General features: G+C 64.1%; 48 protein-coding genes (1 of these 48 only partly in view). 28 read left to right on the top strand and 20 right to left on the bottom strand.

Going from position 1 to position 57671, the window contains the following annotated elements:
- The 4 genes from tgt to secF form a co-directional block, all read left to right on the top strand.
- A protein-coding gene (tgt, locus tag IZU87_RS06670; RefSeq protein ID WP_054556871.1) for a tRNA guanosine(34) transglycosylase Tgt crosses the window boundary here: on the top strand, positions 1–27 show its 3' portion. The gene continues 1092 nt to the left of window position 1, outside the view; 27 of the gene's 1119 nt are visible here — the last part of the coding sequence; the start codon falls outside the window, past its left edge; the stop codon is at positions 25–27.
- Between the two features lie 130 nt (positions 28–157).
- Positions 158–493 (top strand): preprotein translocase subunit YajC, encoded by a 336-nt coding sequence (gene yajC, locus IZU87_RS06665; RefSeq protein WP_043333819.1) that lies wholly within the window; start codon positions 158–160, stop codon positions 491–493.
- Positions 494–563: 70 nt separating this feature from the next.
- Positions 564–2414: a protein translocase subunit SecD gene (gene secD / locus IZU87_RS06660; RefSeq protein WP_054556870.1), complete on the top strand. Its 1851-nt coding sequence runs from the start codon at positions 564–566 to the stop codon at positions 2412–2414.
- A gap of 12 nt (positions 2415–2426) precedes the next feature.
- Positions 2427–3332, top strand: a complete 906-nt coding sequence (secF, locus tag IZU87_RS06655) for a protein translocase subunit SecF (protein ID WP_213114054.1) — start codon at positions 2427–2429, stop codon at positions 3330–3332.
- 139 nt (positions 3333–3471) lie between these two features.
- Here secF and IZU87_RS06650 read toward each other — a convergent pair whose 3' ends face one another.
- Entirely contained in the window at positions 3472–4266 is a 795-nt protein-coding gene (locus tag IZU87_RS06650; RefSeq protein WP_043333816.1) for an inositol monophosphatase family protein, read from the bottom strand.
- Between the two features lie 505 nt (positions 4267–4771).
- On the opposite strand from IZU87_RS06650, the gene IZU87_RS06645 reads away from it, so the two are divergent.
- The 14 genes from IZU87_RS06645 (at position 4772) to der (ending at position 19629) form a co-directional block, all read left to right on the top strand.
- Positions 4772–5569: an RNA methyltransferase gene (locus IZU87_RS06645; RefSeq protein ID WP_054556868.1), complete on the top strand. Its 798-nt coding sequence runs from the start codon at positions 4772–4774 to the stop codon at positions 5567–5569.
- A gap of 9 nt (positions 5570–5578) precedes the next feature.
- Positions 5579–6538, top strand: a complete 960-nt coding sequence (gene cysE, locus IZU87_RS06640; RefSeq protein ID WP_213114053.1) for a serine O-acetyltransferase — start codon at positions 5579–5581, stop codon at positions 6536–6538.
- Between the two features lie 142 nt (positions 6539–6680).
- Positions 6681–7154: a Fe-S cluster assembly transcription factor gene (locus tag IZU87_RS06635; RefSeq protein WP_043333815.1), complete on the top strand. Its 474-nt coding sequence runs from the start codon at positions 6681–6683 to the stop codon at positions 7152–7154.
- A gap of 125 nt (positions 7155–7279) precedes the next feature.
- Entirely contained in the window at positions 7280–8428 is a 1149-nt protein-coding gene (locus tag IZU87_RS06630) for an aminotransferase class V-fold PLP-dependent enzyme (protein ID WP_213114052.1), read from the top strand.
- A 15-nt stretch (positions 8429–8443) separates the two neighbouring features.
- Positions 8444–8770 (top strand): HesB/IscA family protein, encoded by a 327-nt coding sequence (locus IZU87_RS06625; RefSeq protein ID WP_043333813.1) that lies wholly within the window; start codon positions 8444–8446, stop codon positions 8768–8770.
- Positions 8771–9028: 258 nt separating this feature from the next.
- Entirely contained in the window at positions 9029–9454 is a 426-nt protein-coding gene (gene ndk / locus IZU87_RS06620; RefSeq protein ID WP_043333812.1) for a nucleoside-diphosphate kinase, read from the top strand.
- Positions 9455–9808: 354 nt separating this feature from the next.
- Complete coding sequence (rlmN, locus tag IZU87_RS06615) at positions 9809–10966, top strand: dual-specificity RNA methyltransferase RlmN (RefSeq protein ID WP_043333811.1); 1158 nt, start codon at positions 9809–9811, stop codon at positions 10964–10966.
- Between the two features lie 132 nt (positions 10967–11098).
- Positions 11099–12007: a type IV pilus biogenesis/stability protein PilW gene (gene pilW, locus IZU87_RS06610; RefSeq protein ID WP_213114051.1), complete on the top strand. Its 909-nt coding sequence runs from the start codon at positions 11099–11101 to the stop codon at positions 12005–12007.
- Between the two features lie 337 nt (positions 12008–12344).
- Positions 12345–13388, top strand: coding sequence for a RodZ domain-containing protein (locus IZU87_RS06605; protein ID WP_213114050.1), 1044 nt, complete (start codon positions 12345–12347; stop codon positions 13386–13388).
- Between the two features lie 11 nt (positions 13389–13399).
- Positions 13400–14515, top strand: a complete 1116-nt coding sequence (gene ispG / locus IZU87_RS06600) for a flavodoxin-dependent (E)-4-hydroxy-3-methylbut-2-enyl-diphosphate synthase (protein WP_043333809.1) — start codon at positions 13400–13402, stop codon at positions 14513–14515.
- A gap of 112 nt (positions 14516–14627) precedes the next feature.
- Positions 14628–15911, top strand: a complete 1284-nt coding sequence (hisS, locus tag IZU87_RS06595; RefSeq protein WP_084589419.1) for a histidine--tRNA ligase — start codon at positions 14628–14630, stop codon at positions 15909–15911.
- A gap of 87 nt (positions 15912–15998) precedes the next feature.
- Positions 15999–16655: a YfgM family protein gene (locus tag IZU87_RS06590; RefSeq protein ID WP_043333808.1), complete on the top strand. Its 657-nt coding sequence runs from the start codon at positions 15999–16001 to the stop codon at positions 16653–16655.
- The gene (bamB, locus tag IZU87_RS06585; protein ID WP_043333807.1) at positions 16652–17812 is read left to right on the top strand and encodes an outer membrane protein assembly factor BamB; all 1161 of its coding nucleotides are present in this window, start codon (positions 16652–16654) and stop codon (positions 17810–17812) included. The genes IZU87_RS06590 and bamB overlap by 4 nt, the downstream gene beginning before the upstream one ends.
- A 392-nt stretch (positions 17813–18204) precedes the next feature.
- Entirely contained in the window at positions 18205–19629 is a 1425-nt protein-coding gene (gene der / locus IZU87_RS06580) for a ribosome biogenesis GTPase Der (protein WP_213114049.1), read from the top strand.
- A 174-nt stretch (positions 19630–19803) separates the two neighbouring features.
- On the opposite strand, the gene IZU87_RS06575 is transcribed toward der, so the two are convergent.
- Positions 19804–20667, bottom strand: coding sequence for an ATP-binding protein (locus tag IZU87_RS06575; RefSeq protein WP_213114048.1), 864 nt, complete (start codon positions 20665–20667; stop codon positions 19804–19806).
- 237 nt (positions 20668–20904) lie between these two features.
- On the opposite strand from IZU87_RS06575, the gene IZU87_RS06570 reads away from it, so the two are divergent.
- Together IZU87_RS06570 and IZU87_RS06565 are read left to right on the top strand one after the other, a co-directional pair.
- Positions 20905–21744: a M48 family metallopeptidase gene (locus IZU87_RS06570; RefSeq protein WP_213114047.1), complete on the top strand. Its 840-nt coding sequence runs from the start codon at positions 20905–20907 to the stop codon at positions 21742–21744.
- Positions 21745–22119: 375 nt separating this feature from the next.
- Positions 22120–23307, top strand: coding sequence for an EAL domain-containing response regulator (locus tag IZU87_RS06565; protein WP_213114046.1), 1188 nt, complete (start codon positions 22120–22122; stop codon positions 23305–23307).
- A gap of 225 nt (positions 23308–23532) precedes the next feature.
- On the opposite strand, the gene IZU87_RS06560 is transcribed toward IZU87_RS06565, so the two are convergent.
- Both IZU87_RS06560 and IZU87_RS06555 read right to left on the bottom strand, forming a co-directional pair.
- Entirely contained in the window at positions 23533–25944 is a 2412-nt protein-coding gene (locus IZU87_RS06560; protein WP_213114045.1) for an ATP-binding protein, read from the bottom strand.
- A gap of 48 nt (positions 25945–25992) precedes the next feature.
- Complete coding sequence (locus IZU87_RS06555; protein ID WP_213114044.1) at positions 25993–26484, bottom strand: putative pterin-binding protein; 492 nt, start codon at positions 26482–26484, stop codon at positions 25993–25995.
- A gap of 276 nt (positions 26485–26760) precedes the next feature.
- Between IZU87_RS06555 and IZU87_RS06550 the strand changes: the two genes are divergently transcribed.
- On the top strand, positions 26761–27477 hold the full coding sequence (locus IZU87_RS06550) for a response regulator transcription factor (RefSeq protein ID WP_043333802.1): 717 nt from the start codon (positions 26761–26763) through the stop codon (positions 27475–27477).
- A 181-nt stretch (positions 27478–27658) separates the two neighbouring features.
- On the opposite strand, the gene aroE is transcribed toward IZU87_RS06550, so the two are convergent.
- The 3 genes from aroE to tsaC all read right to left on the bottom strand — a co-directional run bounded on the left by aroE (position 27659) and on the right by tsaC (position 30217).
- Positions 27659–28492, bottom strand: coding sequence for a shikimate dehydrogenase (gene aroE / locus IZU87_RS06545; RefSeq protein ID WP_213114067.1), 834 nt, complete (start codon positions 28490–28492; stop codon positions 27659–27661).
- A gap of 43 nt (positions 28493–28535) precedes the next feature.
- On the bottom strand, positions 28536–29456 hold the full coding sequence (gene hemF, locus IZU87_RS06540; RefSeq protein ID WP_213114043.1) for an oxygen-dependent coproporphyrinogen oxidase: 921 nt from the start codon (positions 29454–29456) through the stop codon (positions 28536–28538).
- 179 nt (positions 29457–29635) lie between these two features.
- Positions 29636–30217, bottom strand: a complete 582-nt coding sequence (gene tsaC, locus IZU87_RS06535; protein WP_153636528.1) for an L-threonylcarbamoyladenylate synthase type 1 TsaC — start codon at positions 30215–30217, stop codon at positions 29636–29638.
- Positions 30218–30523: 306 nt separating this feature from the next.
- Here tsaC and IZU87_RS06530 point away from each other — a divergent pair, with 306 nt between their 5' ends.
- Entirely contained in the window at positions 30524–31408 is an 885-nt protein-coding gene (locus tag IZU87_RS06530) for a 5'-nucleotidase, lipoprotein e(P4) family (protein ID WP_213114042.1), read from the top strand.
- 59 nt (positions 31409–31467) lie between these two features.
- Here IZU87_RS06530 and dprA read toward each other — a convergent pair whose 3' ends face one another.
- Complete coding sequence (gene dprA, locus IZU87_RS06525) at positions 31468–32757, bottom strand: DNA-processing protein DprA (RefSeq protein WP_349305165.1); 1290 nt, start codon at positions 32755–32757, stop codon at positions 31468–31470.
- Positions 32758–32858: 101 nt separating this feature from the next.
- Positions 32859–33911, bottom strand: coding sequence for a LysM peptidoglycan-binding domain-containing protein (locus IZU87_RS06520; RefSeq protein WP_213114041.1), 1053 nt, complete (start codon positions 33909–33911; stop codon positions 32859–32861).
- Between the two features lie 255 nt (positions 33912–34166).
- Here IZU87_RS06520 and def point away from each other — a divergent pair, with 255 nt between their 5' ends.
- The 5 genes from def to IZU87_RS06495 all read left to right on the top strand — a co-directional run bounded on the left by def (position 34167) and on the right by IZU87_RS06495 (position 40385).
- Positions 34167–34676: a peptide deformylase gene (gene def / locus IZU87_RS06515; RefSeq protein ID WP_043333797.1), complete on the top strand. Its 510-nt coding sequence runs from the start codon at positions 34167–34169 to the stop codon at positions 34674–34676.
- A 185-nt stretch (positions 34677–34861) separates the two neighbouring features.
- The gene (gene fmt / locus IZU87_RS06510; protein ID WP_153636530.1) at positions 34862–35866 is read left to right on the top strand and encodes a methionyl-tRNA formyltransferase; all 1005 of its coding nucleotides are present in this window, start codon (positions 34862–34864) and stop codon (positions 35864–35866) included.
- Positions 35863–37314 (top strand): 16S rRNA (cytosine(967)-C(5))-methyltransferase RsmB, encoded by a 1452-nt coding sequence (rsmB, locus tag IZU87_RS06505; protein WP_213114040.1) that lies wholly within the window; start codon positions 35863–35865, stop codon positions 37312–37314. Before fmt ends, rsmB begins: the two co-directional genes overlap by 4 nt.
- Positions 37315–37474: 160 nt before the next feature.
- Positions 37475–38848 carry a Trk system potassium transporter TrkA gene (gene trkA / locus IZU87_RS06500; RefSeq protein WP_043333795.1) on the top strand — a complete coding sequence of 458 codons (1374 nt, stop codon included), beginning with the start codon at positions 37475–37477 and terminating at the stop codon, positions 38846–38848.
- 88 nt (positions 38849–38936) lie between these two features.
- Positions 38937–40385 carry a TrkH family potassium uptake protein gene (locus IZU87_RS06495; RefSeq protein ID WP_213114039.1) on the top strand — a complete coding sequence of 483 codons (1449 nt, stop codon included), beginning with the start codon at positions 38937–38939 and terminating at the stop codon, positions 40383–40385.
- 89 nt (positions 40386–40474) lie between these two features.
- Here the strand turns inward: IZU87_RS06495 and IZU87_RS06490 are convergent, their stop codons facing one another.
- From IZU87_RS06490 to IZU87_RS06445, 10 genes are all read right to left on the bottom strand, one after another.
- Positions 40475–41386, bottom strand: a complete 912-nt coding sequence (locus tag IZU87_RS06490) for a tRNA-uridine aminocarboxypropyltransferase (protein ID WP_153636532.1) — start codon at positions 41384–41386, stop codon at positions 40475–40477.
- A gap of 99 nt (positions 41387–41485) precedes the next feature.
- Positions 41486–42430 carry a bile acid:sodium symporter family protein gene (locus IZU87_RS06485; RefSeq protein WP_043333793.1) on the bottom strand — a complete coding sequence of 315 codons (945 nt, stop codon included), beginning with the start codon at positions 42428–42430 and terminating at the stop codon, positions 41486–41488.
- An 82-nt stretch (positions 42431–42512) separates the two neighbouring features.
- Positions 42513–43262, bottom strand: a complete 750-nt coding sequence (locus IZU87_RS06480; protein ID WP_052384572.1) for an SIR2 family NAD-dependent protein deacylase — start codon at positions 43260–43262, stop codon at positions 42513–42515.
- A 54-nt stretch (positions 43263–43316) separates the two neighbouring features.
- Positions 43317–45095 carry a bifunctional isocitrate dehydrogenase kinase/phosphatase gene (gene aceK, locus IZU87_RS06475; RefSeq protein ID WP_213114038.1) on the bottom strand — a complete coding sequence of 593 codons (1779 nt, stop codon included), beginning with the start codon at positions 45093–45095 and terminating at the stop codon, positions 43317–43319.
- Positions 45096–45313: 218 nt separating this feature from the next.
- The gene (gene ttcA / locus IZU87_RS06470) at positions 45314–46279 is read right to left on the bottom strand and encodes a tRNA 2-thiocytidine(32) synthetase TtcA (RefSeq protein WP_082388814.1); all 966 of its coding nucleotides are present in this window, start codon (positions 46277–46279) and stop codon (positions 45314–45316) included.
- 228 nt (positions 46280–46507) lie between these two features.
- The gene (locus IZU87_RS06465; protein WP_043333792.1) at positions 46508–46729 is read right to left on the bottom strand and encodes a hypothetical protein; all 222 of its coding nucleotides are present in this window, start codon (positions 46727–46729) and stop codon (positions 46508–46510) included.
- A gap of 545 nt (positions 46730–47274) precedes the next feature.
- On the bottom strand, positions 47275–47919 hold the full coding sequence (locus IZU87_RS06460; RefSeq protein WP_131432712.1) for a 3'-5' exonuclease: 645 nt from the start codon (positions 47917–47919) through the stop codon (positions 47275–47277).
- Positions 47920–47947: 28 nt separating this feature from the next.
- Positions 47948–49918, bottom strand: coding sequence for a DUF294 nucleotidyltransferase-like domain-containing protein (locus tag IZU87_RS06455; RefSeq protein WP_249330469.1), 1971 nt, complete (start codon positions 49916–49918; stop codon positions 47948–47950).
- Between the two features lie 152 nt (positions 49919–50070).
- Positions 50071–51873, bottom strand: coding sequence for a sodium:solute symporter family protein (locus IZU87_RS06450; protein WP_054556853.1), 1803 nt, complete (start codon positions 51871–51873; stop codon positions 50071–50073).
- 90 nt (positions 51874–51963) lie between these two features.
- Positions 51964–52221, bottom strand: coding sequence for a DUF4212 domain-containing protein (locus IZU87_RS06445; RefSeq protein WP_043333789.1), 258 nt, complete (start codon positions 52219–52221; stop codon positions 51964–51966).
- Between the two features lie 553 nt (positions 52222–52774).
- Between IZU87_RS06445 and IZU87_RS06440 the strand changes: the two genes are divergently transcribed.
- Positions 52775–56773 (top strand): hybrid sensor histidine kinase/response regulator, encoded by a 3999-nt coding sequence (locus tag IZU87_RS06440; protein ID WP_153636534.1) that lies wholly within the window; start codon positions 52775–52777, stop codon positions 56771–56773.
- Between the two features lie 162 nt (positions 56774–56935).
- On the opposite strand, the gene IZU87_RS06435 is transcribed toward IZU87_RS06440, so the two are convergent.
- Entirely contained in the window at positions 56936–57598 is a 663-nt protein-coding gene (locus IZU87_RS06435) for a response regulator (RefSeq protein ID WP_043333788.1), read from the bottom strand.
- Positions 57599–57671 lie beyond the last annotated feature (73 nt).

The raw sequence follows: 57671 nt of genomic DNA, 5'->3' as shown, positions 1-57671 counted from the left end.
CTGCCGGTGCCGCCGCTGGCCGACTGATCGAGGCGAATGACGACCGGGGGCCAAATCCTCCGGTCGTCTTGATATTCGACTCGAGCCAGACGTGAAGAAGAGCCTGAATCACGCTCATTGCATAACAACAGTTCACTCGTAACCTCTGGAGATACACATGCTGGAATTCCTGATTCCTGCCGCACACGCGGAAGCCGAAGCGGCTGTCGCCGGCGGCGGCGCCATCGGCCAGATCGTCATGCTGGTCGGCTTCGTGGTCATTTTCTACTTCCTGCTCTGGCGTCCGCAGTCCAAGCGCGCCAAGGAACACAAGAACCTGATCGGCAACCTGGCCAAGGGTGACGAAGTCGTCATCGGTGGTGGCCTGGTTGGCCGCATCACCAAGGTCAGCGAGCAGTTCATCACCATGGAGCTGAACGAAGGCAACGAAGTCAACGTGCAGAAGTCTGCCGTGGCTGCAGTCCTGCCGAAGGGCACCATCAAGTCCATCTGATCCCTCCTGCTGCCGGCCCCTGTGCCGGCAGCATGCTTTTCTCTCCCGCTCCACCAAGGACAGGGCTGCCATGCTCAACCGCTATCCGCTTTGGAAGTACCTGGTGATCTGCCTGGTACTTGCCGTCGGCGTGATCTACGCATTGCCGAATCTCTACCCCGAAGACCCGGCTGTGCAGATCAGTGCCGCCAGCGGCGCCGAGGCCATCGACCAGCAAGACCTCGATCGCGCCACCAGTGCCCTCGAAAACGCCGGCATCACGCCCAAATCCGGGGAACTCAACGGTTCCACCGGCCTGATTCGCCTTACCAGCAACGACCAGCAGCTGCGCGCCAAGGAACTGATCAGCGAGACGCTCGGCGATGACGCCATCGTCGCGCTGAACCTGGCCGACGCCACGCCGTCGTGGCTGGCCAGCCTCGGTGCCTCACCGATGAAGCTGGGCCTTGACCTGCGCGGCGGTGTCCACTTCCAGCTGGAAGTCGACATGGACGCCGCGGTCAAGCAGCGCCTGGAAGTCAACGCCAGCGCCATCAAGGAAACCCTGCGCGAGGAGCGTATCCGCTACCGCGGCAGCGAAGTCGACGACGGCACCCTGAGCCTGACGTTCTCCGATGAGGAGGACCGTTCGAAGGCGCGCTCACTGATCTCGCGCGACTTCCAGAACTTCGAATACGACGAGCGCGATGTCGAGCGTGGGGCCGTACTGGACCTCACCCTGACCGCCGCCGCCGTCAAGGAGATTCAGGATTACGCGGTCAATCAGAACCTGACCACGATCCGCAATCGCGTCAACGAGCTGGGCGTGTCCGAGCCGCTGGTTCAGCGCCAGGGCCCGAACCGCATCGTGGTCGAGCTGCCGGGCGTGCAGGACACGGCCGCCGCCAAGCGCGTGCTGGGTGCCACCGCCAACCTCGAATTCCGTCTGGAAGCGGCCAGCGACACGCCGGCCAGCGAGATGGAGAGCTTCGCGTTCCGCAACCAGCCGAGCCGCACCGCCAACATCATGAAGGACGTGATCATCAGCGGTGACAGCGTCTCCAGCGCCAGCACCAGCTTCGATGAAAGCGGCCGTCCGCAGGTCAACATCAACCTGGACGGAACCGGTGGCTCGATCATGAACCGCGTCACGCGTGCCGCGATCGGCCGCAACATGGCGGTGCTGTTCATCGAGCACAAGACCCGCACGCGCACCGTGATGGAAGACGGCGAGAAGGTCGAGAAGCGCATCCCGTACACCGAGAAGGGGCTGATCAGTCTGGCGACGATCCAGAGTGCACTGGGCAACAGCTTCCGCATCACCGGCCTCGACTCGCCGACGGAAGCCAAGGAGCTGTCGCTGCTGCTGCGTTCCGGCTCACTGGCCGCGCCGATCTACTTCGTGCAGGAACGCACCATCGGCCCGAGCCTCGGTGCCGAGAACATCTCGCGCGGCATCCTGTCCGTCGAGCTGGGCCTGCTGCTGGTCGTGCTGTTCATGCTGGCACGCTACAAGGCCTTCGGTGTCGTAGCCAACGTGGCCCTGACCGCCAACCTGGCGATCCTGATTGCCGCGATGTCGATGCTGGGCGCCACCCTGACCCTGCCGGGTATCGCCGGTATCGTGCTGACACTGGGCATGGCAGTGGATGCCAACGTGCTGATCTTCGAGCGTATCCGCGAGGAAATGCGCTCCAAGATGCCGCTGCATCAGGCCGTGCACACCGGCTTCGAGCGCGCCTTCACCTCCATCGTCGATGCCAACATCACCACCCTGCTGGTCGCGGTGATCCTGTTCTCCATCGGCAGTGGCCCGGTCAAGGGCTTCGCGGTGACGCTGTCCATCGGCATCCTGACGTCGATGTTCACGGCGATCATGGTCTCGCGCGGCATCATCAATCTTGCCATTGGCGGCAAGACACTCAAGAAACTCTGGATCTGAGGGGCCATCGTGATGCGACAGTTTGACTTCATGAGCAAGCGGCGCGCGGCCTTCATCGTCTCCATCGTGCTGACGATCGTGGCCATTGGCGCCCTTGTGATTCATGGCCTGAACCTGGGCCTCGACTTTACCGGCGGCACCCTGGTGGAAGTGAAATACCAGGCGGCACCGGCACTGGACAGCGTGCGCCAGACACTGGAAGCCGCCGGCTACAAGGATGTCTCGGTCCAGACCTTCGGTGCCAGCAACGAGATTCTGGTGCGTCTGCAGCAGAACTTCGAAGCCGGCATCGGCAATGACATCGTGGCGCATCTGCAGGCTACCGGTGACAGCGTCAACCTGATCCGCGCCGAGTTCGTCGGCGCCCAGGTCGGCGATCAGCTGCGTGACCAGTCCGGTCTCGGCATGCTGCTCGCCCTGGCCGTGGTGATGGTCTACGTGGCCTTCCGCTTCCAGTACAAGTTCGCCCTCGGCGCACTCATCTCGCTGGGTCACGACGTCATCATCCTGCTGGGCATCTTCGCCCTGTTCGGACTCGACTTCGACCTGACGGTACTGGCCGCGGTGCTGGCCGTGATCGGCTACTCATTGAACGACACCATCATCGTCTACGACCGCATTCGCGAGAACATCCGCAAATCGCGTACCGATGACATGCCGTCGATCTTCAATGACGCCATCAACGCGACGCTGTCACGCACGCTGTCCACCTCCGGCACCACCTTGCTGGTGTTGCTGGCGCTGTTCTTCCTCGGCGGTGACATGATCCACAACTTCGCCATCGCACTGATCATCGGTGTGGTCGCGGGGACCTTCTCGTCCATCTACGTGGCAGCGGCGCTGCTGCTGGTGGTCGGCCTGAAGCGTGTGGATCTGATCCCCCCGCCCAAGGAGCAGTTCGAGGACGGCGCGCCGTAAGCGCTGTACTCGTCAGCTAGGCACGGATCGCCCGGTACAGATCGCCAGGCACAAAAAAACCCCACCTCATGCGAGGTGGGGTTTTTTTCGTTCTCCAGACGGCCCCGAGGGCTGTCAGGTCACGTCATCCTGCAGGGTCTTACAGGTGCGGCTGCATGGTCTGCGCCAGCGCCTTGTACAGACGCGCGCCAGCGGCCATCAGGGTGCCTTCGGCAACCACGACCGGCGTGCCGTCGGCACTGCCTGCCAGCGCGCCACATTCCTTCAGGAACAGGCTGACGATCTCGCTGTCACCGGCATCCAGACCCAGCACATAGACGGCATCGACGCGACCGGAGGCCAGCTCGAGCACGTCCAGCAGCGCACAGCCGCTGGTGCGCAGCATCTCGACCTGCGGGCCGACCTGCTGAACGATGGAGAGGTAGGTCGGCAGGTGACGCGGACGCTGCCAGCTTTCCGGCAGACCCATCGCCAGACGCGCTCCTTCAATGGAGGTGGCGTTGGTCACGCGGATACGGTGACCGGAGTGCTGGGCGCCACGACCGCGGCTGACGATGTACTCTTCGTCAGTGAACGGCGCGATGACCACGGCGTGCTCGGCACGGCCCTTGAACAGGCAGACCACGGACAGCGCGAAGCCGGAGGCCGCGGATGCCAGGTTGGAGTAACCGTGCACCGGCTCGATGCGCCAGTGGTAGTCAGAGCCCTGACCTTCACCATCGCGATGGTCGGTATAACGGCCGGAGAGACCGTGTTGCGGATAACCGCGCTCCAGCTGACGCACGATGTGCGCTTCGGCGCGACGTGCAGTGTCTGCAATGAAGGTGTCGAGATCGTTGTCGCCACGGGCGACTTCGATACGTTCACGAGCACGGACGAACTGCTCTGCGGCACCGCGTGCAGCACGCAGCGCAAATTGGACCATCGGATGCATGATCAAGGCCTTGACGAGTCGGGAGCTGTTAAAGAACGGGTGCCACGGCGCGTGAGACATCAACGCGGCGCAACACGGATCGAGCGAAACTGGGTGCAATCAGATCAGGCGGTCATGTAGCCCGTACAGGAATCCTGATACGGCGCGGGGCGCGCTGCATAGTGCAATGTATGCAGGCTGCCAGCCGCCACAGCACGCGGCGCCAGCGAGGGCGAACACATGTTGCGACATGACGGGACGGCGTAGTCTATCAGAGCTCGGCTCGAGCTGCCATTGCCTGCGGCCACCCTCTGCCTGCGCGTCGCCTCCCTGCGCCCTGCCCACGTGCGCCTCCCTCGCGCCGCTCTTGGCCTCAACACCGGCGGGAAACTGCTCCCTGACGCGGCTTCATGCTAGGATATCGGGTCCTGACGCGCGATTTATCGCTGAGTCTGCGTATGCGGATCACGCACTGCGCCAGCCGCGTCGGCCGACCCGCCCTTCAATTGCTATCCTGGAAGTCCTCATGCTTGAACGTCTGCGCATTGTCCTGATTGGCACCAGCCATCCCGGCAACATTGGTGGTGCAGCCCGCGCCATGCTCAATATGGGCCTGGCCGATCTCGCACTGGTCGCGCCGCGATGTCAGGTGCAATGCCAGGAATCCGCCTCACGCGCCTCGGGTGCCGATGCACTCGTCGCCAGCGCCTCGGTGCACGAGACGCTGGAAGAGGCCGTGGCGGATTGCAGCCTGGTGGTCGGCTGCAGCGCACGTTCGCGCAACCTGCCGTGGCCGATGATCACGCCGCGCGCCTTCGGTGCCACCCTGGCCGATGAAGCCCGCCTGCCGGATGCCCGCGTGGCCATCGTCTTCGGCCGCGAGGATTCCGGGCTCTCCAATGAAGAGCTGCAGCGCTGCCACCGCCACGTGCACATCCCGACCAATCCGGATTTCAGCTCGCTGAATCTGGCCGCGGCGGTGCAGGTGCTGGCCTATGAGTGCCGCCAGGCGTGGCTGGCCGACCAGGAAGCCGCCGGCGAGACGCCGCGTGCCGAGGATGACCAGCCGTTCGGTATCGACTGGGACAGCCCGCTGGCCAGCCATGCCGACCTCGAGCGCCTGTTCGAGCATCTCGAGAAGACATTGATCAGCGTCGACTTCCTCGATCCGGAACAGCCGCGCCAGCTGATGGCACGCCTGCGTCGCCTCTATCTGCGCGCGCGTCCGGACAGCATGGAAATCAACATTCTGCGCGGCATTCTTTCCGCGGTGGACAAGCAGGTTCGCCTGGCACAAGCCGACACGGCCAACCGCACTTCCTGAGGACACGCCATGTTCACTCGACTGCGTGAAGACATCGATAGCGTGTTTGCCCGTGACCCGGCGGCACGCAACTTCTTTGAAGTCCTGACCAACTATCCGGGCCTGCATGCGCTGGTGGCCCATCGCATCAATCACTGGCTATGGCGCCACAACGCCAAATGGCTGGCGCGCACCGGCTCGACCCTGATGCGCTGGCTGACCGGCATCGAGATCCACCCGGGTGCCACCATCGGTCGCCGCTTCTTCATCGACCACGGCATGGGCGTCGTCATCGGCGAGACCGCCCTGATCGGTGATGACGTGACCCTCTATCACGGCGTCACCCTCGGCGGCACCACCTGGAACGCCGGCAAGCGCCACCCGACCCTCGGCGATGGTGTCATCGTCGGTGCCGGCGCCAAGATTCTCGGCCCGTTCACCGTCGGTGCCGGCGCCAAGGTCGGCTCCAATGCCGTGGTCACACGTGAAGTGCCTGCCGGCGCCACCGTCGTCGGCATTCCCGGCAAGATCGTCAAGCGCGCCGAGCCGGATGTGGCGGAGGAGCCGTCAGTCGACCCGGAAAGCCGCGAGGCCATGAAGGAGAAGTTCGGCTTCGATGCCTACGGCATGGGCCAGGACATGCCCGATCCGGTCGCGCGCTCCATGCACGCGATGCTCGATCACATGCATGCCGTGGATAAGCGCATCGAACAGATGTGCGGCACGCTGCGCAAGCTGGATGCCAGCTATCGCGCCGGGCGCCTGCCGGAGCTCGATGACGCCGACTTCGCCCAGCTGATCGATGAACTGGGGCCCTGCGGTGGCGAGACCACCGTCGCTGACGTTGCCGCGGCCCAGGGCAGCACCTCGCCCAAGGGTCGGGCAGCCTCCAGTTCCGAGCAGACATCTCCCCAGCAAGCCCCGACTGAGCAGCCGCCGACCGAGCAGGCAAGCGATACGCAGGAGCCCGCCGAACGTCAGCATGGCTAAAGTTGACCAATTCAGTCGGGATTGACCCCGCCAGACCACCCCACCATAATGGGGCGCATTGATACGCCGTCTCGCCAGAGGCGGCGACTACGCCCGGCCTCGTCCTCAACGTCGCAGGCTCCATCTGCTCACGGACTCTGTCATGCGCCTGACCACCAAGGGACGCTACGCCGTCACCGCGATGCTCGATCTGGCCCTGCATGCCAGTTGCGGCCCGACCTGTCTGGCCGATATTTCCGTACGCCAGGGCATCTCGCTGTCGTATCTGGAGCAACTGTTTGCGCGTCTGCGGCGTGCAGGTCTGGTCAAGAGCGTGCGTGGTCCCGGTGGCGGTTATCTGCTGGATACCGAACTCGAGACCACCTCGGTGGCGTGCATCATCGACGCCGTCAACGAGTCAGTCGATGCCACACGCTGTCAGGGAATGTCGGACTGTCAGGCCGGTGACACCTGCCTGACGCACCATCTGTGGTGTGATCTGTCCGACGAGATCCACGGCTTTCTCGACGGCATCAGCCTGGCCGACCTGGTCGCGCGCGAAGAGATTCGCCAGATCGCCAGTCGTCAGCGCAAGGCGTGCGAGCCGACACCGATCACCGTCATGCAAGGCAGCTGAGCGGCGTTTGCCAGCCAGGCTGAGCACGGCCAGCCGAGGCGATGCTCGCCGCGCCCCGTCACCCTCGAGTTCGCCTTCATCACGTTCACCGTCATCACTGTCTGTCGTGTCTTCAGGAAGTCACCATGTCCCAGCCGATCTACCTTGACTATGCCGCCACCACGCCCGTCGACCCACGCGTCGCCGAGCTGATGATGCGTCACCTGACGCAGGACGGTACCTTCGCCAACCCGGCCTCGCGCAGTCACATGCCGGGCTGGCTGGCCGAGCAGGCCGTCGAGGGCGCACGTCGTCAGGTCGCCGAGCTGATCGGTGCCGACCCGCGTGAGATCGTCTGGACCAGCGGTGCCACCGAAGCCGACAACCTGGCGCTGACCGGCTACATGCGTGCCAATGCCGCGCGTGGTCGCCATCTGATCACCTCGACCATCGAGCACAAGGCGATTCTGGATACCGCCAGTGCACTGGAAGCGGAAGGCTTCGAGATCACGCGCATCGCGCCGCAGCCTGACGGCCGCATCAGCCCGGACAGCCTGCGCGACGCCCTGCGCAGCGACACCATCCTGGTATCGCTGATGGCGGTGAACAACGAGCTGGGCAGCCTGAATGACCTGGATGCGCTGGGTGACATCGCCCACTCGCATGGCGCGGCCTTCCATGTCGATGCCGCCCAGGCGCCCGGCAAGGTGCAGATCGATGTCAGCCGTCAGCCCATCGACATGCTGTCACTGTCCGCCCACAAGGCCTACGGCCCCAAGGGCATCGGCGCGCTGTACGTGCGTCGCCAGCCGCAGATCAAGGTCGATGCCCTGATCCACGGCGGTGGCCATGAGCGCGGCATGCGTTCCGGCACCCTGCCGACCCATCAGATCGTCGGCATGGGCGAGGCCTACCGCCTGAGCGCCGAGCAGTTCGACGCCGATCACCAGCACCTCGTCGCGCTGCGTGATCAGTTCGTCGCCGGGCTTGCCGGCCTTGAAGGCGTGCACTTCAATACCGATATAGAGGTCAGCGCGCCCAACATCGTCAATCTCGCCTTCGAGGGCGTGGATGGCGAGGCGATGCTGATGGCGCTGCGCGGCATCGCGATTTCCACCGGCTCGGCCTGCAATTCCGCCAGTGTCGAACCGTCGTTCGTCCTCACCGGCATCGGGGTGCCCCGTCCGCTGGCGCTGGCATCACTGCGCTTCAGCTTCGGTCGTTTCACCACCGCTGCCGACATCGAATCCGCGCTCGGCGAACTCAGGCATGCCCTGACGTCGCTGCGCGCCTGACCCGGGAGACTGCTCATGGCACATCTGTCGATTTCCTCCTCCGCCGCCGACCAGATCCGCGTCGTGCTGGCCGAGCGCGGCCACGGCCTTGGCCTGCGTGTCTCGGTCAAGCCCAGCGGCTGCTCCGGCTACAGCTACGTGCTCGACTTCGCTGACGAGGTCAACGAGGAAGACGCCGTCTTCGTCGATCACGGCGCTACCGTCTATGTCGACACCGAAGCCCTCACCGTGCTCGACGGCTCCGAAGTGGACTACGTCAAGGACGGCCTGAACCGCTACTTCCGCTTCAACAACCCCAACGTCAAGGACGAATGTGGTTGTGGCGAGAGCTTCAGCGTCTAGACCAGGCTTCAGCGTCCAGGCCAGGCTCAACGTCCGAGCCGACCCTCAGCGTCCGAGCCGACCCTCAGTGCCTCGCCAGCCCATGCCGACGAGGCGCTTGCCATCTGCGCGTCATGCGACTCAGGCATGATGGATGCAGCCGGTGGCACTTGCCGCTATAATGCCGCCCACTTTTGTCGCGCGCATGCCGACAGAGCCCGTTTTCGTCGTTCGGCATCTGCCGTGCGGCTCTTCAAAGCTTGTCTCAGGAGATTCACCATGACTCAGCGTACTCTGTCCATCATCAAGCCGGATGCCGTTGCCAAGAACGTGATCGGCGAAATCTACTCTCGCTTCGAGAAGGCCGGTCTGCAGATCGTCGCTTCCAAGATGGTTCACCTGTCCAAGGAACAGGCCGAAGGCTTCTACGCTGAGCACAGCGAACGTGGCTTCTTCGGTGAGCTGGTCGGCTTCATGACTTCCGGCCCGGTCATGATCCAGGTGCTGGAAGGCGAAGACGCCATCACCAAGAACCGCGACCTGATGGGCGCTACCAACCCGAAGGAAGCAGAAGCCGGCACCATCCGTGCAGACTTCGCCACTTCCATCGACGCCAACGCCGTTCACGGTTCTGACGCGCCGGAATCTGCTGCTCGCGAAATCGCCTACTTCTTCGGCGACAACGAAATCTGCCCGCGCGGTTGATTTCGCCTTGTACGACTGAGAAGCCCGGCCCTTCGGGGCACGCGTCTCCCAGCCGTGCATGACACGACGGCCCTGCCTGCGAGGCGGGGCCGTCGTGGTATCGGACGTGCTGAAGCGTCGCGCGACAGCATGCACCCCCTGAAGCAGATTCGACGCTTGAGCAGGTCCGATACGCTTTTCTGAAAGCCGCTGCAGCGCCCTCTCCCCACGCCATGTGACGCCCACGCGCACTGCGCTGATGATGAGAGCCTCTTGAGGTCTGCGAACCATCGCCACCTCCGCTGACAGCGTCGCCCTGCAGACGTCTATCCTTTGTGTGACGCCTGCCCATCCCTGACACGACCGGCCCATACCATGACTGATACCACTGCAACTGCCACCGATGCCGCGGCCCCTGCCGCCGTCAAGCTCACCAACCTGCTGGGCCTGCCGCGCCCGGCGATGGAAGCCTTCTTCGAGAGCATCGGCGAGAAGAAATTCCGCGCCACCCAGGTGATGAAATGGATTCACCAGGAAGGCGTCGACAGCTTCGACGAGATGACCAACCTCGCCAAGCCGCTGCGCGAGCGCCTCAAGCAGGTCGCCGAGATCCGTGCGCCGGGCATCGTCTATGAAGGCGAGTCCAAGGACGGCACCCGCAAGTGGGTGCTGGAAGTCAGCGATGGCAGCTATGTCGAGACCGTGCTGATCCCGTCCGAGAACGGCAACCGTCGCACCCTGTGCGTGTCTTCCCAGGTCGGCTGCTCGCTGGACTGCAGCTTCTGCTCCACCGGCAAGCAGGGCTTCGAGCGTGACCTGACCGCCGCCGAGATCATCGGCCAGGTGTGGGTCGCCACCCGTGGCGCCGAAGACCGCAAGGACACCCGCAAGCGTCCGGTCACCAACGTGGTGATGATGGGCATGGGCGAGCCGCTGATGAACTACGACAACGTCGTGCCGGCGATGAAGCTGATGCTGGACGACAACGCCTATGGCCTGTCCAAGCGTCGCGTCACCCTCTCCACCTCCGGTGTGGTGCCCAAGCTGGACCAGCTCGGTGACGAGATGGACGTCAGCCTGGCGATCTCGCTGCACGCGGCCAACGATGAACTGCGCAACGTGCTGGTGCCGATCAACCGCAAGTGGAACATCCGCGCGCTGCTCGACTCCTGCCATCGCTACCTGGCCAAGTGTGACGACGCGCGTATCGTCACCATCGAGTACACCCTGATCAAGGACGTCAACGACCAGATCCAGCACGCCGAGGAACTGGCCGCGCTGCTAGACGAGCTGCCGTGCAAGATCAACCTGATCCCGTTCAACCCGTTCCCGCATTCCGGTTACGAGAAGCCGTCACGCAACCAGGTGATGCGCTTCCAGCAGCGTCTCTATGAGCTGGGCTACACCGCACCGGTGCGCGCGACCCGTGGCGATGACATCGACGCCGCCTGTGGCCAGCTGGTCGGTCAGGTCAAGGACCGCACCCGTCGCGCCGAGCGTTACATCAACGCCATCCAGCTCGACGCCGACTGAGCGGCTGCCAGCCCTGACCTGACGCTATCGCCATAGCCATGCGCCGCCCTGCCACCTTGACTTGTGGCAGGTGCGGCGCTTTGATGGGGGGCGCTTTTGTTGCCTGCCGCGACCCTCGCCCGCAGGCACATCATGAGCCTTCATTCACGCGAGGATTGCATGCCGAGTCGTCTGCCCCGTCATCGCACCAATGAGCATGACCCTGTCGCCCATGGCACTGTCACCCAGGGCCCCTGCCAGCATGATTCCCACACCCGCACCGCTGCTCGCGGCATCACTCGCCGCACCAGAGCCCTGCTGCTGTGCCTCGGATTTGCCGGCCTGACCCTCGCAGGCTGTGCGACACGCGTGGAAACCAACGACCCCTACGCCCCGCCGGATGACAACAAGGCCTCGAACGCCTACGTGGAACTCGGAGAGGCCTATCTGGGTCGTAATCAGCTGCAACGCGCCGACAGCGCCTTCCAGAAGGCACTCAAGCTGCAGAGCAGCAATGCCGAGGCCAAGGCCGGGCTGGCGATGATCTATCAGCGCCAGGGTGAGAACGTGCTCGCCGATGACTATTTCAATCAGGCCATTTCCAGCGATCCGTCCTTTACCCGTGCGCGCAACAACTACGCGGCCTTTCTCTACTCTCGCGGTGAATACGTCGAGGCCTGTCGGCAGCTCGAGATCGCGGCGGAAGACCTGACCTACGACAATCGTGGCCAGCTCTATACCAATCTGGGCCGCTGTCAGTTGCAGCTGGGCAAGACCAGCGAGGCCGCGAAGAGTTTCGAACGTGCCGTCAAGATCAATCCGCGTGAGTCAGAGGCCTGGTTGGCGGTGGCACGCATGTCACATGACGCCGGCGACAATGACGCCGCCCAGTCGGCGCTGAGCCGCTACTTCCGTCTGTCAGGCACCGATAGCGACAGTCTCGCCCTGGCCGTCGATGTGGCCACGGCTCGCGGCGACAGCCGTCTGGCAGATCTCTACAGCCGTCAGCTGGAGCAGGTCATGACTCGGGAATCCGGTCGCGCGGTGATTCGCACTCCCTGAACGAGGCGCAACGACGCCGCTGATGGCGCCAGCTCACGGGCGGGGCCGCTGCAAGCAGGACCGAGAAGACCGAATTGCCGGTGAAAATCTCGGCGCGGGCTTGGTATAGTGCCGACGCGGACGAACGTGTGTTCGTGCGCGTCGATTGGCATGGGAGGTCATCGCTTTTCACGCTGCTCACTCGCATGATGATCAACGAGTCGTGCAGCACCCGGCCAATCGCGCGACAGCATCAGTCAGCATGCTCCAGCATCAGTGTCAGGAGCAGTTTCCCGCAGTACCGGAAGAGCGCCCGGATGTGCGTTCGGTAGACAGTTTTTCCTTACAAGGATGCGCCATGAGCGAACATCAACCCGCCCCTGATCAGCACGCCAGTGATGCACTGCCTGGCACGCGCCTCAAGCTGGAGCGCGAGCATCAGGGGTTGTCGCGTGATGAGGTGGCGACACAGCTCAACCTGCGCCCCAGCCTGGTCGATGACCTGGAACGCGACCACTACGACCAGATTCCCATCGCCGCGTACCGTCGCGGCTATCTGCGTGCCTATGCCCGCCTGCTGGGCATGGACGAGAAGGCGATCGTCGGGCAGTACAATGCCCAGTTCGGCACCACCGAAGCCGAGCGCTACACCCCCAGTTCCACGCCGTCGGTGCGCCCGCCGGGCAAGATGGGCAAGTACCTGTTCCGCCTCGTCAGTCTGCTGGTCATCGCCGGTCTGATCGGTCTCAGCTACGTGTGGTGGCAGAGTGGCGACTATGGCCGCACCTCGCCGGCGGAAACCTCCGCCCTCGAAGGTGGCAGCGATGTGAATAACGCCGCACCGGTCGTGAACGCCGATGGCTCCATCGAGCTTTCGCTCTCGCAGTCCTCTGCCAGCGAAGCGGCGCCGTCCTCCACTGCTACCGCCACCGGTGATGCGTCTGCCGTCGAGACAGGAGCATCTTCCGAGGCGACAGCGCAGAGTGCTGACGCGCTCGATACAGGCGCAACCGCGGCCGCGCCGGGCGCTGCAGAGGCTGGCACGTCAGCGTCTGGCGCTGCCACGGATAGCGCCGCTGCCACTGACGTGAGTGCTGTCGCCGATGCCGGTGCCGACACCACACAAGAGAGCGCAGCAGAAGAAGTTGCGCCGGCGGCAGACCCGCGCAAGCTCGAATTGACGTTCAACATCAATTCCTGGACCGACATTCGTGATGCCGATGGCAAGCGCCTGCTGCGCGGCAACAACGAGGCCGGCACCAGCACGACGCTGGAAGGCAAGCCGCCCTTCACGCTGACCATCGGCAATGCCTCTGGCGTCGAATTGCGTTACATGAATGAAGCGGTCGACCTCACGCGCGTCACGCGCGGCAGTGTCGCCAAACTCACACTCGGTGAATGATCCGGAATCCCATGCATAGTCACTCCCCCATCAAGCGCCGCGTCTCGCGCAAGATTCATGTCGGCAATGTGGCCGTCGGCGGCGATGCACCGATTTCCGTGCAGAGCATGACCAACACCGACACCAACGATGTCGCCGCCACCGTCGCGCAGATCAAGCGCCTCGAGGATGCTGGTGCCGATATCGTGCGTGTCAGCGTGCCGGACATGGATGCCGCCGAAGCCTTCGGTCGCATCAAGCAGCAGAGCAACATCCCGCTGGTGGCCGATATCCACTTCGACTACAAGATCGCCCTGCGTGTAGCGGAACTTGGCGTCGACTGCCTGCGCATCAACCCGGGCAACATCGGTCGTGAAGACCGCGTGCGCGCCGTGGTCAGCGCCGCCCGCGACAACGGCATCCCGATCCGCATCGGCGTCAACGCAGGCTCGCTGGAAAAGGACCTGCAGAAGAAATACGGCGAACCGACGCCGGCGGCACTGGTCGAATCTGCCATGCGTCACATCGACCATCTGGATCGCCTCGATTTCCAGGACTTCAAGGTCAGCGTCAAGGCCAGCGACGTGTTCATGGCCGTCGCCGCCTATCGTGACCTGGCAGCGCGCATCGAACAGCCGCTGCACCTGGGCATCACCGAAGCGGGCGGCCTGCGCTCTGGCACCGTCAAGTCTTCCATCGGCCTGGGCATGCTGCTGATGGACGGCATCGGTGACACCATCCGCGTGTCGCTGGCAGCGGACCCGGTCGAGGAGATCAAGGTCGGCTTCGACATGCTCAAGAGCCTCAAGCTGCGCGCCAAGGGCATCAACTTCATTGCCTGTCCCAGCTGCTCGCGTCAGAATTTCGACGTCATCAAGACCATGAACGAGCTGGAGACACGTCTTGAAGACGTGATGACGCCGCTGAACGTCTCGGTCATCGGCTGTGTCGTCAATGGCCCCGGCGAAGCCAAGGAGACCGATGTCGGTCTGACCGGCGGCAGCCCCGCCAACCTGGTCTACCTGGACGGCAAGCCGGCCAGCAAGTTGACCAATGACACCCTGGTTGACGATCTTGAGCGACTCATCCGTGACAAGGTCGCGGAAAAAGAGGCCCGTGAGGCCGACACTATCATCCGCCAGAGCTGAGCTTGTCTCGGCTGGCTTGCGCGTCGTGATTGACGCGCCTTCGTCTCCCCACCCGCCTGCATGACCTCATGCGAGCGCCGTGGGGAGACGCGCAAGGATTCAGGAGAGAACGTTGAGTACCAAGATCCAGGCCATTCGTGGCATGAACGACCTGCTGCCGGACCAGTCACCGGTATGGCAATACTTCGAGCACCAGGTGGAAGCGCTGATGGGCCAGTACGGCTATCGCGAGATCCGCACCCCCATCGTCGAGCAGACCGCGCTGTTCAAGCGCTCCATCGGCGAAGTCACTGACATCGTCGAGAAGGAGATGTACACCTTCGACGACCGTAACGGCGACAGCCTGACCCTGCGTCCGGAAGGCACCGCCAGCTGCGTGCGCATGGCGATGGAGAATGGCCTGGTCCACAACCAGATCCAGCGTCTGTGGTACACCGGCCCGATGTTCCGCCACGAGCGCCCGCAGAAGGGCCGTTATCGTCAGTTCCATCAGGTGGGCGTCGAAGCCTACGGCATGGAAGGCCCGGACATCGATGCCGAGATGATCCTGATCTCCGCGCGTCTGTGGCGCCAGCTGGGCCTGCTGGAGCACGTCACGCTCGAGCTCAACTCGCTGGGAAGCCTCGAAGCGCGTGCCGCCTATCGTGACCTGCTGGTCGAATACTTCGAACAGCACCTGGATGTCCTCGACGAAGACTCCAAACGTCGTCTGCACAGCAACCCGCTGCGCATCCTCGACACCAAGAACCCGGACATGGCCGCCGTCGTCGACGCCGCGCCGCGCCTGGGGGATCACCTGGATGAAGAGTCCCGCGTGCACTTCGAGGGCCTCAAGGCACGTCTCGACGCCGCCGGCATCGAGTACGTCATCAACCCGCGCCTGGTGCGTGGCCTCGATTACTACTCGCGCAGTGTGTTCGAATGGACCACCACCGCGCTGGGCAGCCAGGGCACCGTGTGTGCCGGCGGCCGCTACGACAGCCTGTTCGAACAGCTGGGCGGCAAGCCGGTACCGGCGGTCGGCTTCGCGATGGGCGTCGAGCGCCTCATCCTGTTGCTCGAGACGCTGGAACTGGTACCGCAGGACGTCCGCGAGACCGTCGATGTCTACCTGATGTCGATGGGCGAGCAGGCCGAAGGCGAAGCCATGCGTCTGGCCGAAGAGCTGCGCACCGCCCTGCCCAATCTGCGTCTGGTGCTGCATTGCGGTGGCGGCAGCTTCAAGAGCCAGATGAAGAAGGCCGACAAGAGCGGTGCTCGCATCGCGCTGATTCTCGGTGAGAATGAAGTCATCGAAGGCACGGTGGCGCTCAAGTTCCTGCGCGAGGAACGCGACCAGGAAACGCTGAACCAGCGTGCGCTGGGCGAACGTCTCGACAGCGTCTTCGGCGCCTGAGACTGCCAATGAATATCGGGCGGAGAGCCAGCTCTCCGCCTCACGAATGCAAGTGCCGGCATGCCGGCCAGGTCAAGGAGACCGCCCGTGGCGGAAGAGCTCAGAAGCGAAGAAGAACAGCTTGAAGCCATCAAGCGTTGGTGGAGCGAGAACGGCAAGTCACTGATTGCCGGTGTCGTACTGGCCGGCGCCGGTGTCTTTGCCTTCAAGGCCTGGCAGAACTACGACGCCAGCCAGTCCGAAGCGGCCTCCGTGCGTTACCAGCAACTGATCAGCCTCGTCAGCCAGCCCAAGCTGGAAGACGCCGGCGTCAAGCAGGCGCGTACGCTGATCGGCGAACTGGAAAGCGAGCACGGCGACAGCCTCTACACCCAGATGGCGCACCTGCTGGATGCCAGCATGTCGGTCAAGGCCAACGATCTCGACGCAGCCGCCACGGCGCTGCAGAGCGTGATCGACAACAGCGATGACAGCTACCTGCAGGGGCTGGCCAGCCTGCGTCTGGCGCGCATCAATGTCGAGCGCGGCGACAACGACGCGGCACTCGCCCTGCTCAAGAGCCCGCCGGCGCCGCTGGCAGCGCAGGCGGCTGCGGTGCGTGGCGATGCCCTGGCCGCACAGGACAAGCGTGATGAGGCCATCGCCGCCTATCAGCAGGCCAGCACCCTGTCGCAGGAAAGTGGTCAGCCGGTCTACGGTCTCGACCTGAAACTCGCCGATCTGGCTGCGGAGTCTTCTTCATGAGCGTCACTCGTCGTCTGAGCGTACCGGCCTCGCTGCTGGCCGTGAGTCTGCTGGCCGGTTGCGCCAGCAGTGCCCAACCGGAATATGCGCCCAAGGAGCTGGTCGATTTCGATCGCCAGGTCGCGCTGGATTCCGTCTGGAGCGAATCGGTTGGCAATGGCCTTGGCCGTGCCCACTATCCGCTGTCACCGATCTTCGCCAACGACAAGCTGTTCGTCGGTGCCGAAGGCGGTGAGCTGGAAGCCCTCGCTGCCGACAGTGGCGACGACATCTGGCAGACACGGTTGCCGGCTGGCATCACCAGCGCACTGAATGCCGATGCCTCTCGCCTGTACGTCGGTACGCGCGATGGCAAGGTCAGCGCCGTCAGTCAGGAAGATGGCAGCATCGAATGGAGCACGCGTGTCTCCAGTGAAGTGCTGGCCGCGCCGCAGTACAACGACGAGCTGGTCGTGGTGCAGAGCGTCGATGGCACCGTGACCGCGCTTGATCGCTTCACCGGCGAAGAGCAGTGGGCCTACTCGGCCACGATTCCGGCCCTGACGCTGCGTGGCACCGGCGCGCCGCGTGTCATCCAGCCGGTCACCTTCGCGGGCTTCGCCAACGGCAAGCTGGTCACGCTCGACAACCGCTCAGGCCAGGAACTGTGGGACCTGCGCGTCGCCGTGCCGGCCGGGCGTACCGAGGTGGACCAGCTGGTCGATCTCGATGGCCAGCCGGTGCTGACCCAGGATGGTCGACTGTTCGTCACCAGCTACAACGGTCGTCTGATCGCGCTGGACGCCCGCAACGGCGAGCCGCTGTGGGACAAGCCGTCCTCCAGCTATCTGACGCCCATCGTGGTCGGCGATTACCTGTTCAGCATCGACAATGCCAGCCATGTGCTGGCGATGGATGCCAACACGGGTAACGTGCTGTGGAAGTCCGAAGACCTGGAAGGCCGCTGGCTGACCTCTCCGGCCTTCGTCGATGGCAAGCTGGTGGTCGGTGACTACGAAGGCTATGTGCACCTGATCGACGCCCAGAGCGGCGAGATGGCCGGCCGCTATGACGTGGGGGGCGATGGCATCAGCATCACCCCGCTGACCGAAGGCAAGCGCATCTACGTCTACACCAACGATGGCGAGCTGACGGCGCTGGACCTCGAAGCCCCGTAAGCCACTGATCGAGCGCGCACGTCAGCCTGCCCCGCAATCTGACATGCGCCTCGTTCAGCCCTCGTCACGACAACGGCAGCCATCTGGCTGCCGTTGTCGTAATGCGCCATTGGTAGCAACTCCCTGTCAATGCTAGAATGCTGCCCCCGCTGATCAGGCCTGCCGCACGACGCAGCCATTGATTCAGCCACGAGATCTTTCCGCCGACAGTGCTAACCCCCTGTCGGCGGACCATACTGGATGCATGCGACGCCTGCGTCGTCATCCAGTGCCCCAAGTCCGATATCATCGCTATCGCCCTGCCTGCACAAGGTGCTTTCCAGCCATCATGGTTCGAAGCAGACCGTACGGGGCCGGCATCGATGCTATCCCTGCGAATGCTGTGAGATTCCATGAACCCCGTGATCGCCCTGGTCGGCCGCCCGAATGTCGGCAAGTCGACGCTATTCAATCGCCTCACCAAGACCCGTGATGCTCTGGTCGCCGATTTCCCCGGCCTGACCCGTGACCGCAAGTACGGCACCGGCAAGGTCGGCGGCAAGCCCTACACCGTCATCGACACCGGCGGCATCAGCGGTGACGAGGAAGGCATCGACCTGATGATGGCCGGCCAGTCACTGGCCGCCATCGACGAAGCCGACATCGTGCTGTTCATGGTCGATGCGCGCGCCGGTCTGAACATGGCGGACGAGGCCATCGCCAACCACCTGCGCGTCAATCAGAAGAAGACCTGGCTGGTGGTCAACAAGACCGACGGCATGGACGAGGAGATCGGCAAGTCCGACTTCTGGACCCTGGGTCTGGGTGACCCGCGCGCCATCGCCGCCGAGCATGGCCGCAACGTCACCACGCTGCTGGAAGAGGTGCTCTCGCCCTACCCCGAAGTCGAGGAAGACGAAGACGAGGACCTGCACCCGGAGCTGGATGATCGCGGCGTGCGCATCGGCATCATCGGTCGCCCGAACGTCGGCAAGTCGACGCTGGTCAATCGCCTGCTGGGCGAGGAGCGCGTGGTCGTCTATGACCAGGCCGGTACCACCACCGACGCCGTGGAGATCCCCTTCGAGCGTCGTGGCAAGCCTTACCTGCTGGTCGACACCGCCGGGATCCGTCGTCGCAAGAACGTGCGCGAAGTGGTGGAGAAGTTCTCCATCATCAAGACGCTGGAAGCGATCAAGAAGTGCAACGTCGCCGTGATGGTGCTCGATGCCCGCCAGGGACTGGTCGAGCAGGACCTGCACCTGCTGGACTTCGTGCTGACCAGCGGCCGCGCCCTGGTGCTGGTGGTCAACAAGTGGGATGGCCTGGAAAGCGAAGCCAAGGAGAAGATGCGCTCCGAGATCAAGCGTCGCCTGGGCTTTGCCGACTACGCTGACCTGCACTTCATCTCCGCGCTGCACGGCACTGCGGTGGGTGACCTCTACCCGTCCATCGACCGCGCCTTCGAAAGCGCCGTGGCCCGCTGGTCGACCAAGCGTCTGACCACTCTGCTGCAGGATGCCACCCAGGCGCACCAGCCGCCGATGGTCAACGGCCGTCGCATCAAGCTGCGCATGGCTCACCAGGGCGGTGCCAACCCGCCGCTGATCGTGGTGCACGGCAACCAGACCAACAAGCTGCCGGAAGCCTACAAGCGCTACCTGACCAACACCTTCCGCAAGGTGCTCAAGGTCAAGGGCACGCCGATGCGCTTCGAGTTCCGCTCCGGCGACAACCCCTTCGATGGCGCCCAGGGTACTGACGACCGCGAGCGCGCGAAAGAGCGTTCACTGGCGCGCACCAAGGAAGCTCGCAAGGAACGCAAGCAGCGCCGTTGATGGCGTGAACTGCGCCCGTGCGTGATGGCAGGCTAGCGGATCAGATCCGCTAGCCTGCCCCATGAAAAAGCCGCCCCTGCAGATGACTGCAGGGGCGGCTTTTTCATGTCGCGAGCACTGACGCTTCAAGCGCTGCAAGCGCTGCAATCATCTCAAGGGCGTCAAGCACCGGACTCACGCCTCCAGCGTCTTCTGCCCCGCCCATAGATTGGCGAACTGCCAGGCGGCACGCCCGCTGCGCACCCCGCGCTGAGTGGCGTAGCGCAGCGCCTCGCCACGCGCGGCCTCATCGAAGCTGCCCGCGCCGAGACGCCATTCCACCCAGTGCTGACAGGTCTCCAGATAGGCGTCCTGATTGAAGGGATGGAAGGCCAGCCACAGACCGAAGCGGTCCGACAGCGAGATCTTCTCTTCCACCGCATCGCCGTGATGCAGCTCGCCATCGACGATGTGGGTGGCCTGGTTGTCGCTCATGTGCTCCGGCAGCAGATGACGACGGTTGGAGGTGGCGTACAGCAGCACGTTCTCCGGCGGCCCGGTCAGGGTGCCATCCAGCACGCTCTTGAGCGCCTTGTAGGCGTCATCGCTGCCCTCGAAGGACAGGTCATCGCAATAGACGATGAAGCGATGCGGCTGCTGGGCCAGCTCGGCGACCAGCGCCGGCAGTGCCGGCAGGTCGTGGCGATCGATCTGGATCAGGCGCAGCCCCTCACAGCCCAGGGTATTGAGCAGTGCGCGGACCAGCGATGACTTGCCGGTGCCACGGGCGCCCCACAGCAGCGCGTGGTTGGCCGGCTTGCCCGCGAGGAAGGCGCGGGTGTTGGCCAGCAGCTCACGCTTCTGGCGTGCGATGCCGAGCAGGTCCTCGAGTGTCAGGGCGTCACGCGGCGCGATCGGCGTCAGGCGCCCTCCCAGGGGGTGGCGGGTCCACAAGGCGGCGACATCGCGTGTCCAGTCCACTTCGACAGCCGTCGGCGGCAGCATCGGTTCGAGTCGGTCCAGCAGGTGCGAGAGGCGGCGTTCAAACTCTGGCGACATGGTGATTCCCTGTCAGATACATGGGGTCCGGGCCGTGGCAGGCCCATCAGATCAAACCCAGTATCTCATGCCCGGCGAGGCCGTCTGGCCTGACGATGCTGTGATCTCAGCAACGTATCATTTCGCTGACTGCACCACTGCGCCTATCCGGTTATGCTGTCTGCACGTTTCTTGCACGTTCAGCGTCGCCCTGCCGTGCGCTCGAAGGTTGTCACGTCATCTAGCCAGGAGGCCCCAATGCCAGGATTGCTCGATCTCTCATCTCCCCGTGCCCTGCGTCGTCTGCTCCCGCTGGCGGCGCTTGCGGCGTCCGTCACCCTGAGTGCCTGCGCCAGCTCTCCGCTGGGCCGCAGCCAGCTGACTCTCTACTCGGACCAGGAACTGGAGAAGATGGGGGAAGCCAGCTTCAGCAAGTACCAGCAGGAGCTGCCGGTGGTGGAAGGTCGTCAGGATGCCTACGTCAGCTGCGTGGCGGATGCGGTGACCGCCAAGGTGCCCGCCAGCTATGGCATCAGCGACTGGCAGGTCAAGGTCTTCGAGGATGAGTCCGCCAATGCCTTCGCGCTGCCGGGCGGCTACATCGGCGTCAACACCGGGCTGCTGGAGGTCGCCGAGAATCAGGACCAGTTGGCCACCGTCATCGGCCACGAGATCGCCCACGTGCTGGCGCGCCACGCCAACGAACGTGTCTCGACACAATCGCTGACCTCCGCCGGGCTGTCACTGACCCAGGCACTGGCCGGCCTCGAAGGTACCGGTGGCGATCAGCTCATGGGCCTGCTGGGCATGGGCGCGGAATATGGCGTGCTCAAGCCGTTCTCGCGCTCCCACGAGTCCGAAGCCGACCTGTTGGGGCTGGACCTGATGGCCGAAGCCGGCTTCGACCCGCGCGCCAGCATCAAGCTGTGGGCCAACATGAACGCTGCCGGAGGCGCGCAACCTCCGGTGTGGATGTCGACGCACCCGAGTGACGAACAGCGCATGGCGGCTCTCAACGAGCGCCTCGAGACCGCTCTGCCGACCTATCAGCAGGCCCGCGCCGCCGGCGAGAAGCCCAACTGCGATCGTCTGCGCTGACCCCGCCAGTCTGGGGTGGCGTCATCATCCTCAGGTAACACACGCTCGCGCGGCCCCTGGAGAACCTGGGGCTGCGCGAGCGCGCGGCGCGCTCTATCCAGCCGCCCTCTACTCTCTGGCTCTACTCTCTGGCTCTGCTCTCACTAGTCTGCCCTCTGATCTATCTCCCTTGGCTATCTAACGCTCTACCAGCTCCTCGCTTTACCGGCTTGAAAGTCTGAATGTAAAAAGAAGCCGTCAAATGTGTCGATATCCGCGAATCATGTAACCGCATTGCTAATCTGGGATCACCTGCTCGCCTGCGCACTGCTCATGCAGACACTTCATGCACAGCGGCGCGAGCGTATTCCCGACACTCGCTTGAGGATGCCTTACATGACTCGACACGCACTCATCATTGACGACGATCCGGATTTTCGTGAACTCATCAGCGGCCTGCTTTCCGCCCATGGCTTCGACTGCACGCAGAGCGAAGGGCTGCAGGACATCGCCTGCAATCCCGCCTGTCTGGAGACGGACCTCATCCTGGTGGACTACGAATTGGGCGACTTCACCGGCGATGATGTGCTCGGCTATCTGCGCGAACGCAATGTCGAGGCGGGCATCATCCTGATGAGCGCCTGTCACAACGACGACATGCAAGCGATGGTCGCCAGGGGCAAGCGCAGCGGCCTGGAGATGCTGGGCCAGCTCGGCAAGCCCTTCGACATCATGCACCTGGCCTCTCTGCTGGCAGAGCTGGACAAGCAACGCAATCCGCTGTCACTCGATGAACTGGATGATGCTCTGACCGAGCGCCAGCTGCATCTCGTCTATCAGCCCAAGATCGACCTCGCCAGTGGCCGGCTCAGCGGCGCGGAGGCTCTCGTGCGCTGGCAGCATCCTCTGCGCGGCATGGTCATGCCCAACCAGTTCATCGCCCTGGCGGAACGCAGCAACCGCATCGAAGCACTCACCTGGCAGGTCATCGAGCATGGTTTCCGCCAGCAGGGCCAATGGCAGTCCCAGGGCCTTCACCTTGACCTCGCGCTCAATCTGTCACCCCAGCTGCTGCGCATCCGCGACATGCTGAAGACGCTGGATACGCTGGCCAGTCAGCATCATGTCGATCCGCACTCCATCACGCTGGAACTCACGGAGAGCTGCGGGATCGACTGCCTCACCTACGCTCGCCACCTGCTGAACGCCATTCGCGACCGCGGCTATCGCCTGGCGCTGGATGACTTCGGCACCGGTTTCTCCTCGATGATGCAGCTCTACAACCTGCCGTTCGACGAGTTGAAGATCGACCAATGCTTCGTCGGGCGCAGCGACAGCCACCCGGAAGCGCGCGCCATCACGCGTACCATCGTCGAGCTGGGTCAGCGTCTGAATCTCGCCGTGGTCGGCGAAGGCATCGAGACCGCGGAACAGCGCGATTACCTCTGCGATACCCGCTGCAATATCGGCCAGGGCTATCTGTTCGCGCGCCCCATGCCCGTCAGCGACTTCAATGCCTGGAGCCGCTGCCCGCCCAGCGCCGTCAATGCACTCAGCCAGCGCCACGTCTCCGCTGTCCATTGAGGAGACTGGCTTCCCGCCGCAGCGCAGCACAGACAACGGGAATGCCGCAACACCCCCACTACACAGACGCCACCCATGTCACCATGGGTGGCGTCTGTGTAGTGGAGGCCAGGATGAATCGTGAAGGACAGGATGATGAGAACGAGAGGAGGCGGAAACGGGAGAACAAGAGGGACGCTAGTGAATGCTGTCGGCTGTCTATTACGCTATCTCGTTCCCATACCGTCAGGAGAACAGATAGCCCTCTGCGAGGAGGCTGTCCCGCGTCGGCACACTCAAGGAGCGCAATGTGGCGACATGCTGGTGTACCTCAGGCAGGTCCTCGCTGATCACGGCCTCCTCCAGCGCCTTGGCACCACTGGCGATGCCGCTGCACCCCAGCGAGGCTGACGCCCCTTTCAGGGAGTGTGCCTCGCGCTTGAGCTCGGTGAGGTCCATCTGTTTCAGCAAGGTCACCATCACGTCGAGGCGTCCTTCGAGGCGCGTCAGATAATTGCTCAGCAGTCGTGAATAAGCCTCGCCACTCAGAGTCGTGAGCAACTCCTGACAGGTCGCGTGCTGCAGCAAGGAAGGCGCGGCATCGGGCAGAGAGTGCGCGGCTGAGTCGTCAGTTGCCGCACCGAGCGCCGGAGCAGCGTCGATCTGCGCGCCCTGATCATCAGCCGCTGTCGGGCTGACGCCATCATCGCCTGGTGCCTGCAGGGCGGCAGACGGCTCGCCAGCCGAGTCCTCTGGCTTGTCTGGCTCGAGCGCCTTCTGCTGTGAATCGGCCTCCTGTGAATCAGAGGCCTGCGAATCAGAGGCCTGGACCAGATACTGTTGCAGCACCCGATGCAGATCATCACGCGTGAAGGGTTTGTGCAGCACCCCCTGCATGCCAGCCTCGATGCAGCGGCGGGCATCTTCCTGCATCACGTTGGCGGTCATCGCGATGATCGGCAGACGAGCGCTGGCGGGTTGCTCAGCCTCGTGCTGACGCCAACGACGTGTCGTCTCGACGCCATCCAGCACCGGCATCTGCATGTCCATGAATACCAGATCGACATCATTGCCAGCCTGCGCCAGCCATTCGAGTGCCTGCTCACCGTCTTCCACCACCGTGACCTGCTGCCCCAGATACTCGAGCATGGCCCGCGCCAGTGACTGATTGACCTCGTTGTCTTCCACCACCAGCACGCTTGCGTGGGGCAAGGGCGCACCTCCCACCGCCTGCTGCGGGCAAGCCTCAGCAGCGGTCAATACCGGCAGCGGCACGCGGCACCAGAAGCGGCTGCCGAGCCCGAGATGACTCTCGACGCCGATCTCGCCGCCCATCGCCTCCACCAGTCGCTTGCAGATGGCAAGCCCGAGCCCGGTGCCTTCATGACGACGCGCAATCGAGGTATCCACCTGGGTGAAGGGGGCAAACAACTGACTCACCTGGTCGGCGGCGATCCCGCAACCGCTGTCGTGAACCTCGAAATGAAGCGTCTCGCCCTCTTCCAGTGATGCCCTCAGCCGGATGGTGCCCTGGGGACAGAACTTGAAGGCATTGTTGAGCAGGTTGGTCAGTACCTGACGCAGGCGATTGACGTCCCCCTTGACCCAGACAGGCAGGTCATCGGCACGTTCTTCGAGGAAGATGCGCGAGCATCCCTTGCCGGCATTGCCTGTCTGGCGATGGTAATGCGCGGCCAGGGAATCGAGGAATTCTGGCAGCGAGAAGCAGCGCTGATCCAGCTCCAGCTTGCCGGCTTCGATCTTGGAATAATCCAGCACATCATTGATGACGGCCTGCAGGCTCTCGGCACTCTGGCGCAGCATCGCCAGATATTGCTGGCCACGCCGGGTCGAGACTTCCTCGCCGATGAGGTCCGACACGCCGACCATGCCATTGAGCGGGGTGCGTATCTCATGGCTCATGATCGCCATGAATTCCGACTTGGCACGACTGGCCGCCTGCGCCAGCTGCACCATGCCATCCAGCTCCTGGGTGCGCTCCTCCAGCTTGCGGGTCTTGTAGGCCCGTACACGACTCTCGACGATCAGCGCGACCACCAGCACGATGCCGCTCAACGTCATCAGCAGCACCAGCGACAGCGCGAGGGCATACAGGTTGAGGAGCTCCGAGCGCTCCTTGGTGCGCTGGATAGCGGCCTCCGCATTGATGTTGAGCAGCAGCTCGCCGGTCTGCTCCTGAAGCGAGGCAAGCCGGCTGAGTATCTGCACATAGAGGGACGCATCACGCTCCTGACGACTCGCCAGGTCCATGATGGCGCTGTCCAGCACCTCGATTCTGGGCAGCATGGCCATCAGCTGGGCATGCAGGTCGGGCATCCCCACCAGCATGCTGCCCAGTTGGCCGCTCTGCAGCAGCTGCACCCGGCTATAGAGGATGTCGAGCCGCAACAGCAGCTCGCTGTCATCCATCAGGGCGGGCGGCGTCGGGGTCTTCTGCTCCTCGGCCACCACCATGCGCAGCTCGCGCACTTCCCTGTCGAACTGATAGACCGCCCAGATCAGATTCTCACGCAGCTTGTGCTCGAGTGCCTGCTGACACTGATAGACCAGAACGCCAGTCACCAATGCCGAGACGAAGAACAACGTCGCGGCAATGGCGATGGCGGTTCTGAAATGCAGAGAACGGAGTGGATTCATGCACGAGCATCCAGGCAGCGCTCATGAAACGGAGCAGGAGAGGCGGGTTCAGCGTTCGATGTCGATTCGCTTCACCTGCCAGACAGAGCGGGTCATGATTTCCTCGTTGAGGAGATCCGGCTGCTCACTGAAGGGGTAGATGATGAAGATGGGGCCATTGTCGCGTACACGCAGTCGCTTGCCATCGACTTCCATGGCCAGTATCACCGGATGATCGAAATAGTCCTGCACCGGCGCGGTGGCGGCGTAGTCGTTGAGCGCCACGATACGCATGGTGCCATCCTCGACGCCCACCGCCTCCATCAGCGCCGAACCGAGCGGACCGCTGAAGCTCACTTCGCCGTCATGCCAGGGGGTGGTGGTCACGGTTTTCCGTTGCGTCAGCGCCATGAGCATGGCGCGATCGAAATGTGCCTCGCCTCCGGCGTTGGCATGGGTGACATCCCCGGTGACACGCAGCACCACCGGCCCCTGCGGTGCCTCCAGGGCCATGGCGAAGGGGCAAAACGACAGTATCAGCAACAGAAGCCAGTGGCGCATGCGGGGTAACGCCGTGGTGAGACATCGCAGGAGAATGAGAAGCGGCATGGGAAGACTCCAGGGGTCATGGACAACCATGGATGACGGCCGGAGATTCACCGTCTCGTTTCATCCTCGCCATTCACGGGCCAGCAGCGGCACCGCGCCATGAAGCAGCGAGAGGGGATGAACACGAGTATATGTCGCCATCGTCCTGCCAAACGTGAACCATTGTGACGCGGTCTCACGCAAGAGACGCGTAGACTGCATGCGATACCCACGCGGGGAGGCAGCGACATGCAAATCGGCATTCTGGAAGATGATCATGATCAACGTGATTACCTGACCCTGTGTCTAGAGGCCCAGGGACATGAGCTGGCAGGCTTCGAGCGCGCCAGCCAGTTGTTGCGCGCACTGCGCGAGCGCAGCTTCGACCTGCTGATCATCGACTGGCAACTGCCGGATGCCTGCGGCATGGAGCTGACGCGCACACTGCGCAGCGAGCACGGCTGGCGAGGGCTGATCCTGTTCATCACCGCAAGCCAGGGGGAAGAGGATGTCGTGCATGCACTGCAGCATGGCGCCGATGATTTTCTGGCCAAGCCTATCCGCCCTGCCGAGCTCACGGCGCGTGTGGAAGCGCTGGGCAGGCGTTTCGTCACCTCCGACACCAATTACCTGCAGCCCAAGGTGGCCATCAGCGATCAATATCGGATCGAGCCGGATGAACACACCATCTGGTGCGGCGAGGAGCCTGTCGCCCTGACCCAGCGCGAATATCAGCTGGCTTCCCTGCTGCTGCGTCACGTCGGAGAGCTTTACTCACGCGCCTACCTGCTGGAGATGATCTGGGGAGTCAACGGGGACATCTCGACCCGTACGGTCGACACCCACGTCAGCCGCCTGCGGCGCAAGCTGGGACTGAACGGCAGCCGTGGGCTCAGACTGAAAAGCGTCTATCAGTACGGATATCGGCTCGAATCCTGTGCCACGGCCCCCGTCAAGAGCAGCTGAGCGCCAACAGCGAAGGCGTGAGCACACTGGATCATGGCCAACCAAAAAGGAGCGGGCGACTCTGTCGAGTCCCCCGCTCCTTTTTCATCGTCTGTCGTCTGACTGGTCGGCTAGCTGGTCATCTGGCTGCCCGTCTGGCGGCCATCTGAATCGACGTGCATGCTCGGCAAGCGCACGCGAATCACCCCTCCGCTAGCATCCTGCGCAACATGTCCGCCACGGGCCCCGTCTCCGGGCGCTTGTAACGCCACAGGAAGTAGGACTCGGCCGCCTGCTCCACCAGCATGCCGAGACCATCCTCGACCCGCGCGCCGCGCTCGCTGGCCCAGCGCATGAAGACGGTCGGCTCGGCGGCATACATCATGTCGTAGGCGAGCGCCTGCGGAGAGAACAGCGAATCCGGCAACGGCGGCAGCTCGCCGCCCAGCGATGCGCTGGTGCCATTGATGACCAGATCGAACTGGCCCTCGATGGCCGCATAGCTGCCACCGGACAGCAGGCAGCCTTCCCCCGCCAGGTCGGCGAAGTCCTCGGCCAGCGCACTGGCCTTGGCGGCGGTGCGATTGGCGATCACCAATGCCGCCGGCTGCTTGGCCAGCAGAGGCTCCAGCACGCCACGCACGGCGCCACCCGCGCCGAGAATCAGGATGCGCGCGCCCGTAAGCGGCGCCTCGAGACGCTCGAGATCACGAGTCAGGCCGACACCATCGGTGGTATCGCCATACAACTGACCGGTCTTGCCGAGCATCAGCGTATTGACAGCGCCGGCGCGACGGGCACGCGGGCTCAGCACATCGACCAGCCGGAAGGCCTGCTCCTTGAAGGGCATGGTGACATTCGCCCCCTGGCCGCCTTCGGCGACGAACTCGGCCCAACCGGCCGCGAAGTCATCGACCGGCGCCAGTCGTGCCTCGTAGCTCAGCGAGTCCTTGAGCTGCTCAGCGAAGGAGCGATGAATCAACGGGGATTTCGAGTGGGCAATCGGGTTGCCGAATACAGCGTAACGGGACATCAGGACTCCGGGACAATCACAGAAAAGCGTCAGGTCAATGCGGCGATCAGGCCTCTTCGCCCAGCCAGTCGCGGGCATGCAGGAAGTCACGATACAGCACCGCTTCGGCACTGCCTTCCTCGGGCTCGTAGCCGTACTCCCAGTGCACCACCGGCGGCATCGACATCAGGATAGACTCGGTACGTCCGCCACTCTGCAGGCCAAACAGCGTGCCGCGGTCCCAGACCAGGTTGAACTCCACGTAGCGCCCGCGACGATAGAGCTGGAAGTTGCGTTCACGCTCGCTATAGGCCGTCTCGCGGCGGCGCTCGACGATGGGCAGATAGGCCTCGAGGAAGCTGTCGCCGACGGATTGCTGGAAGGCGAAGCAGCGCTCGAAGCCCCACTCGTTGAGATCATCGAAGAACAGGCCACCCACGCCCCGCGTCTCGTCGCGGTGCTTGAGGTAGAAGTACTCGTCACACCAGGCCTTGTAGCGCGGATAGACATCACTGCCGAAGGCGATGCAGGCATCGTAGGCCGTCTGGTGCCAGTGACGCGCGTCTTCTTCATGCGGGTAGAACGGCGTCAGATCGTAGCCGCCCCCGAACCACCATACCGGCGCCTCGCCCTCCTTCTCGGCGATGAAGAAGCGCACATTGCCATGGCTGGTCGGCACGTGCGGGTTGTGCGGATGCAGCACCCAGCTGACCCCGACGGCGTGGAAGCTGCGACCGGCCAGCTCCGGACGCACCGCCGTCGCGGAAGCCGGCAATTCATGCCCGAAGACATGCGAGAAGTTGACGCCACCCTTCTCGAACACGCCGCCATTCTCGATGACCCGTGAGCGACCACCGCCACCCTCGGCACGCTCCCAGCTGTCTTCACGGAAACTTGCCTGGCCATCGCAGGCTTGCAGCGCCTCGCACAGGCGGTCTTGCAGATCGAGCAGGTAGACCTTGACGTCTTCGAGATTGGCGTGGGCCACGATGCCTCCGGTAGAACGGGAATGAATGATGACGGGGCGACACCCGTCGTTGGCCGCTGCTGGCGGTGAACTGCCAGCTTACCGCGACACGCTGCGTTCGGCAGGTCGGAAAATGCCCCTATTGGGCGCCTGGATGACGCGGCACTGACCTGGATCAACTCGAGGGGCGATCCTGCTGCTCAGGCGCGCAGTACCTTGCCGGTCGCGAGATCACGAATGGTGCTGGGACGCGGATTGCCGCCGAGCGGCCCTTCGAGGATCACGTCATTGACCAGCGCATCGCCGAAGGCGTCACGCACCTCGTCTGCGGTCATGGCAGGCGATTCGCCGGCACGGTTGGCCGAGGTCGACACCAGTGGGCCGCCGAAGGCGGCGCACAATGCCTGGACCAGCGGATGATCGGTCACGCGCACGGCCAGGCTGACGTGTTCACCGCGCAGCAAGGGGTGCGCACGGCCATTGTCAGGCACCAGCCAGGTATAGGGTCCCGGCCAGCTGGCCAGCAGCTGCTCACGCTGCTCGACGGTGACCCCCGCCAACCAGGGTTCCAGCTGGGCGATATCACCGGCGATCAGGATCAAGCCCTTGGCGGCGTCGCGGGACTTGAGCTTGATCAGCCGAGCCAGGGCCTCACCATCGTCGGGATCACACCCCAGCCCCCAGACGGCCTCGGTGGGATAGGCAACGATGCCCCCATTGCGAAGACAGGCAGCGGCGCCGTCGAGGGCACGCTGATCCAGCGAAACATCACTGACATTCATGATCTGCTCGAACTCCTAGCTGCGGCAACACAATGGCGGCGATTCTAGCACGCTCACCGGCGCGAGACCGACGCTGCACATCGACGCAACACGGAGTCGCGCCGGGGTGGCATAGGCGCACCGCCCGGTTCACGGCATGATGAACGGGTCCATCGCCCTCAGGGTATTGCGAAACTGACGCAAAGGCTTGTTTCAAAAGACTATCGAGGTCATTTGGACGCTTTGCTGGACAGTCTCCAGCACCGGGCCTGATGGCGTTTCACCCCCACTTTTCCTCCCCCTTTTCTTCAGACAAGGATGTGATCCATGCGCCGCGCTTTCTCCCTGACCACCTCAGCCGCTCTCTTACTGGCATTGGCAGGCTGTGCCAGCTCTGGCCCCCAGACGCCGACCGCGCCGGCGCCACGCCCTGCCCCGCTGCAGGATGCCGCGGCGCAGGCGCCCTTGAGCGACCAGGCCATGCTGGCGACCCTGTGGATACAGCGCAGCGCGGAGTTTCATGCCCTGTCACTGCAAGCCTTCAACGTGGCCCACGACCGCCTGAATCTGGCGCTGGCGCGTCGCCACGCGCAGGACAAGCCGCTGGCGGTGGTCGTCGATGTCGATGACACCGTGCTCGACACCACCAGCTACGGCGGCTGGGCACTGCGTGAAGGTCGTACCTACGACAGCCAGAGCTGGGCTGATTGGGTGGATGATGCTGTCTCCACTGCTTCACCGGGCGCCGTGGACTTCCTCAACTACGCTCACGCCAGCGGCGTCGATGTCTACTACATCACCAACCGCAAGGCGGCCGGCAAGCAGGCCACCATCGCCAATCTTGCCGCGCTGGGCTTCCCGCAGGCCGATGCCGAGCACGTGATGCCGCGCACCGACAGCTCCGACAAGACCGCGCGCCGCGCGCGGGTCACGCAGGAGCATGACATCGCGCTGCTGATGGGCGATAACCTCGGAGATTTCGATCAGGCCTTCCAGCAGTCCACCACCCGCGCACGCAATGCCGAGGTCGCCCGCCAGGCGGATCAGTTCGGCCGTCGCTTCGTGCTGTTGCCCAACCCGACCTACGGCGAGTGGGAAGGCGTGCTCTACGATGGCAACTGGAGTGCCAGTGAGCGCGAGAAGCGCGCCATGCGTGATGCGGCGCTCAATGCCTGGCAGCCCGAGAGCGGCAAGGTCAGCCTCGGCAAATGAGTTCAGGTTGCCGGCCTCCCGGATCATCACTGCCAGGTTGGCAACATTTGCTCAGAGCGTCAGAGTCGCTTCCAGCCACCCGGTGCCTGCATGACTCGCCCCTCGAGCTCCAGTTCCAGCAACTGCATGCTCAGCTCACTGACCGAGGTGCCGCTCAGCTCGACCAGCTTGTCCAGCGCCAGCGGCACGGCCCCCAGAAAGCACAATGGCGCCGCCTCCTGACTGACCGGCGGTGTGGCAGCGCGTGACGCTGGCGGCGCCAAGGACGGCAAGGGCAGTGACGTCGTGTGTGTCGCGAAGGTGGCGGAGGCTGTCGCTTGCCGAGCCGAAGTGGCTGAGCGAGAGGCCGCAGAGCCGGCAGCGGGCTGCCTGGATGACGCCACCCGGGCCTGCGTTGACGGCTGCTCGGTCGAGTGAGCCGGCAACAGGTGCTCGAGCTCCGCCAGCATGTCATCGACATCGCGTACCAGCGTCGCCCCCTGACGGATCAACTCCAGACAACCACTGGCGGTGATGTCATCGATGCGTCCCGGCAGCGCGAACACCTCGCGATTCTGCTCCATCGCCAACCGGGCACTGACCAGCGAGCCACTGCGCAGCGTGGCTTCGACCACCAGCACGCCAAGTGACAGGCCGGTGATCAGCCGATTGCGGCGGGGAAAGTGGCGCGCATGCGCGCCGGTGCCAGGCGGATGCTCCGAGAGCAGCAGACCGCCGCCCTCCAGCAGCCGCTGGCGAAGATGATGGTGCTGGGCGGGATAGACCACGTCGACCCCACAGCCAAGCACCGCCAGCGTCGAGGGGTTGGCCGCATAGTCGTGCGCGCCGAGGCGCGCTGACGCCGCCAGAGCTCCCTGATGCGCCGCGGCATCGACCCCCAGCGCCAGCCCACTGGCGACACTCCAGCCACGTGAGATCAGCTCAGCCGCGAAGTCATGCGCATGCCGCAGGCCTGACTGGCTCGCCTTGCGTGCGCCGACGATGGCCAGCATGGGCAACTCAAGCAGCGACTGCCGCCCCAGCGCCCAGAGCGCCAGCGGCGGGTCCGGCAGGGTGTCGAGCATGGCTGGCCACTCGGGGTCCGCGGGGGTGAGCAGATGATAGCCCTGTGCCGGCGCATGCCAGGCAAGGTCTGCCATCACCTGCTCATGGAGTGGCGAGGATTCGGGGCGCTCGCACCACAGGCGCAGCGGTGCCGCGAGACGTGGCGGCAATACCGCCAGCCAGCCCTGCGGCCAGTCGGCCCGCTCACGCAGCTTGGCCGCGGTATGCGTGCCAAAGCCCGGCAAGCGCGCCAGAAAGACGAAATCCGCCCGCGAGGGGCCGCGTTGTTCGACATCGATCGACACGCCACACCTCCCGAGCGGATTATTGACTCACCCTGGTTGTTCACTTCAGCACGACGAGTCGTTTCACTACGCCGATGCTTGCGGATGACAGGGGCTTTCGATCAGCCGTGGGGCTCCAGCAGCTTGTCACCGACGCTCAATGGGCGGCCGGCCTGCATCACCAGCGCGTAGCTGACCTTGTCGTAGATACGAAATACCATCACCAGGCCACCCTCCTCACCGGGCAGGGTGATCGGCTCGCCGGTGACGGGGTCGGTGATCGTCTCGCCGCGGCGCTCGATACCGAAGACGTACCCCGGCTGGATACCTTCACGACTGCCGCGATTGAGCGCCACGATGTCATTGCGACCGATGTTGCGCAGTCCATCGGGGGCCGCGAGGATGACGCCGCCTACATCTTCTTCGGGCGGCTGCGGCTGGAAGCTGGTGGTGATCGCGCCACCGTCCGCCGACAGCAGCAGATCGCCATTGAGAATCTCACGATTGGCCGACAGCACGCGCAGCACGCCGATATCGCCTTCGCGGCGCTCAAGCTTGATGTCGCCGATGCTGATCATCTCCAGCCCCAGAAACTCCTGGGTGTCCGGATCCAGATAGCGCTGGCCCTTGCGGTAGACGCTGTAGGTGTCATTGGAGGACCAGTTGCCGCGGGCGTAGATGGTATCGCCGGCACCGCTGATCAGACGGGTGTCATCCCCGGCCACGATATAGGGCGCATCGGTGAGCAGCGCCGGGTCAATCACGCGATGCTCTTTCAAGAAGGCCGAGATCTTCTCCAACGGAATCGGCGGCACCGCCTCGCGCTTGGGAATCTTGCGGATCTGGGGAGACAGCTTGACGACCCCGCCCTGGCCGCGCTCCAGGCGCAGACGTGGCTCGCCATTCTCGTAGTAGAGCGAGATGCGATCGCCCGGATAGATCAGGTGCGGATTCTTGATCTGCGGATTGGCGCGCCAGACTTCCGGCCACAGCCAGGGTTCACGCAGAAAGCGCCCGGAGATGTCCCAGAGCGTATCGCCACGCACCACCACATAGGTGGAAGGTACGTCATCACGCACGGTTGCTGCCTGTGCCAGCGACATCCCTGCGCTTGCCCCCAGCGTCGCCATGCCGAGGAGTGCCGTAAAGACGGCATTGCCGACCAGTCGTTTCATGCCCATTCCTGCGTCCCTTGCGTTATTGCCACCCATCGCTCGGTGGTGATGGTCTTGTTCTGAACTCCGCACCGCGCAGACCCGCTCTGCCCCGCGCCTGGTGGCTGCTGACCCCTGTCCATCGCCATGTCAGATCAATCCTGACTATTGCCGCGATAGTAGCAGCATTGACGGCATTCGGTTCCGTTCCTCGCTTGCGCACACTACAATATCAGGCAAATCCTTTCTGACAGCACAACGGTAATTACACCAGCCATGGCCAAACGCGAAATCCTTGAATTCCCTGATGAGCGTCTGCGCAACGTTGCCGCCCCGATCGACACGATCGACGCCGAGCTGCAGACCCTGATCGACGACATGATCGAGACCATGTATGACGCCCGCGGCATCGGCCTCGCCGCGTCACAGGTCGACGAGCATCGCCGTCTCATCGTCATCGACGTCAGCGAAGATCAGTCCCAGCCGCTGGTGCTGATCAACCCGGAATACACCCCGATCGGTGATGAACAGCAACCGATGCAGGAAGGCTGCCTGTCGATTCCTGAATATTATGCCGAAGTCCCGCGCTACCTGAAGGTACGACTCAAGGCTCAGGACCGCAACGGCGATGCCTACGAACTGGAAGCCGATGGCCTGCTGGCACATTGCATCCAGCACGAGCACGACCACCTGCAAGGCAAGCTGTTCGTCGACTACCTCTCCCCGCTCAAGCGTGATCGGGTGATGAAGAAGATGCAGAAGCGTCACAAGCTGCAAGAAGCCTGATCCCTCACGCTCGGCCACACGGCCGATATTGAGCGCATGGCGGCACCGCACGAAGGCCGAGGGCATCCCCTCGGCCTTCGTGCGGTTACTGGTCCATCAGCCGCGCCTGTCGCGCTGGCCGTCCTGCCGCAACCGTCAGCACCTTGAGCACGGCCGCCTCCGTGCTCCTATATGAGTCATAGCACATGTCGAAAGCCCTGCGCATCGCCTTTGCCGGCACCCCCGATTTCGCCGCCGAGTGTCTGTCCGCCCTGCTGGGCAGTCGCCACGAGATCATCAGTGTCCACACCCAGCCTGATCGCCCCTCCGGGCGTGGTCGCAAGCTGACCCCGGGCCCCGTCAAGCAGCTGGCGCTCCAGCACGATATCCCCGTCCATCAGCCGCTCAACTTCAAGGACGAGGCCGATCGTCAGATTCTGCGCGACCTCGAGGCCGACATCATGGTGGTGGTGGCCTACGGGCTGATCCTGCCGCAGGCGGTGCTCGATATTCCGCGTCTGGGCTGCCTGAACATCCACGCCTCTCTGCTGCCGCGCTGGCGCGGTGCCGCGCCGATCCAGCGTGCCATCGAAGCCGGTGACAGCGAATCCGGCGTCACCATCATGCAGATGGATGCCGGCCTGGATACCGGTGACATGCTGCTGATCCGCCGCACCCCGATCACCGCCAGCACCACCGGTGGCGAGCTGCACGATGCGCTGGCAGCCCAGGGTGGCGAGGCCATCGTCACGGCTCTCGACGCCATCGCCGCCGGCGACCTGCCCGCGACCCGCCAACCGGATGAGGGCGTGACCTACGCCGCCAAGCTCTCCAAGGCCGAGGCCGAACTCGACTTCACCCGCCCTGCCGCCGAGCTGGACGCGCGCATCCGCGCCTTCAATCCGTGGCCGGTGGCCTGGACACGCCTTGAAGGCGAGCCGCTGCGCCTGTGGATGTCCCGCACCGGCGAGCAACGCCTCACCGACAGCGTGACGCCCGGCACCCTTCTGGCGCCCGGCAAGGATTGCCTGCGCATCGCCTGCGGCGATGGCCATGAGGTGCTCGAGATCACTCGCGCCCAGCTGCCCGGCGCCAAGCCGCTGTCCGTCAAGGACCTGCTCAATTCCCGTGCTGCGCGCTTCCCCGAGGGCCTCGTCCTCGGCGCAGATCACGCCCCTGATACCGATTCCCAGACCGAGACTTCCGCATGAGCCAGTCAGACAACCCGTCCTCCAAGGGCAACGGCAAGAAGCGCAACTCCCTGCCGCCGGCCCGCAGCAAGGGCGGCGCTCACAAGCATGGCGGCGCCCGTCGCAAGCCTGACAATGCACCGGCCTCGCCGGGCGCTGCGGTGCGTGTCGCGGCTGCGCGGACGCTGGCCCCGGTGCTGGCCGCGCGTACCTCGCTGAACCTGGACAGCCTGCCGTCCGGCGTCGCCGGGCGTGACCAGGGCCTCTACAAGGCACTGTGCTTCGGCGTCTGCCGTCAGTTGCCGCGTCTGGATGCCTTGGCGGGCAAGCTGCTGAAGTCGTCCTTCAAGTCGCAGGATCAGGACATCCACGCCCTGCTGCTGCTCGGCCTCTATCAGCTGCTGTACATGCGCATCGCCCCGCACGCCGCCGTCGGTGAGACCGCTGGCGCCGCACGCGGCCTGGGCAAGGGCTGGGCCACCGGCGTGCTCAACGCCTGCCTGCGTCGTTTCCAGCGTGAGCAGGAAGCGCTGGAAGCCGAGGTCGACAAGGACCCCGCCGTCGCCCTGTCCCACCCCCAGTGGCTGCTGGATACCTTCCAGCGCAACTGGCCGGACGACTGGCAGGCCATCGCCGAGGCCAACAACGCCCAGGCGCCGATGACGCTGCGCGTCAATGTCGCCGCCATCAGCCGCGACGACTACCTCGCCCAGCTGGCGGAAGCCGAGATCGAAGGCGTGGCCTGCCCGTTCGCCGAGCACGGCATCACCCTGACCAGCGCCTGCGACGTCAGCGCCCTGCCGGGCTTCGAGGAAGGCCTGGTCAGCGTGCAGGATGAAGCGGCGCAGCTGGCCGGCCAGCTGCTGGCGCCGGCCGTGACGGCCATCAACGCCGAGGGTGAAGGCGTGCGCCTGCTGGATGCCTGCACCGCGCCGGGCGGCAAGCTGGCGGACATGCTGGAGCGCTTCCCGGGCCTGGACGCCACCGCCATCGACATCGACGGCGAGCGCCTCGAGCGCGTGGAAGAGACGCTGGAGCGTCTGGAGCTTGGTGCCGGCGTCGTGTGTGCCGATGCCAGCGAACGCGACTGGTGGGACGGCGAAGCCTTCGACGTCATCCTGCTCGACGCACCCTGCTCTGGCAGTGGCGTCATCCGTCGTCACCCGGACATCAAGCTGCTGCGTCGCCCGAACGACATCGGCGATCTGGCGCGCCTGCAGGGCAAGCTGCTGGCCAATCTGTGGGGCATGCTCAAGCCCGGCGGCACCCTGGTCTACGGCACCTGCTCCATCATCACCCAGGAAAACGCCCGCGTGATAGACCGCTTCCTGGCCGCGACACCGGACGCCAAGGCCGAGACCATCAAGGCCGACTGGGGCCGTGTCTCCGGTGCTGGCCGCCAGATGCTGCCGCAGGTCAATGGTCACGACGGCTTCTACCTGGCCCACATCACCAAGGCCAGCGCCTGATCACAGCCAGGTGAGCCGTGTCGGCGCGACGTCCGTGGTGACATGAGACGCCACGCCTGACATTCCCGGACAGCCGCGCCCCGACTCTCGGGGCGCGGCTGTCTTCCGTCCTGGCACTGGTTTATCCTGTGCCGACTGAGCAACAGCGGACGAGCCGGACATGAAAATCATCATTCTGGGCGCAGGTCAAGTCGGCGGTACGCTCGCCGAACACCTGGCCCATGAAGAAAATGACATCACGGTGGTGGATACCGACAGCGAACGGCTGCGCGAGCTGCACAACCGACTCGACATCCGCACTGTCACGGGGCCGGCGAGCTATCCGCAGATCCTGCGGCAGGCGGGTGGCGAGGATGCCGACATGCTGATCGCGGTGACCAACTCTGACGAGGTCAACATGATCGCCTGTCAGATCGCCCATAGCCTGTTCCACACGCCGACCAAGATCGCGCGTGTGCGCTCGACCGCCTATCTGACCCGCAAGGGCCTGTTCTCGCATGACGCCATCCCGGTCGATGTGCTGATCAGCCCCGAGCAGGTGGTGACGGACCACATCCGCCGCCTGATCGAATACCCCGGTGCCCTGCAGGTGCTCGACTTCGCCAATGGCGTCGCCCAGCTGGTCGCGGTGAAGGCCTATTACGGCGGGCCGCTGGTCGGTCAGGAGCTCGGTTTCCTGCGTCGCCACATGCCCAACGTGGATACTCGCGTCGCCGCCATCTATCGTCGCAACCGTCCGATCATCCCGCGCGGTGACACCGTGATCGAGGCCGATGATGAGGTGTTCTTCATCGCGGCACGCAAGGACATCCGCACCGTGATGGGCGAGCTGCGACGCGTCGATCGCAACTTCCGCCGGGTGGTGATCGCCGGTGGCGGCCATATCGGTGAGCGTCTGGCCGAGACGCTGGAGCACAGTCATCAGGTCAAGATCATCGAGCACTCGCTGGCGCGTTGCACCGACCTTTCCGAGCGCCTCGATCGCACCGTGGTCCTGCACGGCAGCGCCACCTCCAAGCGTCTGCTGCTGGAGGAGAACATCGAGGATTGCGACATCTTCTGCGCGCTGACCAACGACGACGAGGTCAACATCATGTCGTCGATGCTGGCCAAGCGGCTCGGTGCCAAGAAGGTACTGACGCTGATCAACAACGCGGCCTACGTGGACCTGGTGCAGGGCGGCGAGATCGACATCGCCATCTCGCCCCAGCAGGCGACCATCGGCGGCCTGCTGACCCACGTGCGAAAGGGTGACATCGTCAATGTCCACTCGCTGCGCCGTGGTGCGGCGGAGGCCATCGAGGCCATCGCCCACGGCGATGAGCGCTCCTCCAAGGTGGTGGGCCGACGCATCGAGGATATCAACCTGCCGGAGGGCACCACCATCGGTGCCGTGGTACGCGGCAAGGAAGTGCTGGTGGCGCATCATGACCTGGTGGTGGAATCCAACGACCACGTCATCCTGTTCGTGGTCGACAAGCGTCGCATCCGCGAGGTGGAGCGTCTGTTCCAGGTCGGGTTGACCTTCTTCTGATGCCGGCCTCCATGACTTCCGCCCCGCGCCCGCCCCGAACGTCACTCGGCGGCCTCGCCACGCTGCGCCTCTCTCAGGGAGGCGCCGCATGAGCCTACGCGTGATCTCTCGCATCCTCGGTATCCTGCTGATGCTGTTCAGCCTGACGCTGGTGCCGCCAATGCTGATCTCGAGGGTCTTCGAGGACGACACCCTGAGCGCCTTCGCCGTGGCGATGGGCATCACCCTGCTGACCGGTTTCGCGCTCTTCTACCCCAATCGGCACGCCCGCAAGGAGCTGCGCAACCGCGATGGCTTCCTGATCACGGTGCTGTTCTGGACCGTGCTGGGGGCCTTCGGTTCGCTGCCCTTCCTGCTCGCCGAAGACCCGAACCTGACCATCATCGATGCCATGTTCGAGTCGTTCTCGGGGCTCACCACCACCGGCGCCACGGTGATGACGGGGCTCGACCTGCTGCCCCACTCCATCCTCTACTATCGCCAGCAGCTGCAATGGCTGGGCGGCATGGGGATCGTGGTACTGGCGGTGGCGATCCTGCCGACACTCGGCATCGGCGGCATGCAGCTCTACCGCACCGAGATTCCCGGCCCGCTGAAGGACTCCAAGCTGACGCCGCGCATCACCGAGACGGCCAAGGCGCTGTGGTACATCTACGCCGCGCTGACACTGGTGTGCTTCGCCAGTTACTGGGCGGCCGGCATGAGCTGGTTCGATGCCCTGGGCCACAGCTTCTCGACCGTCGCGGTCGGTGGCTTCTCGACCCACGACGCCAGCATCGGCTACTTCGACTCCGCCAGCATCGAGATGATCTGCGTGTTCTTCATGGTGGTGTCCTCGATCAGCTTCGGCCTGCACTTCGCCGCCTGGCGCGAGGGCCGCATCAGCCATTATCTGTGCGACCCGGAGACACGCTTCTTCCTGATCCTGCTGCTGATCCTGACCTGCGTCACCATCGCCGGCCTGCTGCTCACCGGCAGCTACGATGACAGCAAGGCGCTGCGCCACGGCCTGTTCGAAGCCGTCTCGGTGGCCACCACCACCGGCTTCGGCGTCGCCGATTTCACCGGCTGGCCGGGTGTCTTGCCGATGATGCTGTTCATCGCCGCCTTCATCGGTGCCTGCTCCGGGTCCGCCGGTGGCGGCATGAAGGTCATCCGCATCCTGCTGATCCTCAAGCAGGGCGTGCGCGAGATCCATCGTCTGATCCACCCCAATGCCATCCTGTCGGTCAAGGTCGGCAAGATGCGCATCTCCGAGGGTGTCGCTGAAGCGGTGTGGGGCTTCTTCTCCGTCTACCTGATGCTGTTCGTGCTGATGATGCTGGGCATGCTGGCCACCGGGCTTGACCAGGTGACGGCGTGGTCAGCGGTCGGCTCGGCGCTCAACAATCTGGGGCCGGGGCTGGGTGAGGTCGCGACCCACTACGGCGATATCCCGGGGGCCGCCAAGGGCATCCTGATCCTCGCCATGCTGCTGGGGCGCCTGGAGATCTTCACCATTCTGGTGCTGTTCACGCCGGCCTTCTGGCGGCGCTGACAGCCGCCAGCGTGCCGAGAGCATCACCTTGAACGCAAACGCCCCCGCCGGAGGACTCCGACGGGGGCGTTTTCATTGTGGCGCTTCGACTATGACTCGCCGGTAGTGGCGTCACGGCGCGCCAGCAGGCGGCGCATCGGCGCGGTCGGCTCCAGCACATAGTGGATGCGGCTGGCACGATAGCAGTCGTTGAAGGCGTCGAAGTAGTCATCCAGCACGCTGGCCGCGTTCTCCTCCCCCGCCTGACGCAGCAGCTCCGCCGCCACTTCCGCCGTGCACAGGTGCGCCTCGGAGGCAGGCTTGCGCAGGTGATAGCGGGTCAGGCGCTGAGTGTGCAGCGGCAATACCGGCAGGCCGTCCAGATAGGGGCTCTTGCGGAAGATGCGTCGCGCCTGACGCCAGGTGCCATCGAGCAGGATGAACACCGGAATGCGCGCCTCGCCACTGGCGGTATGCGTCGCCACATCGGCGCCGACGCCGGCGATGGCATTCACGTCGACCACGCGGTCGGCGTAGTCGGGCTGGTCATCCGGGAAGATGATGAAGGGCTGATAGCGCTCATCTTCCAGCAGCGCCAGCAGGCGCGGGTCCGGCTCGACGCGATACCAGCTGAAGACCTCGGTGCCCGCCAGCACATCCGAGATCAGGCGCCCGGTATTGGTCGGCTTGTAATGTTCCAGCGGATGGGTGATCAGCCAGAACTTGATCCGCGACTCGGCGGTGACCTGATAGGGACACAGGCAATTGAGCCTGGGCAGGCGGCACGCCTCACAGCGAATCACCTGACTGCCGCGCGCCTTGAACTCGCGGCGCGGATGCCGTCCGTGCCACGCCTCCGGCTCGCCACTGGGCAGCGTGGTGATGCCACTGCCTTCGCCTGGCGCGACGGTATCGATTGCCACAGCGTCGCCATCGACGCTGGAGGCGACAGCGGAAGCAGATTGAGGCGCACAGGCGGCGATATCGTCGCCATCAGCCGGCGGGGGGCGGGAATCACACATGATGAGCAGTCAGAACCAAGGAAAAAGGGACGCGCATTCTAGCATGCGCGTCCCTTTCTCCCATTCTTCTGTCCCGACTCAGGTTGCCGATTCGCGGGATCAGACCTCGTAGCGGTGCTTGCTGCCGGTCACGAACTTGGGCGGACGACGCTTCCAGTAGCCTGCCAGCAGCGACCCCGAGACGTTGTGCCAGATGGAGAAGATCGCCCCCGGCAGCGCCGCCGTGGCGGAGAAGAACTGACTGGCCAGTGACGCCGCCAGGCCGGAATTCTGCATGCCGACCTCGATGGCGATGGTGCGCGAAGTGCGTTCATCCAGCCCGAACAGACGCGACAGGCCATAGCCGGCGCTCAGGCCGATGGCATTGTGTGCCACGACCGCCAGCGCGACCAGCGGGCCCAGCGTGGCGAGGCGCCCGACGTTGAGCGAGACCACGATGGCGATGATCAGCACGATGGCCAGCATGGCCAGACTCGCCAATGCCGACTCCCACTCGCGGATCAGATCACGCGCGAAGTGGTGCACGACCACGCCGAGCACGATGGGGGCGACCACCAGCTTGGCGATGCTCAGCAGCATGCCGCTGACCGGCACGTTGATATCGGTGCCCAGCAGCCACCAGGTCAGCAGCGGCGTCATCACGATGGAGAGCAGCGTCGAGGCCATGGTCATCGAGACCGATAGCGCCACGTGTCCGCCAGCAAGCCAGGTCATCACGTTGGAGGAGGTTCCCCCTGCCGTGGCGCCGACCAGCACCATGCCCACCGTCAGCGCCGGGTCCAGCCCCAGCAGACGCGCGATCAGGAAGGCGGCCAGCGGCATCACGCTATATTGCAGCAGCAACCCGAGCGCGATCGGGCCGGGGCGACGTGCCACGCGTATGAAGTCGTCACGCGACAGGGTCAGGCCCATGGCGAACATGATCAGCGCCAGCAGAGGCTGAATGGTGTCCTTGAGCGCCACGAACGGCGTCGGAGCCACCACGGCGATGCCGGCAAAGACCAGCGCCCACAAGGGGAAGAAACGATTCAGCGTCTCGAACATGCTTTTCACTTTTCGGTCGCCCGGGGCATCGATTTCCCGGAAATTGCTGGCCCGCCTCCCATGGCAGGCCTGAAGGCGCGCATCATAACGTATCAGGCAGCCCCAGGTGGCCCTGATACAACCAATGGCGCACAAGGCGCGGTACCGCCTGACCGGCACTTTCGGCCAGCGGCAGCACGCCGGGCTCGGCCAGTTCATCGGCATTCGGGTCGACCAGCACGATGGGGGCATCCAGCGGTGCTGCTGCATAGAGGTTGGACGCCGGCATGACCTTGAGCGAGGTGCCGACGATCAACAGCAGGTCCGCCTCGGCGGCGATCTCCTCGGCGACCGCGTAGAGCGGCACCGCCTCACCGAACCACACCACGTCCGGACGCAGCTGACTGCCCTTGTCACACAGGTCCCCGAGGCGAATGCCGCCACGCGGCAAGGGATAGCGCAGGCCGTGGTCGACGCTGGAGCGCGCCTTGAGAATCTCGCCATGCAGATGCACGACCTCGCGCGAGCCCGCTCGCTCGTGGAGGTCGTCGATGTTCTGGGTGATGACCGAGACGCGAAAGCCGTGCTGCTCCAGCTCAGCCAACGCCTTGTGGGCCGCGTTGGGCCTGGCGCGGCGTACCTGGGTGCGGCGGTCATCGTAGAAGCGCAGCACCTGCTGGGGGTCGCGTCGGAAGGCCTGCGGTGTCGCGATGTCTTCCAGGCGATGCTCTTCCCACAGGCCATCCTCGGCGCGGAAGGTGCGCAGGCCGCTCTCGGCGCTGATGCCGGCGCCACTCAACACGACCAGATGGCGTCCGTGACGTGCACCGGGGTCCTTGAAGCCTTCACTCATCTAGCACTCTCTCTGGCGTTGGACAGGATCGAACAGCGGGCATGGCGATCACACTCAGTCATCGATGAAGTCCTGACTGCGATCGATACCGAAGCGCCGCTTGTTGCGATAGGGATAGACATCGATCACGCGCCCTTGCGCGATGGCGTCCTGCAGGCCACGCCACCAGCTGGCCTGGAAGATCTCGGGATGCAGCTCATAGAACAGCTTGCGCAGCTGGAGATCGGCAAACAGGAAGGGGCCGAACTCCTCGGGGAAGATGTCGTTGGGCCCCACCGAATACCAGGGCTCGCTGGCCAGTTCCTGCTCAGGGTAACGTGCCTCGGGAATCTCACGGAAGTTGCACTCGGTCAGGTAGCTGATCTCGTCGTAGTCATAGAAGACCACCCGCCCGTGGCGCGTGACGCCGAAGTTCTTGAGCAACATGTCGCCGGGGAAGATGTCAGCGGCAGCCAACTGCTTGATCGCATTGCCATAATCATTGAGCACCGCGCGGGTTTCCTCGGCGTCACACTCCTCGAGATACAGGTTGAGCGGCGTCATCATGCGCTCGGTATAGCAGTGACGGATCAGCACCTTGTTGCCGCGCAGGCTGATCGACGAGCTGCACACCTCCAGCAACTCTTCGAGGCAGGCCGGGTCGAAGTGGTCCTTGCCGACGGTGAAGTTCGAGAATTCCTGCGTATCGGCCAGTCGCCCGACCCGATCATGGCGTTTGACCAGACGGTACTTCTCGCGCACCTGATCACGACTCATGTCCTTGCCGGGGGCGAAGCGGTCCTTGATCAGCTTGAACACCAGCCGGTAACTGGGCAGCACGAAGACCGCCATCACCATGCCGCGCACGCCGGGCGCGATGATGAACTGATCGGAGCGACTCGCCACATGCTGGTTGAGGCCACGGAACAGCTCGGTCTTGCCATGCTTGTAGAAGCCGATGGCGGCGTACAGCTCGCCGATGGGCTTCTCGGGCATCAGGGTCTGCAGGAACCCGACCACCTCGCTGGGCACTTCGATCTCGACCTGGAAATAGGCCCGCGTGAAGGAGAAGATGATCGAGACCTCTTCCGGCTCGATGATCACGGTATCCAGATAGACGCCATCGCGCTCGGTATGCAGCACCGGCAACACCAGCGGCAGGGTCTGGCCGCCACCCTCGATGCGCCCGACCAGATAGGCCCCCTTGTTGCGATAGAAGACGCTGCGCAGCATCTCGAAGGCGGCGTCCGGCGCATCGCGCACCGCCTCAGGCAGCGTCGCGAGCAACATCTCGGCGCCCAGCGTCACATCGCGCCCCTGATGCTCGAAGGCGATCCCCAGCGGCGCCTCGTTGAGCACGGATTCGAGTGCCCCGGCCCAGTCACCCTCGACCGGCACACGATGACTGATGCTCAAGCCGGAATGGCGTGCCGGCCCCTGGCGAGATGGCGAGACGAACATCCAGTCATCGCGGATGTGACGATGGGAAAACACGCTGCAGAAGATGGAGTTGTAGAAGGTCTCGGCTAGCTTGTAGTCGAGGCGTTGATCGATCAGCGCCATGTACTGCCGCTTGGCCTCACCCCACAGGGTGCACTCGCACAGGCGGTCGGGCTCGAAGGCGCGCTCCAGCCGCTCCATGGTGGCGGCGACCTTCTCGTCGTAGAGGTTGATACGCGCGGCGGAGGCCTGCTGGGCCTCACGCCAGTCTGCCTCGATGAAGCGTCGCCGCGCATCACTGGAGATCTGCTTGAAGCGTGATCGATATTCATCGAAGCCATGCAACACGGTCGCCGCCAGTCGCTGGCCCTGCTGGCCATTGCCGCGCTCGTCACTGTCCACATCATTGCCCATCGCCGCCTCCCTGCCCTTCAGTCACCTGACATGACCAAAGCATGCGGACTGTCGCGCCAGCAAGCGAGACGACAATGGTCGCGGGCCTTCAACCCTGACTCACGCTAGGTGCGCCATCCACCAGGGCCGGGAAGGCAGCGGACCACCTGAAACGCAGAACGCCACCCCGCAAGCGAGGTGGCGTTCATGATGTCTGAGAATGGCCAGGGGCGCGTGGCTTACAGCTCATGCCCCAGCGAGGCCGCCGAGTCGGCCAGCGGCTTGACGCGGCGCTCGGCCTCGAACAGGTCATCGGCCATGCCGGCCTGCTCGGAACTCATGTCCAACGCATCGATGCGCGAGGCCTGGAAGCGGTCACGCTGCTCATCCAGGCCGGCGAAATCGAACAGGTCACGGTCTGCCAGATGTGACGGCGCCACCGAGGTGACGGCATGGAACATGGTTTCCAGCCGCCCCGGATGCTTCTTCTCCCAGTCCTGCAGCATCTCCTTGACCACCTGACGCTGCAGATTCTCCTGTGAACCGCACAGGTTGCAGGGAATGATCGGAAACTCGCGGGCGTTGGAATAGGCCTCGATATCGGACTCACGGCAGTAGGCCAGCGGGCGAATCACGATATGGCGCTGGTCATCGGAGAGCAGCTTGGGCGGCATCGTCTTGAGCTTGCCACCGAAGAACATGTTCAGGAACAGCGTCTCGAGGATGTCGTCGCGGTGGTGGCCGAGGGCGATCTTGGTCGCGCCGATCTCGGCGGCGAAGCCATACAGCGAGCCGCGACGCAGGCGCGAGCACAGCCCGCAGGTCGTCTTGCCCTCCGGCACCTTCTCCTTGACGATGGAATAGGTATCACGCTCGAGGATGTGGTACTCGACGCCGACCGACTCGAGCCATGCCGGCAGCACATGCTCCGGAAAGCCGGGCTGCTTCTGGTCGAGATTCACTGCCACCAGCGTGAACTGCACCGGCGCATTGCGCTGCAGGTTCATCAGGATATCCAGCATGGTGTAGGAATCCTTGCCCCCGGACAGGCACACCATCACCTTGTCACCATCACGGATCATGCCGTAATCGGTGATGGCGGTACCGACATTGCGCCGCAGGCGCTTCTGCAACTTGTTCAGTTCGCGCTTGGCAGTGGCCGCATCAGTGGGGCTGGACGAAAGCTCGCTATCGGGTGTGAACATGGGGCATCAGGCTGGCAGTTTGGAAGGGCGCACAGTCTAGCATTGGCCAGTAGACGGTCACAGAGGCAGCGTGCTTCAGGCGGGGGCGCCTGCCAGTGTCGGGCCAGGTGGCGTGACGCCGACGCAAGATACGCCAACGCCCGCTGTCAGCGGGCGTTGGCGTGTGGCATGCGCCGTGGGGAACAGCGGCGCTTGCGCGGGCTTCCTGCAAGCTAGAAAAGGCGCAGGCTAGAACAGGCGCAGCACTTCCAGATAGCGGATCACCACCCCGCCCAGCATCACGAGGATACCGAAGCGTTGCAGTCTGAATTCAAGCGCAGTGAGCGCAAGCTTGCGTGACCAGAACATCAGCACACCGCGCATGTCCTGTGTCCGGCGAATATAGAGGCCGTAGGCAAACAGCACGATGGCCAGGCCAAGAATCAACAGCGTATTGGTCGCGATCAGCATGTCGCACCTCGTGGGCAAGTACCCCTGAGTCATAAGGAAGGCAATCGCGGGCGGATGCCTTATCTGAAGCCGGGCCCCGAGCAGATGCTCGGGGCCCGACAGTCATCACCTGGCGCAGTGATGACGATCCTGAAGAGAATGATTCCGTCCTCAGGCCTGACAGAGGCTGGCTGACAGCAGGTCCGTATCACGCATGGCCTTTGCTCGCTGTCGCCGCTTCATTATGGTTATCAAAGCTGCTCGGTATTGCATCCTGCATGGCTTGGCCATCCTGCTGGCCGGTAGTGCACTGGCGTGTAATCAGAGTCGACCTCTCGCCGCAGTGGGCGTGTCGTATGGGTGCCAGTGTGGACAAAGGCAGTGAGCCGGGCCATTGGACATTCCGGCAACAGACCTTGGAATAATAGCCTTGAGGATGATGTCAGCTGATGAGACGTCTGATACCGGGCCTGACACTCATCCAGCGCCTACCCACGCACCTGCCAGAGCCCCTGACATAAGCCCCTGCCAGAGCACCTGCCATAAGTTCCTGACATAAGCCCCGCTCAGGCCTGGCTGGCCAGCGAGGGCGACAGCGGTGCCTGCATCAGGCGCTGCGCCATCAGCGCACTGGTCACGGCGTCCCCCAGCGCGCTGTGGCGACCGATCACCGGCACGCCCAGGGCATCTGCCATCGCCTCGAAACGCAGGTCCGGGGCGGCATCCGGCTGCTCATGCTTGCAGCGCCGGGCGTAATCGCGCGCCAGATCATGACGCTGGTTGGGCAGATCAAAGCCGAAGCGTGGCCGCAGGTGACGGTTGATCACCGCGACATCGAAGTCGATGCACCAGCCCACCAGCGGACGATTGCCGATGAACTCCAGCAGTTGTCGCAGCGCATCCCCCAGCGCTTCTCCCCCATGCAGATCGATACCGCGCAGGCGGTGGATGCGGATCGAGTCGCCCTGCAGCCCTTGCGGGCATTGCAGATAGAGCGACAGAGCGCTGGAGGTATGGATATGGCGCGCATCGAAACGCACCGCCGCCAGCGAGACCAGCTCGGCGTGGCCGACATCGAGACTGGTGGTCTCGCAGTCCAGCGCCACACGCTCCCCGCCCCGCTCGGCGGCATGCCAGGGACGAAAGAGCTCGGCAAACTCGCCCTGCGCATGACGACGACGATCACTGGCGCGTCTCAGTTGTTCGAACATGCCACCTCCCCTCGGCCCTGAGGCCGGTTCAGTATTCCAGGTGATAACGATGTGACAGCCGCTGCTTGAAGTCCTTGACCCGACTCAGGGCATCGCGCAATAGATCACGCTCCAACGAGGACAACGACTGGGTGATGATCAGGTTGCGACTCCCCGCCTCCCGCGCCGCCGTGGTCTTGTCCTGGCCATCCTTTCGCGAGTCGCTGGCCCCGCCGACGGCAGCGCCATGTTCGTCCTCTTCCAGATGGCGCAGCTGCTGGCGCAGACGCAACTCGGCAAACAGCGACAGTGCCTCGGCAAGATCGGCGCTGTCGCTGGCCTCGATACGCCCATCACTGACCAGCGCCTCAAGCCGCGCGAAGGTGCCGGTGGCCATCACTCCGCGTTCCAGCGCCATGGTGCGAACGCCATGCACGATGGGGAAGATGCCGCCCTTCTTGATATCGATGCCGTGTCGCGGCGAGCGCAAGGAGCCGAACAGCGTCAGCGGGGTCGAGAAATGCAGCGCCGGGCGCGCGAAATGCGACAGCAGCAGCTCATCGCGCGTGGCATGACTCACCAGGTGGCCGCGCAAGCTGTCGACCAGCGCTTCATTGCCGCCGCTGGCGCGCGCATCGAAGACGATGGCCAGATTCATCAGCGCCTCGCCATCGCGTCCGGCGCACCAGCGCGCGATCTTGCCGCGCCAGCGCGACTCGGTGGCGACCCACTCCGGATTGGAGACCATGATGTTGCCCGGGCATGGTGGATAGCCGAGACCCGCCAGGGCGTCACTGAAGCGCTGCAGGGTGTCCTCGTTTTCGGGCCACTGGTGGCCATCGGCGATGATCAGCCCATTGTCCTGATCGGTCTTGAGGATCTGTTCGCCGCGCCCTTCGCTGCCCATCAGCATCAGGCAACTCGAGGCCCGGTGTTCCTCCGCCACCAGCATGGCGAAGGTGCGCTCGATCAGGCGCCCGTTGAGCGCACTCAACAGCGCCATGGCATGGCGCATGTGGACTCCCTGCATCGCCAGCGCCCTGACCATTTCCGGCAGACGCGCACTGGCCTGCTCAAGCGCCGCCATGTCAGAGGCGCGCTCGATCTCGAGACTCACCAGCTGACTGCGATTGGAGAAGAACCCCAGCACGTCGGTCAGCTCGATGACCCCGACGACCGCCGCGTCAGGCGTCAGGCGCTCCTTGACCACGACCCGCGCGACCCGGTGGCGGGTCATCTGCACCAGCGCCTGGAACAGATATTCCTCCGCCGTGACCGCCACCAGCGCAAAGCTGCCCAGCGAGGCGAGCGGATGGTTGGCAGCCAAGCCCTGGATCACCAGCGCATTGAGCAGGTCCGTGCGTGTCACCACGCCCTGACGGCCCTCGACAGAGATGATCAGACTGTCCGCCCCCGCCGTCTGCATGGCCTTGACGCCCTGCTCGATACTGGCGCTGGCCGCCAGCTTGAGCGGCGGACGCATGCAGTCCATCACCCGCGCCAGCATGAAGCCCGCCTGGTCGCGACTCGCGCCCTGACGGGTGTCACGCTGCGCCGCCAGCAGCCGCGCCTTGTCACTCAGGCTGTGCTGGAAGTACTCACCGAAGGCAGGACACTCGTCGCACAGCGAGAAGAACAGCTCTGCGGGCAGCTGGTAGCACAGCGTCTCCTGCTCGCAGACGAAGCGGGTGCGGCAATGGCCATTGAGCAGCGTCAGCGCCCCGAACAGGTCCCCCGCGGTGTAATGACCGATGCGCAGGCTGACCCAGGCATCAAGCCCCTCGCGCTGCGCCTTGTCGAGCGTGGCGGCATCCGGCAGTGCCGAATCAGCGGCCAGTTCCGCCACCTCGCCCTTGTGAATGATGTAGACCGCCTCACCGACGGCCCCCGGCACCAGCGGCTGCGCCAGTGCCTCGAAATAGTGAAGGTCCACCCCTTCGGCCAACCGTTGCCGAAGACGCTCATCCAGCAGACTGAACGGCGGCTCCTCGAACGCGATATCCACCAGTGACGCTTGCATGACAGCGACTCCCCTCTGCGCGTGCACCGCTGATCGATGCACGAGCCCTCAAACCACGAGGCCCCGCCTGCGGGTGCAAGACGGGGCTTCGGGAAACGGGGGCCTGTTCGCGCCGATGCTGCGTGCTGCGCGAACAGGCCCTGCTGCCTGAATCAGTGATCCACTGCTGTTCCGGCCCCGCGCGGAACACGAATGTCCTCGACGATATGCTGGATGTGCTCGGGCGGCGGCGGGGTCATCTTGCAGACGATGACCGCGACGACGAAGTTGAGCACCATGCCCAGCGAGCCGATCCCCTCCGGCGACACACCCAGCAACCAGTTCTCGGCGCTGTTGAGTTCCGGCGAGATGAACTTGAAGTAGACGATGTAGCTGAAGGTGAAGACCAGGCCGACCAGCATGCCCGCGATGGCACCTTCCTTGTTCATGCGCTTGGAGAAGATCCCCAGCAGGATGACCGGGAAAAAGCTCGATGCCGCAAGCCCGAAGGCAAAGGCCACCACCTGCGCCACGAAGCCTGGCGGATTGATGCCGAAGTAACCGGCGATCACGATGGCCACGGCCGCCGCCATGCGTGCCGCCATCAGCTCCTGCTTCTCGCTGATATCTGGTTTGAAGGTCTTCTTGAGCAGGTCATGCGAGATGGCCGACGAGATGACCAGCAACAGACCGGCCGCCGTCGAGAGTGCTGCCGCCACCCCACCCGCCGCCACCAGTGCGATGACCCATGCCGGCAGGTTGCCGATCTCCGGGTTGGCCAGCACGATGATGTCACGGTCGATGTAGACCTCGCTCTCGTTGTCGGTGGGCGTGTTGCTCACCAGACGCTGACCGTACTCACCGCGGGCCGCCTGGCTGTCGGCGCTGCCTTCGTAGCTCGGCTTGCCCGCGAAGGGATCACCGCCACGCATCTGGATGATGCCGTCGCCATTCTTGTCGACCCAGCCGATCAGCCCGGTGTTCTCCCAGTTGTAGAACCAGCCCGGCAGCTCCTCATAGGCCGTCTCGTTGACGGTCTCGACCAGATTCACCCGCGCGAAGGCACCCACGGCCGGCGCAGTGGTGTAGAGCAGTGCGATGAAGAACAGCGCCCAACCGGCGGAGATACGCGCATCCTTGACCGTCGGCACCGTGAAGAAGCGCACGATGACGTGGGGCAGGCCCGCAGTACCGCACATCAGCGCGGCGGTGATGAAGAAGACATCGATGGTGGACTTGGAACCCTCGGTGTACTCGCGGAAGCCGAGATCGGTCACCACCTGATCGAGCTTGTGCAGCAGATAGACGCCGGTGTCATTGCCCTGGGCATCGACCAGGGTGCCGCCGAAACCGGTCTGCGGCAGCACGTGGCCCGTCATCATGATCGACAGGAACACCGCCGGCACCAGGAAGGCGAAGATCAGCACACAGTACTGGGCCACCTGGGTATAGGTGATGCCCTTCATGCCGCCGAGTACCGCATAGAAGAAGACGATCGCCATGCCGATCACCACGCCGACGTTCACGTCCACCTCGAGGAAGCGCGCGAAGACGATGCCGGTACCGCGCATCTGGCCGGCGACATAGGTGAAGGAAATGAAGATGACGCAGACCACCGCCACGGTGCGCGCGACGCTGGAGTAGTAACGGTCACCGACGAAGTCCGGCACCGTGAACTTGCCGAACTTGCGCAGGTACGGCGCCAGCAGCATGGCCAGCAGGACGTAGCCGCCGGTCCAGCCCATCAGGTAGACGGAGGCGTCATAGCCGACATAGGCGATGATGCCCGCCATCGAGATGAACGAGGCCGCCGACATCCAGTCAGCGGCGGTCGCTGCCCCGTTGGCGATGGGGTGAACGCCACCCCCGGCGACATAGAATTCCTTGGTGGAACCGGCGCGCGACCACACCGCGATCCCGATATAGAGCGCAAATGACGCGCCCACGAACAGATAGGTCAGCAGTTGAACATCCATTGGCAGTGTCCTTGGCGATGTCGATCATATTGTTCTTATTCACACAACGGCGCGTCACGACGAGCGGCCTGTGCCCGGCGTGTCACTGACTCATTGCTCGTGAACATCGAAGCGCTCATCGAGCTTGTTCATCGAACGGGCATACAGAATGATCAGCGCAAGGAAGAAGTAGATCGCTCCCTGTTGCGCAAACCAGAAGCCCAGCTTGAAACCGAAGAACTGGATGTTGTTCAGCACGTCCACCAGCAATATCCCGCATCCATAGGACACCACGAACCAGACCACGAGATAGCCCATGATCAGTTTGATATTGGCGGACCAATACGCCTTGGCATTCGCTTCCTTCATGATGGTGTTCTCGCATTGTTATTGTGATTGGCGAAGTGGAGTGATTGGCGATCCAGAGATCGATGACCACCCGTCAGCGGATGATCCTTTCTCGGCGGTTGATGGGTATTTCCTGCGCCTTTCAAGGCATGACAGGAAACTTGGCGACTCGAATCTGACAGTAGACAAGGCCCTGCAACGTTGCAGGCTGACTTTAGTCGAGAATGTCAGTCACCCCTGATGGAGCAAAGTTGAGAACGATGCAATTCCTTTTAAATCAACAAGTTGATTCATATCCTAAAGATGCAATCCCTTGGTCTATTGGCCAAATGGGCGAAGAATGATCGGCGAAAGCTTCGGCGTATTGCGCGCATGACATTGGCCGATGCCAGCAAATAGGCCCGTTGTGCAGACGCCATTTACCGCTTCTTGAGGGCAGCCAGCGAGGCGTCTGCATGGCAATGGATGACACAGCCTCTTCCCCACGACTCTCAAGACGCCGAGTCTGTCATGCACAATGCTTGGGACTCGTGGCGGGGCTGCGTAGAATGGCGCTTCCAGAGAGGAGAGCGACATGTTCCAGGGTTGGTGGCTGATCGCAGTGGCACTCGCATATATCGCGGTGCTGTTCACGATTGCATGGCGGGGGGATCGCAACGCCAAGAAACACGGGTCGCCGAATCGGCGCCCAGCGGTCTACAGTCTGGGGCTTGCGGTCTACTGCACCAGCTGGACCTTCTACGGTAGCGTCGGGCAGGCCGCGACCAGCGGCTGGAGTTATCTGAGCATCTTCATCGGGCCGATTCTGGCCTGTCTGCTGTTCTGGCCGATCCTGCTCAAGATGATTCGGGTCGCCAAGCGCCAGAACATCACCTCGATCGCCGACTTCATCGCCTCGCGCTACGGCAAGACGCAGTCGCTGGCGGTGTTCGCCTCGCTGGTGGCCCTGGTCGGCACCCTGCCCTACATCGCCCTGCAGCTGAAGGCCGTCTCGAGTGCCTATCAGGTACTCACCGACACCAGCGATGTCACGCGAACCGCCTGGCTGGGCGATACCGCCTTCTATGTCGCGGCAATCATGGCACTGTTCGCCATCCTGTTCGGCACCCGCCATACCGACGCCACCGAGCACCATGTCGGCCTGTTGCAGGCGATCGCCTTCGAATCGCTGGTCAAGCTGGTCGCCTTCCTGACCCTGGGCGTCTATGTCACCTGGGGCATGTTCAATGGCCTGGGCGACCTGTTCACCAAGGCCGATACCTATCTGGAGCTGCAACAGCAGCTGGAGACCCAGACCTTCGGCACCGGCTTCTGGGCCCAGACGCTGCTGGCGATGCTGGCGATCTTCTGCCTGCCGCGTCAGTTCCACGTCGCGGTGGTCGAGAATACCCACCACGATGACGCCCGGCGTGCGCGCTGGATGTTCCCGATCTATCTGGTCGCCATCTCCTTCTTCGTGCTGCCGATCGCCGCCGCCGGCCTGACCATGTTCCCCGACGGTTCGGTGTCACCGGACAGCTTCGTGCTGGCGCTGCCGATGGCGGCGGACCAGACCTGGCTGACCCTGCTGACCTTCATCGGCGGCTTCTCCGCCGCCACCGGCATGGTGATCGTCGCCGCCGTCGCGGTCTCGATCATGATCTCCAACGAGATCGTGATTCCGCTGTTGTTCCGCCTGCGCTGGTTCGATACCGAGGCGCGCGACTACAGCCATATCGTGTTGCTGGCGCGCCGTCTGACCATCGTGATGATCCTGGCGCTGGCCTACGGCTTCTATCTGCTGATCGCCGAATACAGCACCCTCTCGGCCATCGGCTTGCTGTCGTTTGCCGCCGTCGCCCAGTTCGCGCCCTCGCTGATGGGTGGCCTCTACTGGAAGCGTGGCAACCGCCTCGGCGTCATCGTCGGCCTGAATGTCGGCTTCGCGGTCTGGGCCTGGACCCTGCTCGTGCCGGCACTGGCACAGGCGGGTCTGATGCCGGCCGAGATCGTCAACCAAGGGCCGCTGGGCATCGACTGGCTGTCGCCGCATGGCCTGTTCGGCTTCCGCTTCAATGACCCGCTGACCCACGGCGTGATGCTGTCGCTCGGCCTGAACCTGTTCTGCTACATCTTCGTCTCGCAGATGACGCCGCAGCGCGTGGTCGAGCGCATCCAGGCCTCACTGTTCGTCGACAGTGTCGAGACCCGCCAGACCAGCGTCTCGCGCCCCTGGACCGGCTCCACCTCCGTCTCGGACCTGCGCGTCCTGTGCGAACGCTTCCTGAGCCACGAGCAGGTCGAGCGCGCCTTCGAGGACTACGCACGCCGCAGCGGCCAGCCGCTGGAGCTGCATGCACGCGCCTCCATCGACCTGATCCAGTTCACCGAACGCTTCCTGGCCTCGGTACTCGGCGCCTCCTCGGCACGCATCGTCGTCAACTCGGCGCTGCAGGGTCGCGGCATCGGCATCTCGGATGTCATCTCCATCGTCGATGAAGCCTCGCAGGTGCTCGAATTCAACCGCGCCCTGCTGCAGGCGACCATCGAGAACATCCACCAGGGCATCAGCGTGGTCGACCAGCACATGCGCCTGGTGGTGTGGAACCAGCGCTACCTGGACATGTTCCGCTTCCCTGACAACCTGATCCGGGTCGGCGCGCCCATCGATCGCATCTTCCGCTACAACGCCCACAACGGCGAATACGGCCCGGGCGACCCCGAAGAGCACGTCGATCAATTGCTGGATGCCATCCGCAACGGCGAGCCGCACCGCTACGTGCGCTATCGCCAGGATGACAGCGTGATGGAGATCCAGGGCAATCCGATGCCCGGTGGCGGCTTCGTCTACACCTACCAGGACATCACCCAGCAGAAGCGCACCGAAGAGGCGTTGATCCGCTCGGAAAACAACATCCGCATCTACACCGACAACGTGCCGGCGCTGATCGCCTACTTCGACAAGGAGTGTCGCTACCTCTTCACCAACCGTGCCTATGAAGCGGTGATGGGCATCGACCGTACCGCCGTGATCGGCGAGCCCGCCGAAGAAGCGATGCCGGAAGACATCTATCGCCAACGCGCGCCGTGGATGACGCGCGCGCTGTCCGGTGAGCGGGTCTCCTTCGAGATCTCGCTGGAAGCCCCGGAAGGCGGTGTGCGCTACATGCTGGTCACCTATACGCCGCACTTCAGCACCAAGGGCAACATCCTCGGCTTCTTCGCGCTCTATCAGGACATCACCGAGCGACGCCTGGCGGAGATCGCCCTCAAGGAGACCAACGAGAACCTGGAGGAGCGCGTGCGCGTGCGTACCCAGGAGCTGTCACAGGTCAACGAGGCCCTGCGCACCGAGAACCGCGTGCGCGCCGAGGCCGAGCAGGCACTGCGTCAGGCCAAGCAGCTGGCCGAGGATGCCAACGCCTCCAAGACTCGCTTCCTGGCCGCGGCCAGCCACGACCTGCTGCAGCCACTGAATGCGGCGCGTCTGTTCACCTCTGCCCTCGCCCAGCAGGTCGAAGGCGAGATGAAGACCACCACCAATCACATCGACAACTCGCTGCAGGCCGCCGAGGAACTGCTCAGCACCCTGCTCGACATCTCCAAGCTGGATGCCGGGGCACTGGCGCCACGCCGCAGCGTGTTCCGTCTCTCCGACATCCTCAAGCCGCTCAAGGCCGAGTTCGAGGTGATGGCGGAAGACCGCGGGCTGGACCTGAAAGTGGTGATGACGCAGCTGGCGGTGGATTCCGACGGCCAGATGCTCAGACGCATCGTGCAGAACTTCCTCTCCAACGCGGTGCGCTATACCCGCCAGGGCCATGTCCTGCTGGGCTGCCGCCGTCTGGGCGATCGCATTCGCATCGAGGTCTGGGACACCGGCCCCGGCATTCCCGAGTCGAAGCTGACCGAGATATTCCAGGAATTCCGGCGTCTCGATCAGACCGAGCGTCACAAGGAAAGCGAGAAGGGTCTCGGCCTGGGACTGTCGATCGCCGAACGCATGAGCCGGGTGCTCGACCACCCGATCACGGTGCGCAGTTGGGTCGGCATCGGCACCGTCTTCGCCGTCAGCGTGCCGATCAGCAAGGAGCTGCCGGCGGCCGAGCTGCCGGATGCCGTCCCGGCTCGCAAGCGCGCCGGCAACAAGCTGACCGGCACTCGCGTCCTGTGCATCGACAACGAGAGCCTGATTCTCGAGGGCATGAAGGCGATGCTGTCCGGCTGGGGTTGCGAGGTGTTCACGGCGACCTCGATCGGCGGCGCCAAGTCGGTGATCCGCAACCTGGATGGTGATCCGGATGCCATCCTCGCCGACTACCACCTCGACAACGAGGTGACTGGCCTGATGGCGCTGGATGCGCTGGATGAACGTCTGGCGGGCTCGGTGCCGGGCATCGTGATCACCGCCGACCGCACCGATGAGGTCGCCGAGGAAGTGCGCCGTGCGGGCTATCACCTGCTGCTCAAGCCGGTGCGACCCGCTGCGCTGCGTGCGCTGCTGACGCGCACCCTGCAGGCCAACCGCGCCGAGAAGCACACCAGTGGCGCGAGTGATGCCCCCGACGCCGCGACGGATGACCCAGCCCCCTGATCAGGCGGGCTGGCCTGTCGCTCTTTCGTCCTCTAGCTCTTTAGCCCTCTAGCTCTTTCATCCATGACGCAAAAAGCCCGCCCTGTCAGCGACAGGGCGGGCTTTTTGTGGCTTGAGGGCAAGACTCTCGAGGAGAGCCTCAGCTCAAGCGCTGACGCAGGATCAGGAGCGGACTTTCGGCGGCTCGACTTCCAGACGCTGGGCCGCGATGACGGCCTGGGTGCGCGAATGCACGCCCAGCTTGCGCAGAATGGCGGTCACGTGGGCCTTGATGGTGGCCTCGGACACATTCAGCTCATAGGCGATCTGCTTGTTGAGCAGACCTTCCGTCAGCATGTTGAGCACGCGGAACTGCTGCGGCGTCAGTGACGCGATCGCCTCGGCGAAGCGCGATTCATCCTCGGAAGACTCGCCCATGGCCTCGGCGATATCCGTCGGCAGCCAGACCTCACCTTCGAGGATCTCGCCGATGGCTTCGGCGATGACGTCGAGGCTGGCGGACTTGGGAATGAAGCCGGAGGCCCCATAATCGATGGCGCGGCGCACCACGTAGGGCTCCTCGCTACCGGACACGACCGCCACCGGGATGTCCGGTGTCTGGCCACGCAACTGGATCAGACCGGAGAAGCCGTGGGCTCCCGGCATGTGCAGGTCCAACAGGATCAGGTCGGCATCGGGATGGCGGGCAACGACTTCGTTGGTCGCTTCCATGCTGTCAGCCTCGACGATCTCCGCCTGAGAGGCGACTTGTCTAAGCGCCTGGGTCAGTGCGGCACGAAAGAGCGGGTGATCGTCTGCAACGATGAACTTCTGGGCAAAGGCCATTGAGTCTCCTCCAAAACCCCGATGGTGATCATCACCGACCTTCCTGGCCGGTCAACAATCGCCGTTATTTTCT

The sequence above is a fragment of the Cobetia sp. MC34 genome, assembly GCF_018340035.1.
Taxonomy (GTDB): Bacteria; Pseudomonadota; Gammaproteobacteria; order Pseudomonadales; family Halomonadaceae; genus Cobetia; species Cobetia amphilecti.
The sequence above is the reverse complement of the archived record's forward strand: the minus strand, read 5'-3'. Positions and strand labels throughout refer to the sequence as shown.

Bases quoted from the DNA above. Each gene is read 5' to 3' on its own strand.
- yajC (WP_043333819.1), top strand. From the start codon at position 158: ATGCTGGAATTCCTGATTCCTGCCGCACACGCGGAAGCCGAAGCGGCT.
- secD (WP_054556870.1), top strand. From the start codon at position 564: ATGCTCAACCGCTATCCGCTTTGGAAGTACCTGGTGATCTGCCTGGTA.
- secF (WP_213114054.1), top strand. From the start codon at position 2,427: ATGCGACAGTTTGACTTCATGAGCAAGCGGCGCGCGGCCTTCATCGTC.
- IZU87_RS06650 (WP_043333816.1), bottom strand. From the start codon at position 4,266: ATGCATCCGATGGTCCAATTTGCGCTGCGTGCTGCACGCGGTGCCGCA.
- IZU87_RS06645 (WP_054556868.1), top strand. From the start codon at position 4,772: ATGCTTGAACGTCTGCGCATTGTCCTGATTGGCACCAGCCATCCCGGC.
- cysE (WP_213114053.1), top strand. From the start codon at position 5,579: ATGTTCACTCGACTGCGTGAAGACATCGATAGCGTGTTTGCCCGTGAC.
- IZU87_RS06635 (WP_043333815.1), top strand. From the start codon at position 6,681: ATGCGCCTGACCACCAAGGGACGCTACGCCGTCACCGCGATGCTCGAT.
- IZU87_RS06630 (WP_213114052.1), top strand. From the start codon at position 7,280: ATGTCCCAGCCGATCTACCTTGACTATGCCGCCACCACGCCCGTCGAC.
- IZU87_RS06625 (WP_043333813.1), top strand. From the start codon at position 8,444: ATGGCACATCTGTCGATTTCCTCCTCCGCCGCCGACCAGATCCGCGTC.
- ndk (WP_043333812.1), top strand. From the start codon at position 9,029: ATGACTCAGCGTACTCTGTCCATCATCAAGCCGGATGCCGTTGCCAAG.
- rlmN (WP_043333811.1), top strand. From the start codon at position 9,809: ATGACTGATACCACTGCAACTGCCACCGATGCCGCGGCCCCTGCCGCC.
- pilW (WP_213114051.1), top strand. From the start codon at position 11,099: ATGAGCCTTCATTCACGCGAGGATTGCATGCCGAGTCGTCTGCCCCGT.
- IZU87_RS06605 (WP_213114050.1), top strand. From the start codon at position 12,345: ATGAGCGAACATCAACCCGCCCCTGATCAGCACGCCAGTGATGCACTG.
- ispG (WP_043333809.1), top strand. From the start codon at position 13,400: ATGCATAGTCACTCCCCCATCAAGCGCCGCGTCTCGCGCAAGATTCAT.
- bamB (WP_043333807.1), top strand. From the start codon at position 16,652: ATGAGCGTCACTCGTCGTCTGAGCGTACCGGCCTCGCTGCTGGCCGTG.
- der (WP_213114049.1), top strand. From the start codon at position 18,205: ATGAACCCCGTGATCGCCCTGGTCGGCCGCCCGAATGTCGGCAAGTCG.
- IZU87_RS06575 (WP_213114048.1), bottom strand. From the start codon at position 20,667: ATGTCGCCAGAGTTTGAACGCCGCCTCTCGCACCTGCTGGACCGACTC.
- IZU87_RS06570 (WP_213114047.1), top strand. From the start codon at position 20,905: ATGCCAGGATTGCTCGATCTCTCATCTCCCCGTGCCCTGCGTCGTCTG.
- IZU87_RS06565 (WP_213114046.1), top strand. From the start codon at position 22,120: ATGACTCGACACGCACTCATCATTGACGACGATCCGGATTTTCGTGAA.
- IZU87_RS06560 (WP_213114045.1), bottom strand. From the start codon at position 25,944: ATGAATCCACTCCGTTCTCTGCATTTCAGAACCGCCATCGCCATTGCC.
- IZU87_RS06555 (WP_213114044.1), bottom strand. From the start codon at position 26,484: ATGCGCCACTGGCTTCTGTTGCTGATACTGTCGTTTTGCCCCTTCGCC.
- IZU87_RS06550 (WP_043333802.1), top strand. From the start codon at position 26,761: ATGCAAATCGGCATTCTGGAAGATGATCATGATCAACGTGATTACCTG.
- tsaC (WP_153636528.1), bottom strand. From the start codon at position 30,217: ATGAATGTCAGTGATGTTTCGCTGGATCAGCGTGCCCTCGACGGCGCC.
- IZU87_RS06530 (WP_213114042.1), top strand. From the start codon at position 30,524: ATGCGCCGCGCTTTCTCCCTGACCACCTCAGCCGCTCTCTTACTGGCA.
- IZU87_RS06520 (WP_213114041.1), bottom strand. From the start codon at position 33,911: ATGAAACGACTGGTCGGCAATGCCGTCTTTACGGCACTCCTCGGCATG.
- def (WP_043333797.1), top strand. From the start codon at position 34,167: ATGGCCAAACGCGAAATCCTTGAATTCCCTGATGAGCGTCTGCGCAAC.
- fmt (WP_153636530.1), top strand. From the start codon at position 34,862: ATGTCGAAAGCCCTGCGCATCGCCTTTGCCGGCACCCCCGATTTCGCC.
- rsmB (WP_213114040.1), top strand. From the start codon at position 35,863: ATGAGCCAGTCAGACAACCCGTCCTCCAAGGGCAACGGCAAGAAGCGC.
- trkA (WP_043333795.1), top strand. From the start codon at position 37,475: ATGAAAATCATCATTCTGGGCGCAGGTCAAGTCGGCGGTACGCTCGCC.
- IZU87_RS06495 (WP_213114039.1), top strand. From the start codon at position 38,937: ATGAGCCTACGCGTGATCTCTCGCATCCTCGGTATCCTGCTGATGCTG.
- IZU87_RS06490 (WP_153636532.1), bottom strand. From the start codon at position 41,386: ATGTGTGATTCCCGCCCCCCGCCGGCTGATGGCGACGATATCGCCGCC.
- IZU87_RS06485 (WP_043333793.1), bottom strand. From the start codon at position 42,430: ATGTTCGAGACGCTGAATCGTTTCTTCCCCTTGTGGGCGCTGGTCTTT.
- IZU87_RS06480 (WP_052384572.1), bottom strand. From the start codon at position 43,262: ATGAGTGAAGGCTTCAAGGACCCCGGTGCACGTCACGGACGCCATCTG.
- aceK (WP_213114038.1), bottom strand. From the start codon at position 45,095: ATGGGCAATGATGTGGACAGTGACGAGCGCGGCAATGGCCAGCAGGGC.
- ttcA (WP_082388814.1), bottom strand. From the start codon at position 46,279: ATGTTCACACCCGATAGCGAGCTTTCGTCCAGCCCCACTGATGCGGCC.
- IZU87_RS06465 (WP_043333792.1), bottom strand. From the start codon at position 46,729: ATGCTGATCGCGACCAATACGCTGTTGATTCTTGGCCTGGCCATCGTG.
- IZU87_RS06460 (WP_131432712.1), bottom strand. From the start codon at position 47,919: ATGTTCGAACAACTGAGACGCGCCAGTGATCGTCGTCGTCATGCGCAG.
- IZU87_RS06455 (WP_249330469.1), bottom strand. From the start codon at position 49,918: ATGCAAGCGTCACTGGTGGATATCGCGTTCGAGGAGCCGCCGTTCAGT.
- IZU87_RS06450 (WP_054556853.1), bottom strand. From the start codon at position 51,873: ATGGATGTTCAACTGCTGACCTATCTGTTCGTGGGCGCGTCATTTGCG.
- IZU87_RS06445 (WP_043333789.1), bottom strand. From the start codon at position 52,221: ATGAAGGAAGCGAATGCCAAGGCGTATTGGTCCGCCAATATCAAACTG.
- IZU87_RS06440 (WP_153636534.1), top strand. From the start codon at position 52,775: ATGTTCCAGGGTTGGTGGCTGATCGCAGTGGCACTCGCATATATCGCG.
- IZU87_RS06435 (WP_043333788.1), bottom strand. From the start codon at position 57,598: ATGGCCTTTGCCCAGAAGTTCATCGTTGCAGACGATCACCCGCTCTTT.